The organism is Streptomyces sp. S.PNR 29, from assembly GCF_030386795.1.
Taxonomy (GTDB): Bacteria; Actinomycetota; Actinomycetes; order Streptomycetales; family Streptomycetaceae; genus Streptomyces.
On the sequence record NZ_JANUQM010000009.1, the window covers coordinates 185,694 to 243,364 of the forward strand.

44 protein-coding genes and 5 pseudogenes (1 of these 49 only partly in view) are annotated in these 57,671 nt (G+C 68.4%); 28 read left to right on the forward strand and 21 right to left on the reverse strand.

Going from position 1 to position 57,671, the window contains the following annotated elements; translation table 11 throughout:
- Nucleotides 1-45: 45 nt before the first annotated feature.
- From NW895_RS24325 to NW895_RS24335, 3 genes are read left to right on the forward strand one after another with little or no spacing between them, the layout of a single operon-like run.
- A complete protein-coding gene (locus tag NW895_RS24325; protein ID WP_289938021.1) occupies nt 46-1,287 on the forward strand; it encodes a hypothetical protein in 1,242 nt (413 codons plus the stop codon).
- Nucleotides 1,288-1,335: 48 nt separating this feature from the next.
- Nucleotides 1,336-1,986 (forward strand): MobC family plasmid mobilization relaxosome protein, encoded by a 651-nt coding sequence (locus NW895_RS24330; protein WP_289938022.1) that lies wholly within the window; start codon nt 1,336-1,338, stop codon nt 1,984-1,986.
- The gene (locus NW895_RS24335; protein WP_289938023.1) at nt 1,983-3,704 is read left to right on the forward strand and encodes a relaxase/mobilization nuclease domain-containing protein; all 1,722 of its coding nucleotides are present in this window, start codon (nt 1,983-1,985) and stop codon (nt 3,702-3,704) included. Before NW895_RS24330 ends, NW895_RS24335 begins: the two co-directional genes overlap by 4 nt.
- Before the next feature lie 12 nt (nt 3,705-3,716).
- Here NW895_RS24335 and NW895_RS24340 read toward each other — a convergent pair whose 3' ends face one another.
- Nucleotides 3,717-4,007 (reverse strand): hypothetical protein, encoded by a 291-nt coding sequence (locus tag NW895_RS24340; protein WP_289938024.1) that lies wholly within the window; start codon nt 4,005-4,007, stop codon nt 3,717-3,719.
- A gap of 419 nt (nt 4,008-4,426) precedes the next feature.
- Between NW895_RS24340 and NW895_RS24345 the strand changes: the two genes are divergently transcribed.
- The 5 genes and pseudogenes from NW895_RS24345 to NW895_RS24360 all read left to right on the forward strand — a co-directional run bounded on the left by NW895_RS24345 (nt 4,427) and on the right by NW895_RS24360 (nt 6,440).
- Entirely contained in the window at nt 4,427-4,990 is a 564-nt protein-coding gene (locus NW895_RS24345; protein WP_289938026.1) for a DUF3223 domain-containing protein, read from the forward strand.
- A 131-nt stretch (nt 4,991-5,121) separates the two neighbouring features.
- A complete protein-coding gene (locus NW895_RS24350; RefSeq protein WP_289938027.1) occupies nt 5,122-5,709 on the forward strand; it encodes a recombinase family protein in 588 nt (195 codons plus the stop codon).
- Entirely contained in the window at nt 5,667-5,837 is a 171-nt protein-coding gene (locus NW895_RS41245; RefSeq protein WP_354670104.1) for a hypothetical protein, read from the forward strand. Before NW895_RS24350 ends, NW895_RS41245 begins: the two co-directional genes overlap by 43 nt.
- Nucleotides 5,767-5,928, forward strand: a pseudogene (locus NW895_RS24355) (helix-turn-helix domain-containing protein); the annotation flags it as partial. The gene NW895_RS41245 and the pseudogene NW895_RS24355, both read left to right, overlap by 71 nt.
- Before the next feature lie 122 nt (nt 5,929-6,050).
- On the forward strand, nt 6,051-6,440 hold the full coding sequence (locus NW895_RS24360; RefSeq protein WP_159327204.1) for a hypothetical protein: 390 nt from the start codon (nt 6,051-6,053) through the stop codon (nt 6,438-6,440).
- 130 nt (nt 6,441-6,570) lie between these two features.
- Here NW895_RS24360 and NW895_RS24365 read toward each other — a convergent pair whose 3' ends face one another.
- Both NW895_RS24365 and NW895_RS24370 read right to left on the reverse strand, forming a co-directional pair.
- Nucleotides 6,571-6,963 (reverse strand): hypothetical protein, encoded by a 393-nt coding sequence (locus NW895_RS24365; protein ID WP_289938031.1) that lies wholly within the window; start codon nt 6,961-6,963, stop codon nt 6,571-6,573.
- Between the two features lie 187 nt (nt 6,964-7,150).
- Nucleotides 7,151-7,837 (reverse strand): DUF317 domain-containing protein, encoded by a 687-nt coding sequence (locus NW895_RS24370; RefSeq protein ID WP_289938318.1) that lies wholly within the window; start codon nt 7,835-7,837, stop codon nt 7,151-7,153.
- Between the two features lie 599 nt (nt 7,838-8,436).
- Between NW895_RS24370 and haaT the strand changes: the two genes are divergently transcribed.
- The 4 genes from haaT to haaN all read left to right on the forward strand — a co-directional run bounded on the left by haaT (nt 8,437) and on the right by haaN (nt 13,278).
- Nucleotides 8,437-11,190: a cyclophane-containing RiPP biosynthesis TPR protein HaaT gene (haaT, locus tag NW895_RS24375; RefSeq protein ID WP_289938033.1), complete on the forward strand. Its 2,754-nt coding sequence runs from the start codon at nt 8,437-8,439 to the stop codon at nt 11,188-11,190.
- A 139-nt stretch (nt 11,191-11,329) separates the two neighbouring features.
- Nucleotides 11,330-11,533, forward strand: a complete 204-nt coding sequence (haaA, locus tag NW895_RS24380) for a HaaA family cyclophane-containing RiPP peptide (RefSeq protein ID WP_123760355.1) — start codon at nt 11,330-11,332, stop codon at nt 11,531-11,533.
- 13 nt (nt 11,534-11,546) lie between these two features.
- A complete protein-coding gene (locus NW895_RS24385) occupies nt 11,547-12,707 on the forward strand; it encodes an FxsB family cyclophane-forming radical SAM/SPASM peptide maturase (RefSeq protein WP_289938037.1) in 1,161 nt (386 codons plus the stop codon).
- A gap of 91 nt (nt 12,708-12,798) precedes the next feature.
- Nucleotides 12,799-13,278, forward strand: coding sequence for a cyclophane-containing RiPP N-acetyltransferase HaaN (haaN, locus tag NW895_RS24390; RefSeq protein WP_289938039.1), 480 nt, complete (start codon nt 12,799-12,801; stop codon nt 13,276-13,278).
- A gap of 131 nt (nt 13,279-13,409) precedes the next feature.
- On the opposite strand, the gene NW895_RS24395 is transcribed toward haaN, so the two are convergent.
- The 6 genes and pseudogenes from NW895_RS24395 to fxlA all read right to left on the reverse strand — a co-directional run bounded on the left by NW895_RS24395 (nt 13,410) and on the right by fxlA (nt 20,766).
- Complete coding sequence (locus NW895_RS24395; protein ID WP_289938041.1) at nt 13,410-14,330, reverse strand: DUF4238 domain-containing protein; 921 nt, start codon at nt 14,328-14,330, stop codon at nt 13,410-13,412.
- Between the two features lie 77 nt (nt 14,331-14,407).
- Nucleotides 14,408-14,612, reverse strand: a pseudogene (locus NW895_RS24400) (transposase family protein); the annotation flags it as partial.
- Between the two features lie 328 nt (nt 14,613-14,940).
- Complete coding sequence (gene fxlM, locus NW895_RS24405) at nt 14,941-16,164, reverse strand: methyltransferase, FxLD system (protein WP_289938043.1); 1,224 nt, start codon at nt 16,162-16,164, stop codon at nt 14,941-14,943.
- An 87-nt stretch (nt 16,165-16,251) separates the two neighbouring features.
- Complete coding sequence (locus tag NW895_RS24410) at nt 16,252-17,427, reverse strand: lanthionine synthetase C family protein (protein WP_289938045.1); 1,176 nt, start codon at nt 17,425-17,427, stop codon at nt 16,252-16,254.
- The gene (locus NW895_RS24415; protein ID WP_289938047.1) at nt 17,427-20,483 is read right to left on the reverse strand and encodes a lantibiotic dehydratase; all 3,057 of its coding nucleotides are present in this window, start codon (nt 20,481-20,483) and stop codon (nt 17,427-17,429) included. Before NW895_RS24415 ends, NW895_RS24410 begins: the two co-directional genes overlap by 1 nt.
- 79 nt (nt 20,484-20,562) lie before the next feature.
- Nucleotides 20,563-20,766, reverse strand: coding sequence for an FxLD family lanthipeptide (gene fxlA, locus NW895_RS24420; protein ID WP_193500765.1), 204 nt, complete (start codon nt 20,764-20,766; stop codon nt 20,563-20,565).
- 292 nt (nt 20,767-21,058) lie between these two features.
- Between fxlA and NW895_RS41250 the strand changes: the two genes are divergently transcribed.
- The gene (locus NW895_RS41250) at nt 21,059-21,604 is read left to right on the forward strand and encodes an ATP-binding protein (RefSeq protein ID WP_354670105.1); all 546 of its coding nucleotides are present in this window, start codon (nt 21,059-21,061) and stop codon (nt 21,602-21,604) included.
- Here the strand turns inward: NW895_RS41250 and NW895_RS24425 are convergent.
- Nucleotides 21,500-22,204: a 2'-5' RNA ligase family protein gene (locus tag NW895_RS24425; protein ID WP_289938053.1), complete on the reverse strand. Its 705-nt coding sequence runs from the start codon at nt 22,202-22,204 to the stop codon at nt 21,500-21,502. The two genes, NW895_RS41250 and NW895_RS24425, sit on opposite strands and share 105 nt — an antisense overlap.
- A gap of 55 nt (nt 22,205-22,259) precedes the next feature.
- Nucleotides 22,260-23,600, reverse strand: a complete 1,341-nt coding sequence (locus NW895_RS24430) for a hypothetical protein (protein ID WP_289938055.1) — start codon at nt 23,598-23,600, stop codon at nt 22,260-22,262.
- 221 nt (nt 23,601-23,821) lie between these two features.
- Between NW895_RS24430 and NW895_RS24435 the strand changes: the two genes are divergently transcribed.
- The 9 genes from NW895_RS24435 to NW895_RS24475 all read left to right on the forward strand — a co-directional run bounded on the left by NW895_RS24435 (nt 23,822) and on the right by NW895_RS24475 (nt 44,990).
- On the forward strand, nt 23,822-24,703 hold the full coding sequence (locus NW895_RS24435) for a helix-turn-helix transcriptional regulator (RefSeq protein ID WP_289938058.1): 882 nt from the start codon (nt 23,822-23,824) through the stop codon (nt 24,701-24,703).
- Nucleotides 24,700-24,957, forward strand: coding sequence for a DUF397 domain-containing protein (locus NW895_RS24440; protein ID WP_338677609.1), 258 nt, complete (start codon nt 24,700-24,702; stop codon nt 24,955-24,957). The genes NW895_RS24435 and NW895_RS24440 overlap by 4 nt, the downstream gene beginning before the upstream one ends.
- 663 nt (nt 24,958-25,620) lie before the next feature.
- Nucleotides 25,621-30,897 (forward strand): DEAD/DEAH box helicase, encoded by a 5,277-nt coding sequence (locus NW895_RS24445; protein WP_289938320.1) that lies wholly within the window; start codon nt 25,621-25,623, stop codon nt 30,895-30,897.
- A complete protein-coding gene (locus NW895_RS24450) occupies nt 30,894-33,917 on the forward strand; it encodes a helicase-related protein (RefSeq protein WP_289938059.1) in 3,024 nt (1,007 codons plus the stop codon). The genes NW895_RS24445 and NW895_RS24450 overlap by 4 nt, the downstream gene beginning before the upstream one ends.
- The gene (locus tag NW895_RS24455) at nt 33,914-37,978 is read left to right on the forward strand and encodes a DNA methyltransferase (RefSeq protein WP_289938061.1); all 4,065 of its coding nucleotides are present in this window, start codon (nt 33,914-33,916) and stop codon (nt 37,976-37,978) included. The genes NW895_RS24450 and NW895_RS24455 overlap by 4 nt, the downstream gene beginning before the upstream one ends.
- A 93-nt stretch (nt 37,979-38,071) precedes the next feature.
- Nucleotides 38,072-39,916, forward strand: coding sequence for an AIPR family protein (locus NW895_RS24460; RefSeq protein ID WP_289938062.1), 1,845 nt, complete (start codon nt 38,072-38,074; stop codon nt 39,914-39,916).
- 65 nt (nt 39,917-39,981) lie between these two features.
- Nucleotides 39,982-41,802 (forward strand): AAA family ATPase, encoded by a 1,821-nt coding sequence (locus NW895_RS24465; RefSeq protein WP_289938063.1) that lies wholly within the window; start codon nt 39,982-39,984, stop codon nt 41,800-41,802.
- Nucleotides 41,799-42,983: a restriction endonuclease gene (locus NW895_RS24470; RefSeq protein ID WP_289938064.1), complete on the forward strand. Its 1,185-nt coding sequence runs from the start codon at nt 41,799-41,801 to the stop codon at nt 42,981-42,983. Before NW895_RS24465 ends, NW895_RS24470 begins: the two co-directional genes overlap by 4 nt.
- 156 nt (nt 42,984-43,139) lie before the next feature.
- Nucleotides 43,140-44,990 carry a DUF262 domain-containing HNH endonuclease family protein gene (locus tag NW895_RS24475; RefSeq protein WP_289938065.1) on the forward strand — a complete coding sequence of 617 codons (1,851 nt, stop codon included), beginning with the start codon at nt 43,140-43,142 and terminating at the stop codon, nt 44,988-44,990.
- Nucleotides 44,991-45,455: 465 nt separating this feature from the next.
- Here the strand turns inward: NW895_RS24475 and NW895_RS24480 are convergent, their stop codons facing one another.
- Both NW895_RS24480 and NW895_RS24485 read right to left on the reverse strand, forming a co-directional pair.
- A complete protein-coding gene (locus tag NW895_RS24480) occupies nt 45,456-45,893 on the reverse strand; it encodes a MarR family transcriptional regulator (RefSeq protein WP_289938066.1) in 438 nt (145 codons plus the stop codon).
- A 55-nt stretch (nt 45,894-45,948) separates the two neighbouring features.
- Nucleotides 45,949-46,845: a radical SAM protein gene (locus tag NW895_RS24485; RefSeq protein WP_289938067.1), complete on the reverse strand. Its 897-nt coding sequence runs from the start codon at nt 46,843-46,845 to the stop codon at nt 45,949-45,951.
- A gap of 186 nt (nt 46,846-47,031) precedes the next feature.
- Between NW895_RS24485 and NW895_RS24490 the strand changes: the two genes are divergently transcribed.
- The 3 genes from NW895_RS24490 to NW895_RS24500 all read left to right on the forward strand — a co-directional run bounded on the left by NW895_RS24490 (nt 47,032) and on the right by NW895_RS24500 (nt 48,866).
- Complete coding sequence (locus tag NW895_RS24490) at nt 47,032-47,412, forward strand: VOC family protein (RefSeq protein WP_289938068.1); 381 nt, start codon at nt 47,032-47,034, stop codon at nt 47,410-47,412.
- Nucleotides 47,413-47,550: 138 nt separating this feature from the next.
- On the forward strand, nt 47,551-48,327 hold the full coding sequence (locus tag NW895_RS24495) for an MBL fold metallo-hydrolase (protein ID WP_289938069.1): 777 nt from the start codon (nt 47,551-47,553) through the stop codon (nt 48,325-48,327).
- A gap of 113 nt (nt 48,328-48,440) precedes the next feature.
- Nucleotides 48,441-48,866: a PPOX class F420-dependent oxidoreductase gene (locus tag NW895_RS24500; RefSeq protein ID WP_289938071.1), complete on the forward strand. Its 426-nt coding sequence runs from the start codon at nt 48,441-48,443 to the stop codon at nt 48,864-48,866.
- Nucleotides 48,867-48,896: 30 nt separating this feature from the next.
- On the opposite strand, the gene NW895_RS24505 is transcribed toward NW895_RS24500, so the two are convergent.
- The 4 genes and pseudogenes from NW895_RS24505 to NW895_RS24520 form a co-directional block, all read right to left on the reverse strand.
- A complete protein-coding gene (locus NW895_RS24505; RefSeq protein ID WP_289938073.1) occupies nt 48,897-50,939 on the reverse strand; it encodes a hypothetical protein in 2,043 nt (680 codons plus the stop codon).
- On the reverse strand, nt 50,939-51,397 hold the full coding sequence (locus NW895_RS24510; RefSeq protein WP_289938075.1) for a MarR family transcriptional regulator: 459 nt from the start codon (nt 51,395-51,397) through the stop codon (nt 50,939-50,941). Before NW895_RS24510 ends, NW895_RS24505 begins: the two co-directional genes overlap by 1 nt.
- A gap of 85 nt (nt 51,398-51,482) precedes the next feature.
- Nucleotides 51,483-52,129, reverse strand: a pseudogene (locus tag NW895_RS24515) (ABC transporter substrate-binding protein); the annotation flags it as partial.
- Nucleotides 52,129-52,245, reverse strand: a pseudogene (locus NW895_RS24520) (ABC transporter ATP-binding protein); the annotation flags it as partial. The pseudogenes NW895_RS24515 and NW895_RS24520, both read right to left, overlap by 1 nt.
- Nucleotides 52,246-52,695: 450 nt before the next feature.
- Here NW895_RS24520 and NW895_RS24525 point away from each other — a divergent pair.
- Nucleotides 52,696-53,064, forward strand: a complete 369-nt coding sequence (locus NW895_RS24525) for a helix-turn-helix domain-containing protein (protein WP_289938077.1) — start codon at nt 52,696-52,698, stop codon at nt 53,062-53,064.
- 49 nt (nt 53,065-53,113) lie between these two features.
- Here the strand turns inward: NW895_RS24525 and NW895_RS24530 are convergent, their stop codons facing one another.
- Nucleotides 53,114-53,692, reverse strand: coding sequence for a polysaccharide deacetylase family protein (locus tag NW895_RS24530; RefSeq protein WP_354670106.1), 579 nt, complete (start codon nt 53,690-53,692; stop codon nt 53,114-53,116).
- 84 nt (nt 53,693-53,776) lie between these two features.
- Here NW895_RS24530 and NW895_RS24535 point away from each other — a divergent pair.
- A pseudogene (locus NW895_RS24535) lies at nt 53,777-53,962 on the forward strand (cytochrome P450); the annotation flags it as partial.
- An 86-nt stretch (nt 53,963-54,048) separates the two neighbouring features.
- Here the strand turns inward: NW895_RS24535 and NW895_RS24540 are convergent.
- The 3 genes from NW895_RS24540 to NW895_RS24550 form a co-directional block, all read right to left on the reverse strand.
- Nucleotides 54,049-54,444, reverse strand: a complete 396-nt coding sequence (locus tag NW895_RS24540; protein WP_289938080.1) for a nuclear transport factor 2 family protein — start codon at nt 54,442-54,444, stop codon at nt 54,049-54,051.
- 132 nt (nt 54,445-54,576) lie between these two features.
- Nucleotides 54,577-55,029 carry a nuclear transport factor 2 family protein gene (locus NW895_RS41255; RefSeq protein WP_354670108.1) on the reverse strand — a complete coding sequence of 151 codons (453 nt, stop codon included), beginning with the start codon at nt 55,027-55,029 and terminating at the stop codon, nt 54,577-54,579.
- Between the two features lie 44 nt (nt 55,030-55,073).
- Entirely contained in the window at nt 55,074-56,084 is a 1,011-nt protein-coding gene (locus NW895_RS24550) for a LacI family DNA-binding transcriptional regulator (RefSeq protein ID WP_289938082.1), read from the reverse strand.
- 267 nt (nt 56,085-56,351) lie between these two features.
- On the opposite strand from NW895_RS24550, the gene NW895_RS24555 reads away from it, so the two are divergent.
- Nucleotides 56,352-57,671: the 5' portion of an alpha-L-arabinofuranosidase C-terminal domain-containing protein gene (locus NW895_RS24555; RefSeq protein WP_289938083.1), read on the forward strand. The gene runs 246 nt beyond the window's last position; only the first 1,320 of its 1,566 coding nucleotides appear in the window; its start codon is at nt 56,352-56,354; its stop codon lies off the right edge, out of view.

Sequence of the window (57,671 nt, forward strand, 5' to 3'; positions counted from 1 at the left end):
ACAAAACTAGGGCCAAGGGCTACCTGGCCCCCCCCCCCCCCCGCGATGACCGTGGCGCTCCTCCTCCTACTCGTGTTGTCCGCCCTGTTCGCCGGATGGACGATCCGCCAGCAGCACCGCCGGCCGTCCGCCACCAACCGCCGACGCGGGACCATCGCCGTGCCCGTCGCGGCCATGGCCGCGATCGGCTGCACCGCCTACAGCGCGGACACCAGCTGGCGGTTCGCCGCCGACTACCTCGACATGGGCGGCACCACCGAGCGTGTCGCGATGTTCGCCGCCGCCGAGCTCGCCCTGTTCGCCACCGCGCTGATGGCACGCCAGAACCTCAACGGCCCGAAGCAGGCACCCGGTACGCCCGGAACCCTCACCTGGGTCATCAGCGCCGTCCAGATCCTGCCCGCCTACGCCGAGTCCGGGCTGCTCGGCGGCACAGTACGAGCCTTTGTCGGCCCCGTCCTAGCCGCGATTCTCTGGCACCTGGCCATGGGCATCGAACTGCGCCACCACACCCCCGACGCCACCTCACGCAGCCTGGCCGCCATCCTCATCCGCCAGGCACGCGAACGCCTGCTCGCCCGACTCGGCATCGCCGACCAGGACGCCGATGCCGCCCGACTCATCCGCGAGCGCGCGCTGACCGAAGCCGTCGCCCTGATCCTGCGCGCCGAGTCGATGACCGACAAGAAGCGCGGCAAACGGCAGCAACGACGCCTGACACAGCGCCTGCACCAGGCTCTCGAGCGGGCCGACGTCGACGGCGATCCGCTCCAGGACGAGCTGCTGCTGCGCAAACTCGCCACCCGCAGGCAGGCCCTCGGCCTCGCCTCCCTCACACTGCCGCCACGCTGGCAGGCCCCGGCCTCGTACACCGCCCGCGAATCCGGGCACAGCCGCCCGGGCTCCGCCCGCCCGGAGTCAGCGCCGCGGGCAGAGCAGGACGCTGCCCGCCCGCGGCCTGCCCGTTCGGCGCCAGGGCTGCCCGCCCGGGCAGACACCGAAGACAGCCCGCCGCTCACGGGCAACACCTCGGGCAGCGCTCCGGGGAGGCGCGAGCGGAAACCGGCTGCCCGGAAGAAGCGCAACAACGGCAAACCCCGCGCCTCCGACGAGGTCATCCTCAAGTACACCCGCCGCATGTACGAGGAGACCGGCAGCGTCGGACGCGACCGGGTGGAGGACGCCCTGCGCGCCGCCAGCTACACCGTCTCCAGTGACGACGTCGGAAGAGTCGTCCGTGGATTCAAGGCACAGGTCAAGGCCGATGCCGACGCTCCACCCCGGTGATCCCCGCAGCACCAACGCTCCCCACCACTCCCCGACACGGAAGGCCCCATGTACTCTCCGCACGACCCAGGCCCCACCACCCACGAGGACTACCTGCCGATCACCCCTGCCCCCGGCGGAGCAAGCAATGGCGATGGACCGTCCATGGGCCGGTCCATCGCGAACACCTCCGCCCCGGGGGTGGCGGAGGAGCAGCTCCGGCACGAGGGCGTGCCGGAGCAGGAGCGGGTGAGCGCCGGCGAACAGCCGACCGGTCTCGTCACGGGGGCCAAGCAGCGTACGCCGCACCGCCGTGCGAACCTCGATGCGCAGCGTTCCGAGCACGTCACCGCCCGCTTTGCGCCGCATGAGAAGCGCGACATCCAGTCGGCGGCGAAAGCCGAGCACGTGACCATGGCGCGATACATCGCCGACGCCACCATGGCCCGCGTCCGCGGTGAGATCACCGTCGCCGCCCCTCGCACTGTCTACGACGATGCGGTCGACGAGCTCGCCACCCAGCGGGCGCAGATCGCCCGGATCGGCAACAACGTCAACCAGATCGCCCGCCGCCTCAACTCGGGCGGCGATCCACACCCTGTGGACGCCGCGATCCTTCAGCGGGCTGAGCGCCTGCTCGCCACTGCCCATGACACGGTCCGGGCGATCGACGAGGCGGCTTTCCGGGCAGCCGGGCAGAAGGCGGGTGGCCTGAGGTGATCGCGAACATCGTCAAGCCGGGCAACAACACCTACGGCGTCCTGGCGTACCTCTTCGACAAGGGCCGCGCCAACGAACACACCGACCAGCACATCGTCGCTTCCTGGGATGACTTCGTTCCTGACCCCGGCCCGTATGACAGCCCCGGGCACAAGCAGCGGCTCGGCCAGCTCACCAAGGCCCTGGATCTGCGGGTCGAGCAGGCCGGCGACAAGGCACCCGAGGGGCACGTGTGGCACTGCTCGGTGCGCGCCGCGCCCGAGGACCGCATCCTGACCGATGACGAGTGGGCGACGATCGCCAAGCGCATGGTCCATGCGACCGGCATCGCGCCGGAGGACGATCCGGACGGCTGCCGGTGGGTGGCCGTGCGCCACGCGGACGACCACATCCACATCGTCGCCACCAAAGTCCGCGGCGATCTGCGCCCGCCGCGAAACTGGAACGACTACCACCGCGCCATGGCCGAACTCGCCGAGATCGAGAAGGACTTCGGCCTCACCCAGGTTCCGCGCGGCTCCGAAGCCACCACCGGCACTCCGGCGGCGAAGCGCCCCACCCGCGCCGAGCAGGAGAAGGCCAAACGGCTGGGCCACCACAAGACGGCTCGCGAGCAGCTGCGGCACACCGTACGCACCGCGCTCTCCCACGCGAAGGACCTGGACGAGTTCTTCAACCTGCTCGCCGACGCCAGCCTTCAGGTCGAAACGCGCACTCTGCCCTCCGGCGACCTCGGCGGCTACAAGGTCGCCCTGCCTGACGACGGCACACCCATCTGGTACTCCGGCTCCAGCCTCGCCACCGACCTGTCACTCCCGAAGATCCAGCAGCGTCTGGCCGCCACCGAAGCGCACACCGCCACGGCAACCTCACCAGCCGGCCACTACCGCCGCAGCCCTTGGCACCAGGCCACCGCTGCCGCAGAACGCATCCCCCACCACCTCGATCACGCCGACGACAGCGCTGCACAAGCCCACCTGACCATCCTCAGCGAAGTCCTCTACGCCTTGCCCGCCCACGCCCCCATCCACCTCAAGGCCGAACTACACCGCGCCGCCGTCGCCTTCGAGCACGCCGCCCACACCCGTGCCCACGCCGACCACCAGCACGCCCGCGCCCTGCGCGGCGCTCTGAAAGCCATGCGCTACCAGCCCGCGGACCACACCGGCCTGGCCATGCTCCTGGACGCCGCCATCCTCGTCGTCCTCGCAGCCCAGCGCCGCAGCGCGCTGCACCACCACGACCGGCAGGTGGCCGCCGCCCGGCAAACGCTCATCCATCTCCAGGCCGCCTACGAACAGATCGCCCCCACCGGCCTCGCCGTACTCGCCAGGCGCTGCCCTTCCGACAGCACTGTCCACCGGTACGCCGGAATCCTGCACGAGGTCCTGCCCTCCCACTCCGGACAGATCCTCACCGAGGCTGCCTGGCCCGCACTCACAGCCGCCCTCGCCGCCACCGAAGCCGCAGGCCACAACCCCGCAGCCGTCCTCCGACAGGCAGCCCAGCAACGCTCCTTGAGCGACGCTAAATCGGCATCCGAAGTTCTCGTCTGGCGCATTCAACGACTCGGCGACCGGCACGCCCCCGGCCCAGGTGCACGAGCCGCACAAGCCCGTAGCCCTCACATCCCCGACGTCCTGTCCACAGCGCGAGCCACCGCCGCGACACCCCCCACATCCACGCCACCGACACCGGGCACTCACCGGCCGCGGTGAGCACCAGCCCGCTTACACGGCGGCCCCGCACGCCTCGCACCCGCTACCGAGAACCACCGGCGGCGAGCAGGGCGCCGCTTGAGGACGTCGTTCTTCGGGACCGTGCCGTACTTGCGGCGACGGGGTCCTTGGCTGCCGCGCGGGCCTGGCGGCCGACGGGGACAACCACCGCCACACCGTCCGCTCGCTCGCCCCGGCGCTGCAGGCGACGGTCCGTACGTGCGCGGCCGTCAGCACGCCGTCGGCGCGCAGCTCCTCAAGCCGCCGCACCGCCGCCTTCACCTCCACCGCGATCTCGGCCACGGACCGAAGTGTCAGTGGGATGCCGCCGCTCCGGGGAGCCCCGCGGCACTACCTCCGCCCGAGCAGGTGAACCCCGGCCGAACCGGTTGCGCCGGTGCCCGGATCGCCGCTAGTCCGGGGCGAGTGGAACGCCGTTCCGGAAACCACCGATTCCGGGACGGCCGCCCGAACGACCGGGCCACCGACGGGGGCCGCCCCGAAAGGCGTCCCGAAACCGAAGGTTGCCCGGAGGAAGCGGGACGCGTATTCGGGGCGCGATCGTCGTAGCGTCGATGCAGTCGCACGGGAGGACGCCGGGCGGGTGCGGGACAGTCGAACGGAAGGATCAGGTTGTGGCTGAGTTCTGGATTGGGCATCGCAGGTACCGGACGAAGGGGGAAGCGCGGGAGGCGGTCCGCGAGGTGCTGTACCGGTACACGGTGGGCAGCACCGTAGACGAGGAGGAGGATCACCTGCTTCTGCTGGACCTCCTCGACATGCACCACGAAGCGGACGACAAGATCGGTCCGGGAGTCGAAGCCTTCGCGATCGCGCCGCCGCAGCGCGGCCCGTACCCCGGCTTCGAGGTGATCCGTACGGACGGGAGCCGCATCGACTTCTCGTACCAAACGTGCCTGAAGCCTCCGACCTATCGCCAGCAAGTCCTGAACGTCATGCGGGACGAGGTCAAGTCGGCCACCAACGCCTACTTCGAATCCCGGAAGGCCGCGGGCTCCCTCGTCTCGGACCAGTCCGGTACGCCGCTGGAGAGCACGAACACCGCCGTGAGCTACTTCCGCGGGCCCTCATTCGTGGACATCGCCGAGGAGTTCGCCGAGACCGTGGGCGGGTGGGAGTCGATCGAGATGACTCCATCGACCGAGCCCGGACTCGGACGGTTCAAGGACCGCGACTTGGCCGATCGGTGGTTCAGTCACCACCAGGAGCGCGCCGTGCTCGGGCTCCTTTCCACGCAGGAGAACCAGCGCCGTCCGCGCAGGTGAGACTCCCTTTTCGTGACTCCGGCCCACCCCCAGTGGCATGGCGGACCGGAGCACGGCCCATCGAAAGGTATGGAACACATGGACGGCGACCTGGACGAGATCGCCCGCGCCGAGCTCGTCGAGCGCGAGCCATGCCCGCGCCGCGGGGCGCCGCCCGGGGCGGTGTGCCGGACGAACGCGTCGTCGCCGTCGACTACCACACCGGCCGCTACGCGAAGATTCCCGCGTTCAAGTCCGGGCCCGCGATCCGCACCCCGGCTGCCCGCGGGCCCGGCTGCATCTGGGAGCCCAGCCCCGAACCCGACCTCGCCGTCGGCTCCGCGCTCGCGCGGGCCGGCGACCGCATCGGCTATGCCCGGGTCTCCAGCAAGGGCCAGGACCTCGCCGGGCAGGTCCGCCTTCTCAGGGAAGCCGGCTGCGTCTGGATCCACGTCGAGAAGATCGGCACCCGCGAGAAGATCCGCCCCGAGTACAACGCGGCGCTCGCCGACCTACGCCCGGCCGACACCCTCACCGTCACCACGCTCGACCGCCTCGGCCGCAACGTGATCGAGCTCATCACCTCCGCGCAGGACCTCGCCGAACGCGACCGCCGCCTGAAATCCTTGGCGGTCCCCTGTCCGGCATCTACGACCCGCAGGGCGCGGGCAAGGTCCTCTGCGTGGTGTTCGCCGCGATGGCGGAGGTCGAGCGGGAGTTCATCCGCGAGCGGACCCTGATCGGCCTGGACACCGCCGCGGCCAACGGCAACCAGGACGGCGGCCCGCCCCCCGGCCGTCGACGCCGACATGCTCGCCGTCGCCCTGCGCCGCCGCGACGCCAAGGAGTCCGTCACCGCCATCGCTGAGCACCTTGGAGTCGGCCACTCCACCCTTTACCGGACCCTGACCACGTACGACGAAGCGATCGCCACCAGCCGCGAGCCCGACAGCCCGTGAACGGCTCTTGCTTGGGGCGATGGGAGTGTGCTGAGGCGTAGGGTGTGCAGGGCAGATTGCGTCTGCCCACTCCGAGCCATGATGGCCCACACCATCGTGCCGGCGAAGACAAGGTTCCCCGAATGACCTACCGACAGATCACTCCGCCGACCTTGGCCGAGGTGATGCAGCAGCATCCGCAGCTCGGCTCCTTCGGCATCGGGGTCTTCGACTCCTCGCGAAAGACGGCCAAGCAGCGCCAAGCCGAGCTTGCCGCCGACCGCGAAGAGTTGGCCGGTCGCGAGGCCATCGTGATGGAGACGGCCGCATGGCTGTGGGAGAACATCACGGCGATCGAAGCACCTACCGTCAGCAGCTACACCGTGCTCCACGCGATGCAACGGGCAACCAGCAGGTACGTCAAAAATGGCGAGCTCATCGCCGCCGCTCTCATCGCTGGCTACAGCTTCGAGTACGACCAGCCCAACGTGCTATTCGGCATGAGCGACCGGGATCTGAAGGAGATGAATTGAGCGCCTCAGCAAGGATCCTTCCGGCCGTCTGAACAGGCGCAAAGGGACTTTGTGAGGGAGTCTTTCGTCGTAGCCGCCATGGTTGGTGGCCATGCCCGCCATACTCCCGACACTGACAGAAGCCGTGTCGTCAGGCACTGACAATCCGATGTCGCCCAACACCCTCTTCGAGAGTGGGGTGGAACCGGTCGACGGTACCGGAGTGGCGGTTGAACCAGGCCGCATCCAGGCCGGGCGCCTTCGTCTCCTGGCCCGCCCGACAACGCAGCCACACCGAGTCGTCGCGCATGCAGAAGACGATCCAGTCCCGGTACGCACCGCATCCCGGGCATGTACGGACCTCGCCGTCGACGACGAGCGGCTGCGGCCAGCGCATCATCACCCCGGCCACCTCATGGCGCGACGGCACCCGCAACTCCGGCGGCAGGAAACGAGGCACTACCGTTTCCTCCTCGGCAGGGGCCTGTGTGATCAGCTCGGGGCAGTCGGGCCACGGCCGTGCGGACTGCAGCCGCAGGAGCAACTCGTGGCCCGCTCACTGGGCTTCACGGAACGCGCGGTCCTCGCGAGTGCGTCGAAAGAACAAGACTCTCTACTTTCTCAGTCATAGGGCAGGCGCGGGGGGACGCTCCTCATACGTCTGGCCGGCTGCAACTCGGGGAGATTCGGTGACGGGCCACACAACAACGGCTCCTCTGCGGCAGGTGTTGTCAGCTGCGGCGGACGATAGTGAGACGCCCCTCCGCGATCTCGGGCACAGTGTGGCGAGGCACCGGCACCGGGGAGGCGAGCGAGGAGGCGAACACGGCGACCAGGTCATGGGGGACGCTGGCGCTGAAGCTGGCGCACCACAGATACGGCGCACCGGGCACGGGCTCCGCCCACGCCTGCCAACCCACCAAATCCGGCCGCGGGTCGGCGTCCTCGATGAACGGCGGCAGCATCTCCAGAGAGACGCAGGAGGAGAACCCTGGGTCCGTGGCAGTGGCGTGAGGACGGTCCACGTCGCGGATCCAGCCCCGGACACTGAGCGCGCCGAGGACCGTCTCGGGCTCCTTGAAGGCGACGTCGGGCGCCTCACGGGCGTCGAGTGCCATGAGGAGATCGGCGAGCGCCTCGTAGGAGACGCCGGTGGTGAAGTACGCGTTCCACTCCGGCATCGCGGAGGCGGCATGCGCGCGGGCGCTCAGCTGCCAGGCGACGGGCAGGCCGCCCAGCTCGAACGGGTAGGCCGCGAGGATCCACTCGGCGCCACGCAGCCCGTCCGGGCTTACGTACAGAAGGGTGTGACGGGAGGTGGGCCATATGCGCCAGCCGAGGTCGGACAGGATGTCGCCGATCCGTTCGGCGAGCACACCGTCGTCGCCGGCCAAATGACGCGGGGTGACCCAATACACCGGGTCCGGCAAGTCCGGTCGGGAGCGGTGACTGGGGTGGTGCGGGAGCAGGGGCGCCTCCAAGAGCTCGTGGGGGTAGAACACTGGCCGTCCAGGATCATCGGCATCACTTCGCTGACCAGGTCTTCCGACAAGGTGTTGGAGGGTGACATGGCTGTGCGGCTGTTCGCCAGTCGTTTCGGGGTCTTTCCTGTCTGCCTGCGGCGAACTACTGGAAAGATAGACAGGATTACCCAAAGAGGCGGGCCGCGCCCAACGCAGCTCCGGCGTGTGATCGCCAGCGGCATACGCCGCGGTGGCCCAGGACGGGCGGCCGCCGATGGCACGCAGCGCGGTCCACATCCCGCACTTGATCGACTAGCCTGGGAAGTCCTGGCCCTGCCGTTGTCGTAGCCGACAGCGCGCCTTGCGGAAGCGGGTGCACCCCATGGCTCAGACGCGCCCTTGACCAAGGTCTACGAGGACTGTTCCGTTAGGGAAGTTGGTGCGTTCTACTCGGGGGTTGCCTTCGTGACCAGGTCGGTTGGCAGTGCGTGGTGTCTCGTCAGCGGCACCAGGGGGGAATCGGCCGCTCCCCCAGCTGCTGCTGGGGCCTCCGTATGAGACTCCGGCGCGGGATCGCGATCGCCGTCGTCGCCGGAGGCGGCGCTGTGACCACCATGCTGGTAGGGCTCGTCACGAACGCCGTGTCCGATGAGTCGCGGTGGCCGGGCTGGCTGGGGTGGTTACAGGAGCACGCCTGGTTCTCGTTCGTCGTGTTGGGCGTGGCGATGGCGGGGCTGACGGCCCTGCTCGCCGGGCTCTCCGAGACGCGGCCTCCCACCCCTCCGGGCCGACCGGAGGATGGAGCAGGGCCAGGGGCCGCCCAGGTGCTGCGTTCGTTGCCGCGCGACACCGCCGCGTTCACCGACCGTGCCGCGGAGCTGGAGCGGCTGGTGGGCTCGGTGCGGGCCTCACAGGAGCGTGGCGAGGGGCTGCCCGTTCACGTGATCGACGGCATGCCCGGCGTCGGGAAGACCACCTTCGCCGTGCACGCCGGCCACCTGCTCTCGGAGCGGTTCCCCGACGGGCAGCTCTTCGTGAATCTCAACGGGCACACGCCGGGGCGTACTCCGGTACAGGCCGGCGAGGCGCTCGCCTCGCTTCTCGCGGCCGCCGGCGTGCCGACGCAGCAGATTCCCGTCGGTGATGACGTCGGAGCGATCACGGAGGCTCGGGCCGCCATGTGGCGGAGCAGGCTCGCGGACAAGAAGGCGCTGCTGATTCTCGACAACGCGGCCAGCTACCGACAGTTGGAGCCACTGCTCCCCGGCGGGAGCGGGTGTCTGGTGTTGGTGACCAGTCGCAAGCGGCTGGTGGCGAACGAGGAGGTGGTCATGTCGGTGGACGCACTGCCGCCGGATCACGCGGTCGAACTCTTCGTACGGCTCAGTGGGCGGCCGGCCGACGCTCTCGGCCGGGATGTGGTGGACGAGTTGGTGCGGCTGTGCGGGTGTCTGCCGCTGGGAGTGTCGCTTCTCGCGGCACGGCTGCGGCACCATCCGTCCTGGACCGCCGAGGACCTGCGCGGTCGACTGGTGGCGGCGCGGGATCGCCTGGGGGAGCTGCGCGCCGGGGAACGCGCCGTCACCGCGACCTTCGATCTGTCCTATCGGGATCTCCCGCCGGAGCGGCAGCGCTTCTTCCGACAGCTCGGCTTCTTTCCGGGCACCGATCTCGACCCGCACGTCGGTGCGGCTCTTGCTGAGGTCTCCGTCGTGGTGGCCCGTCGGCACCTTGAGGCGCTCTACGACGACCACCTGATCGACGAACACCCGGGAAGTCGCTACCGGCTGCACGATCTCTTGCGCGACTACGCTCGCGGTCTCGCCGCCGAGGGAGACAGCATGGACCATGTACAGGCCGTCCAGCGCGTGTGCACCTACTACCTGGCCGCTCTCGCCGTCGCGAACGGGCACACCGTGCGCAGCGGAGCCGCGGTGCCACCGGCGCCGGACGACACCTCGCGGGTGGAGACCCCGGTCCTGGAGTCGCGGGCGGATGCCCTGAGCTGGCTGGAGACCGAGCGGGCCAACATCCTGGCCTGCGTCCGGCGGGCGAACGGTCTCGCCCTGTACGACCTCGTGGTCCGGCTCGCTGCGGCCATGGCGCCCTTCCTGCGCCAGGCCGGCCCCTGGGACCAGGCCGTCGCGCTCCATCGGACCGCCGCCGAGGCCGCCCGCCATACCGGTGACCAGCGGGCGCGGGGTGATGCCCTCGCCGAGCTTGGTGTCGTACGCCGTTTCATGGCCGCCTACCCACAGGCGATCGAGGCCCTCAACGACGCGGTGACGGCGTATGAAGCGGTCGACGACCGGCGCGGCAAGGCCGAGGCACTGAACCAGCTCGGCATCGTCTGGTACCTGACCGCGGACAACGAGGACGCGGCCCGCGCCCAGACCGAGGCTCTCGCCCTCTATCGAGAGCTGGGGTACCGGCTCGGGCAGGCGAACGCGCTCGCGGATCTCGGCATGACACACCGGCAGATGAGCCGGTTCGACGCTGCGGTGGAGGCGCAGAGCGAGGCCCTGGCGATCTACCGAGAACTCGGTGACCGGTACGGAGAGGCGAACTCCCTGCGGGACCTGGGCGTCGTGCACTGCCTCATGGGCGCGTACGACCTGGCCGCGCGGCATCACCAGGAAGCGTTCGACATCTACCTGGAGCTGGACGACCGTGTGCATCAGGCTTACGCGCTGAACGAGTTGGGCGTCGTCCGACGGCTGACCGGTGACATCGAGGGAGCGCGGACGGCACACAGCCAGGCCCTGACGCACTTCACTGAGCTCGGTGAACGGTTCGGCCGCGCGAACAGCGTCCGTCACCTTGGCGTCGCGGAGCGTGTGACCGGGGATGCGGCAGAGGCGATCCGGCTTCTGGAGGAGGCCCTGGACGCCTACCGCGAGCTCGGCAGCCGCGGGGGTGAGGCCGCCTCGCTGAGCGAGCTGGGCGTGGCGCGCGGCATCGTCGGTGAGCGCGACGGGGCGATCGAGGCGTTCCAGCGCGGTTTGGGGATCCTGAGGGGCCTGGGTGACAGGTGCGGCGAGGCGGAGGTGCTGAACCACTGGGGGATGCTGCTGCTCACCTCCGATGAACCGACAGCCGCCCGTCGGCACTTTGGGCAGGCGCTCACGCTCGCGCGGGACATCCGCTGCCCGCTGGAGGAGGCGCGGGCGCTGGAGGGCATCGGCCGCTGCGACTGGACGGTTGACGGGCCTGGTCACGGCGTGGACTCGCTGCGAGCTGCCGTGACCGTGTACCGGCGGTTGGGAGTGAGCGCGTCCGTGGACGACATCGAACGGTTGCTGGTGTAGCGGTCCGGCTGACGCCGACCACGTGGCCGAATATCCCGTGTCAGATGGGTGGTTGAGGATGCTACGTTTCCGGCTGATCTGTCGCTTCAACCCCGTCGCACCGTGCCACCTCCGGCACGTACCTCACGAGGAGCGTTGAATGCCGTCACCCACGTCCGTCACCGAGCCACGCACCATCACGCCCGCCGGCCCGGCGTCCACGGAGCCGACGGCAGCCGGCACCGCCGTCCTGGACCGCGTGGCCGCCCGCGTCCGGCAACGGCTGGAGGCCGAGGAGGGCGCGACGGCCCGGGTCGGCGACGGTGCCCACGCGGCCTCGCTCATCTGGCCCTGGCCGCTGTAAGCACATCCGCTCGATGACAGAACCCGAAGGCCCCGTTCCTTTCCGGACGTTCATCCTCAAGGTCGCCAACCGCTGCAACATCGACTGCGACTACTGCTTCGTCTTCAACTCTAAGGACCAGGCGGCGCGGCGCCTGCCCGCCCGAATGGACCTCGCTGTGGCCCGGGCTGCCGCCCGGCGGATCGGTGAACACGCCTCCGCACACCGCCTTCGGACCATCCACGTCGTCCTGCACGGTGGAGAGCCGCTTCTCGTCGGCATCGGGCACATGGCCGGTCTGCTGGAGGCCGTCCGGGACAGCGTGCCGGCCGGGACCCGGGTCCTCTTCGAGCTCCAGACCAACGGGACCCTTCTGTCCGATGCCTGGCTGGACCTCTTCGAGCGGTACGAGGTCGCGGTCGGCGTCAGCCTCGACGGGCCGCCACCCGCGAATGACCGGCACCGGCTGACGCACGCCGGGCGGTCGAGCGCCGCCTCCGCCGTGCGCGGCATCGAACTCCTGCGGTCGCGGCCACACCTGTTCGCGGGGCTGCTCGCCGTCGTGGACCTGGCCAACGACCCCGTGGAGGTCCACGACTACCTGGCGGCGTTCGAACCGCCGGTGATCGACTTCGGCCTGCCGCACGCGACCCACGACGACCCGCCGCACCGCTCCGATCCGAGCGTGCCCGAGTACGGGCTGTGGATGAGCAAGGTGTACGACGCCTGGCTCGACCGGCCCGAGTACCGGCACAGCGTCCGGATGCTGGAGGACATCGTGGCCCTCAGCTCTGGCGTGCGCGGCTCGGTGGAGACGCTCGGCCTGGCCCCGCCGACGAGCGTCGTGATCGAGTCCGACGGCTCCATCGAGGCCGTGGACACCCTGCGGTCGGTCGAGGAGGGTGCTACCTGGCTCGGGCTCGACGTCCTCCGCCACTCCTTCGACGAAGCACTGTCGCATCCGAAGCTGCTGCACCGGCAGCACGGCAAGGACGCGCTCGCCGAGCACTGCCGCGCCTGCCCACTTGTGGACGTGTGCGGCGGTGGCTACCTCCCACACCGCTTCAGCGAAGCCCAGGGCTACCGGAACCCGTCTGTCTACTGCGCAGACCTGGAGTACCTCATCCGACACGTCCAGGGCTCGCTGCGGCAGCACGGCTGGGACCCCTACGCGCAGGCTGCCTCATCGCCGTAGACGCGTGTGCCGTACCACCATCGGGGATCACGCGTTGGAACGAACGAGTGCAGCAGCGACCAAAGCTACCGAGGAACGACAGGAGGCGCCGATGAACGTGACGATTCGCCCTGCGGAGAAGCGGGACGTCCCGGCCGTGGCCGAGCTGATCGAGGAGATCGAGCGGTTCTACGGCGCGACCGACACCAGTATCCAGCCGCTGGAGGAACGCCAGACCCAGGTCGAAGAGGCGCTGTTCGGCTCGCCGCCGCTAGCCTCCGCTCTGCTCGTCGAGGATGAGACCGGGGACATCATCGGACTCGCCGCCTACTCGTTCCTCTGGCCGGCCGCCGGCTCCTCGCACTCCCTGTTCCTCAAGGAGCTGTACGTCCGTGGCACGCTCCGACGGCAGGGCATCGGTGCCCGCCTCATGGACGAACTCCGTGCCATCGCCGCGGCGCGCCCCGGGTGCAGCCGCGTGGAATGGATGACCGACAGCGACAACCCGGGGGCACGGGCCTTCTACAAGTCACTCGGGTTCGCCGAGTTCGACGGGAAGATCGTCTACCGGGTCGACTCCGGCACCGCGTAAAGGTGATGCGAGACAGTGAGTGTTTTCAACGTGGCCACTGATCGGGTGACGGGCCAGCGTTCCGCAACGCACAAAACTCGGTGCCGTTGAGGGAGGCTGTCGCGCGCAAGGGTGGGGCTGGCTGGCCTGGCCTACGCGGTGGATCCGGGCTTGTAGCCCTGGAGGAATGCTGGCGCGACCAGTTGTTGCCGCTCCAGCAGGTCCGGCAGCTCCCGTGCGAGCTTGGGGTGGGTCTGCCTCCACTGAGGGGAGTGCGCCACGAACTCCCGGCTGTTGAACACGGTGAACCGGTTAATGGCGGCCACATCCAGGCGGGATACCTCGTCCGGGTCACGGGAAATGATGAGGGCGAGCCTGCTGCCGAGCGGCACTGTGATCCGCCGGAAGTTGGTGAAGCCAATGCCAACGCCGTGATCGAAGAAGCCGGTAGGTATGCCTGGCGGCGGGGTGCCCACGATCCCTGACATGCACAGAGGATTGTCGCTGACGATCAGGCCGCCGCCGCGTGGCCGGTAGCACGCCCAGTACATGCCGCTGGATAGCAGGACCGACACCAGGTGGTTCCACTGGTCCTTGTAGTGGGCGTCCTCGTCGTTGCGTGCCTGCCATGGCCAGATGACCGACCGGGCGATCAGGCCCATCATGCTGGACTGGACTTCTTCCTCGCTCAGGTCGTAGTCGTCGACACCCACGGATTGGTTGACCACGTGCCGTAGGAAGCGGCTGCGCTGCCATTGCAGGGCCAGCAGCCAAGCCAGAGCCTCCCGGGCATGCTCGGACACGGCACGTTCACGGCGTTGCACGAGCTCCTTGACGACAGTGGCGGCCTGCCCCTCGATGTCGCCCATGGCGGCTTCCATAGACGAGTGGTCGGGATCTTGCCCAGGCCGGTAGATCGAATGCCCGTACTTGCGCTGACCTGTTTCTTTCACATTCCTTTGGAAGGCACGTCCGCTGGCCCATTGGTGCACGTACAGCTGTCCGCCTTGTCCGGCGAAGTACTTGAGCAGGAACTGGGGGACGAAGTGGTGTCTCACAGGGTGCGGCGGCATACGGGGGACTGTAGCGATGCTCCTGGCGCTCCTGGCCACCCGGAGCCCGTTCGCCAGTTGTCGGCACAGTGAGCTTTTCAGCGTCGCCTCTCCAGGGTGAGGACGGCTTTGGCGATGACGGTCATGCAGTTGGGGCTGAGGCGGGTTGCGGAAGATCTGCCAGGACTTCAGCCGTGCCATGTCGCGCTCGACAGGAGCTCGGGCCTGGGCGAGGGCGCGGTTGCCGCTCCGCTGGGTGAGAGTGAGTTCCCCGCCGGGCGGACGTCGCAGGCCGGTGGTCACGTGAGGGCCGGCGCTGTACTCACCCGGAGGCGCGATCCTGGTCTCTCCGACACGCACAGGCCCGGCTGGTGCGACCACATGACCGAGGCCAACGTACGACCCCCGCGGTGGTGGATCCCGAATCCTCAACCTGGGCTCTGGGAGCGGTTGAGCGACGCTTCTCCGGCGACCGCCACCGCGGGCAATCCGAGGCGACGGGCCGTGCGGCGGTGCACCGACTGTGAGGCGAACCTCGCGCAGGGCTGACCCCCGTGCTCCAACGCCGCCCTGTTCTCGCTTCGGCGGGCACGGCCGCACCTGCCAACGGCCACGCCCACCGGCGTCAGGATCAGTAGGCGATGACGAGCCGCACGGAGGGCCGGTCGATCACGGCTCCGTCGGCGAGGTCGCTGTCCGGTGTGTCCGCGGGGTAGGCCGTGACGACGGGTTCAGCGGTCCGGGCCGGGCTCCAGGCGCGGATCTGCGCGCAGATCCGCTCGGCGAGATCGGCGCCGGCCGGGCCATAGCCGACGGCTCCCAGCCGGAACCGGGGTTCTGTCTCGGGGTCTTCGGCGGTCCGCTCCAGAGTGAGGTATGCGATGGAGTCCCCCTCAACGAGGGCGGGGCTCAGGGCGGGTGAGGCGGGGCGGTGGAGGCCGGCCTCCACCACTGCAGGCTTCGCAGTGATGCGGCAGGTCGCTCGCTCGGTGGCGCTCAGCTGCAGCCAGACGCCGTCGAACGACTCGACGGGCCCGACCGTCACACCGGTCCAGACGACCGACTTCGGTCGGGTGAGGGCGTCGCGCAGAAGTTCCGGGGCGATGGACTGGTCCTCGTCCCAGTAGAGCCTGACGAGCCGGTCGTCGTCGATGTAATCGTTCCGCTCCCCGTCCTGGCCGATCACCGGGAGGAAGCCGCACATCCTGACGGAGTCGGACCGCATCCGCCCCTCCTCGCGTTGGAAGGCCACGGCCCTGGAGAGCCCGCGCCATCGCAGTGGGACCACGAGGCGTCCGCCGACGGCGAGCTGGTCCCACCAGGCGCCGGGGAGGTCCCACATGCCAACCGTTGCGATCATTCGGTCGTACGGGCTGAACTCCGGGGCGCCGAGGGCACCGTCCCTCGTGACCACGCGAACGTCTTCGTATCCGTTCGCGTCCAGCGTCCGGCGGGCGTAGGCGGTCACGTCGGCGTCGATGTCGCATGTGGTGACCTGGCCGGACTTCCCGGTGAGGTGCTTGAGCAGGGCGGCGTTGTAGCCGGTGCCGGCCCCGATCTCGAAGACGTTGTCGCCTTCGCGGACGGCGAGCTGGACCAGCATGAAGTGCACGACGTCGGGCTGGGAGGCGCAGCTCAGCGGGAGTGCGTCCTCGTCGGGGTTCTCCTTGATCGTCACGCTCTTGTTGGCGTACGCCTCCTCAATGGGCGCGTCTGGGAGGAAGGCGTCGCGGGGTACGGTCCGCATGGCGGTCTCGACGCGTGCGTCGCGGAGGCCGGAAAGGTCCTCTTTCAGGATGGCGTCGACCAGGCGGTTGCGCAGGTCCTCGGGCGAGGCGCCAGTGGTGGTGTTCATCGCGTCCTTTCGGAAGGTGCCCGGCTGTGTGTACGGCAGCGGTAGATCGTTCTCATTTGTTCTGATGTGCGGATGCGGTTCGCGGCGTCACCCTGTCAGGAGCAGGCAGCGGTCCCAGGGGGCGGTGATCGCCGTGTTGACGGGGTCGGTGAGACGGACCAGGTGGATACCTGCCGTGCCGCCCATCAGGCCGGCGCCGTCCGGCAGTCCGTGGTGGTCCAGGTGCTTGTTGAGCCGGACGTTCAGGCCGCGTAGATGCGACGCGAGTTCGTCGTTGAGGGCGTCGGCGGCGGCACGGGAGACGGTCTGTATGAGCCCCGCCCAACCGTGGCAGAGGGAGGCATCGGTGAGCTGGGCGAGCTGCTGGTCGTCGGCCAGACATCCGGCCAGGGCCTGCTCGGCTTGCCGTTGCCGGTCACTGTCGCCGAGGGCGAGGCCGGCGAGTTGCTGAGCGCGGGCGATGCCGGGGGTGCCGTAGCACCAGGACGGGCGTCTCGGTCCTGGGCGCTGGAGTTCGCCGCGTCGGTGTTCGGCTCGGGTGATCAGGTCCGGCCACCAGGCGCGCGAGTCGGTGCCGTTGCGCCACCGGTCGAGCCAGTCGCAGATTCGGGTGATGGCTTGCGTCTGTCCGGGCACCGTGTGGCCGTGTCGCAGGGCCGTGGCCAGCAGCGCCAGCGGTCCGGTGATGCCGTGGGCGAGGCCGAAGTTGCCGTGTCCGCCGGGCCATCGCGGCGTCGGTCGCAGATCGGGGCTGTCTCCCGTCCACCAGCCGGGCAGACGTTGCGCTTCGATGGTGATCGGTTCCGTCAACCGCGCCAAGTAGACGAGGACGTCCCGAAGTTCCGTCTTGTGGCCGCGGTGCAGATGGTACACGCCCAGCCCAGTCAGTCCACTGATGAGATCGTACTCGCCCAGGGTGGGCAACGCGCCGTGATCGATGCGGGCGTGTGCCCGCTGGAGTCGTTGGCGTGTGACGTCGGCGAGGTGTGTGTCCAGGGTCGCCAGGGCGCGAGTGGAGGTGTTCGTGTGCGTGAAGCTGAGGACGTACGCGACGGCCGGGGCGCCCTCGTACAGACCGCATGCTTCGGCGGCGGCCTGGATCGGGCCCTTGAGCATGGCGGCGGCCCATGGCCGGAGCGCGTCCTTCTCGTCTTCGCCGGTGTGGGCCCTGACGGCGTGCAGCAGGGCGACTCCCGCCGCGCCGGAGTACAGCGACTGGCCCCAGCCGGGCCCGGTGGGTGTGGGCGGCGCGTCGTAGTTCATCAGCGGCTCTCCCCCGGCCAGGCGGCCCATGCGACGGCGGACTGACGGGCAAGGCGGCGGCAGATCCTCTCGTCCTCCCGGTCCAGGCCACGCAGGCGGTTGTGGTGCATGTGCAGCAAGGATTCCAGGACGGAGTCGAGGTCCATGCTCTCGGCGAGGCCCTCGCGATACAGCGCCAGGGCCACGGCGCGACGGTGCCACGCTTGGGCGAGCTCTTCGCCCCAGCCCCGGGCATGAGGCGTAGTGCGGCGAACGAGTTCGATGGCCTGGTCGCTGACGCCTCGCTCGACGCGAGCCGGAGGCGCGGGCCGGTTCGCCAGCCACCGCATGCCCTCGTCGGGGCCGAGCAAGCCGCAGGCGATGTCCACCATGCCGACTGTGGCCAGCGCGCGTCCGTCGACGCCGTCGACTCCGGGGCCCTGCAAGGCGACGAGGGCGTAGGCCGAGTCGGCCGTGAACACCGCCTCGGCAGAGCGCAGGGCGGCGCCTGGGCCGTAACGGCCGATCTCGGGGGTGTACGTGTCGAACACGAGCTTGCTGCTGAGCCCCTCGCGGCGCAGCCCGGTGGCCCATCCGGCGACGAGCTCAGTGCAGGCGGCGTACTGTCCGGGGCTGCGGGTGCGGATGCGCAAGCGGAGGTGGTCGAGGTCGTGCGGGGTGCGGTAGCGGACGAACCACCACTCGGGCGTACCTGGGAGTTGGGTCACGAGCCTCGCGAGGTGGGTGCCGATCAGCTCATCGAGCTGTTCGGGGTGGCTGTAGATCTTGGCGTTCAGCCAGGGTGCCTGTACCGCCCCCGGTACGGGCCCGAGGGTGCTGTTGGTGAGCACGGGGAGGAAGCCGGAGAGCGGGCTGGGTATCGGCCGGCGGGTGCTGGTCACCGGCAGGGCGATCTCGTGGACGTGGCCGCCGATCCAGCCGTAGGTCTCCTCGGCCGGCGCCTCCGTCAGCACGGCATGGCCTTCCCGGTCCAGGTGGGTGCGTAGGACGGTGGCGTGGGCGGGCACGTCGAGTTGGAGCCGACGTGTCCGGTCGTCCTCCCGCAGCTCGACGGCACCGTGGCAGTGCCACCGCTTCTGCCACCGGCCGAGGGCATCGGTCCACTCCCGCATGTCCGCGCCGCGGCTTGGAAGGTCGTCGGCGGTCAGGTTCCAGCGACTGGGAGAGAGGATCACGCGCCCGTAGCGGACGCGCGGCAGGAACGGCAGCCGTGCGCCGTGCGGCCCCCAGTCGAAGCTGGTCCAGGCAGGGCCGAAGGAGCGGGTCAGGTGCGCCAGGAACCTGGCCAGGGGCGGGGGTTGCTTGTCCAGGGCCATGGCGTGGAAGACCTGCGGGTCCACCAGGCGACGGCGGGAGATGCTGACCAGGTACAGGCGGGTGTGCGTGGCCGTGACCGCGAGGTCGTCGACGTCGATGACCGTCGGCGCGGTGTTGTCGTCGGGGCCGCGGTGCTCGCCCAACGGGATCACGTGTGGAAGATAAGCGGGGATGCGGGCGACGTTCTCTGTCTGCGAGTAAAGGGGCGGGAAGGAGAGCTGCGCGGTCAACGCGTTCTCGACGCCCGTGGGAACTTGGCGGTAGACCTCGTCGAGTCCCGTGCCGGTGGCGACCGGAGTGAACCGGGAGGTGAGCGTCCCCGCGGCGCGGGCCGGTGTCACCGTGAGCGTGAAGTCCCCGTGCTCCAGGGCGGACAGGCTGTCGGCGTGCAAGCGCGCACACATTTCCACATGGGGCGGTGCCTCCTGCCCGGTCAGCGCCTCGCCGGTCAGGCGGTCGACCAGGTCGTCGGTGAGGACGATCTCTCTGCTGCCGTCGGCCAGTGCCTGCCAGGCCAGGGCCAGCAGCCGCTCGTCACGCTCGGAGACTGTCGGGGGCGGTGCGGTCATACGGCTGCCGGGGTACTCGGCTGGGTAGCCGAGCCCGGACGCCGGGTCGACGAGCTCCTTGACCGGCACGAGCGTGCCGGTGCCGTACCGTTCCCAGAACGCGACCTGGTACTCCTTCCACACGCCCTGGCCCGCCGGTCGGCGCGTGAGCCGCAGTAGGGCGTCGGCAGCCCTCTCCATCTCCTGCGCGACGCTCTCGGGGATCCGTACCTCGGCATCCAGCCGCAGGTCGACGGCCAAGGGGCTTCGGCCCGCGCCTGAGAGCCCACGCAGTCGACCCGTGAGTTCCTCCCGAGCCGGCCCTTGCGCGCTCGCCGGGCGCCGGTTGTGCTCGTGTACGGAGCGTTGCACCGCTTCCAGCTCGTGCAGAACCTGTGCGACCTGCGGCACCGTGCCCGCGTCCGCGCCGTGCAGCCGGTCAATCAGGTGGGACAGCGGATCGGTGTTGGTCATCGGCGCGCGCAAACTGGTGATCAGGAATTTCTCGCGCACCAGCGCGCCGAGCAGTGTGCGGATGTTCTGCGGCTCGGTTCGGGGGAAGGAGGCGGCCAACTGCTCGGCGAGGGCGGTGAAGCGGACCGGCCGACGTGCCAGGTCCTCGATCACGCGGACCGCGCTGGTGCGCCGGATGGTGGCGCCCATCGGTCCGCCATGCGGGACGTGCAGGCGTCCGCCGCGGCGCGCCGCCAGGTTGTTCAGGACGACATCCAGGCGCTCCAGCAGGGCCGGGCACGCCTCCAAGCGGACGATGACGTCGTCCAGCCACTCAGTGTCCACCCGCGCCACGGCCTGGTGTGCGTCTCCCCACCTCACGTGTGGCGTCGAACCCACGCTGGCCGCGGTGACTCCCGCGAAGAGGCCGAACGGGGTCGGTCGCCCGGTGGCGCGCAACAAGTAGCGGACGGTGGCCATGGCGGCGCGCCGGACTTGCTTGGGACGTGCCGGCTGCCCGGCGCAGATCGCGTCGACCCGCGTGGCGAGATCGCCGCTCGCCTGCCGTACGGCGTCGACGAACCGCGCACCGGCCCACACCTGCTTCAGCCACCTGCCGCATGCGTCCGTGTCGGAGGGATCGGGCCACCACCCCGGCAGACTCGTCAGTGGCATCGCGGCGGCTCGGAGCAGCGCCGCGCCCGTGTGCTGGTAGAGCTTTCCATCGTCGCTTCCCATGCCAATGCCTCCGCCATCAGTGCTGTGAACGGGCGGGGTCGGGAGCGGCTGCGCCCCCGACCCCGTGCACAAGCCGCCGTCAGACGGCGCTCGCGCAGGACGAGGCGCAGGAGGCCGCGCACCCGTCACCGGTGCCGCACGCCTTGGGAAGCAGGTCGGCGCCGATCTCCGTGACGATGGTCAGGTCGACGTCGAACGGGTCGGCGGGCGCCCCGGGGGCGGCCGTCGCAACGGACGCCCCGGTGGTGGCCGTCGTGATCGGGCTGAGCATGGTTGCGGTCATCGCACTTCCTCTTCTGTCGGAAGGTTCCGAACGGTTTCGTCGTGCTGCCAGGCCGACGTGTGTCCTCGCACTGCCGCTCATTCCGCGTTACCTCCGGCCAGGTCAGCCGAGACGCCAAGGACCGGTGCCTCGACGAAGAGCCTCGCCGGGGGCAGTCGGCGGCGGTACGCCGTCAGCACGCCGTTCGTCCGCCGTCCGGCGGCGCGCGAAGAGGCGGAGCCGCGGCGTACCGCCGCGGCTCAGGCGTAGCGAGGCTGATCGGTCCAGTGCCAAGCGGAAACGAGAAGCGGCGATGGACGCGGTGGACGAAGAGCGCCTCTGCAGGCGGACGCCAGTACGGCGTCATTGGGTGAAGCTGGCCGATTGCACCGAGCCTTCGGGCCTCGCGCGCAGACATGTACGAGAGTTCCTCGACGGACGTGCCGCGCCGGAGCGGGTCGACGACGCCGTTCTGATCGCCTCGGAGCTCGTGGGCAACGCGCTCAGGCACACAGCCGGCGGACCGGACTGCATGTGCGTGGAGGTCTACCGGAACGTGGCGGTACTGCGGGTCCATGACGCGGGACGGGATGTCTCCAGGGTCCGGGCACGCTCTGCGCAGGAGTCGGTGGATGAGTTGACGGGCAGTGGTCTCGGACTGCTGCTCGTCGGGGAGTTGGCCTCCGCGTGGTCCGTCCGGCCGACCGCGATCGGCAAGGAAGTGGTCGTGGTTCTCGCTTTGGACGCCAGCTGGCTACCCGAGCGCGACGTTCCTCCGCACATCCCAGCGGTACGTCCGCCCCTCACGGCGGAGTTCCACCAACTGGACGGCGGACACGGAGAGTTCGACAGCCGGTAGAGCGCGAAGCCCTGAGACCGTCTCCACAACGGGCGCGGCGGGGCGCCGACGGTTGTTGTACGCGAGGCTCAGGTGCGGCCGGAAAGCGGACGTCGGCTTCTTCGGGGCCAGACCGACGCTGCTCCCTGCCTTGGCCAGCGCGTGGTGCAGCCGGAGCAGGGGTTCCCAGGGTCCGAGGGACAGCCGGACGGCGCCGCGGGAGCCGGCCAGCGGCATGGCGCGTACGGAGAACGCGGAGGGCAGCAGCGCCTCAGCGTCCCGCGCCAGGCTGTCCAGCTGGCCTGAGGTGACGACGCCCGGCGTTCCGACTCGGGCGAGGGTGATGTGCAAGCCGTCCGTCGGCACCGGGTCGAGGCCGAGGGGCGTCAGCTCCTCCTGGCAGTGCTCGGCGAGAGCAGCGAGCCGCTGATCATCCGGGAAGGTCAGCATCCAGTAGTACGCCCGGCTGCCGTCCGACCAGCCGGGGCGTGCCCAGTGGTCGGTCATCTCGTCGAGTGCGCTGAACGCCGCCCAGTCGTGGGCCGCGGTGACCGCCGGGTCGTGCGTGTCGGCGGGGGGCTCGGCGGGGAACGCGGCGGGATCGGCGCTGAGCAGGGGCACCCGACGTACTCCTTCGGCTTCACACTGCCCCGGAGCGCGACGACACCGACGGCGCCTACGACGCGGATGACGCCATGGCCAGGGCCGCTGGCTGCGAGCTCCAGGTCCGGAACTCGTCGCCATAATCGCGTACCGCCGGGTGATCACGCCACGGCCCGGCCTGCTCATGCAGGTCACGGGAGCGTTGGTGGACGGAGCTGATCGGTGTCTCTTCGCACAACCGCAGGGCCTCACGGCCCAGCGCCATCGCGTGGTCGATGTGGGGCGTGCGCTGCTGCAGCAGCGCGGTGGCGACGTCGAGGCGTACGAGCGAACGGCTCCAGGAGGAGGTCGAGTGCTCCACCAGATCGTCGATGTGCTCGGCGTCGCGCAGGACCTGGGCCGTGTTGCGCAGCGACACGTGTGACGTGACGGCGTTGGCCAGCGTCCTGGCCCGTCCGTACGGCTCGAAGGAGATGCAGGAGGTCAGCCCGACGGGCACCTCGTGGAGGTCGGAGAGGCGGAGTGCCTGTCCGATGGCCTGCTCGACGGCACGCCGGTCGCCGGTCTTGCCGAGGGCCCGGGCCCGGCCGTTGGCGAGCAGGCGGATGGACTGGGCGTGGCGCGGGGCTCGCTCGACGGCCGCGGCGGCGCATGCGTCCGCCTCGTCGTACCGGCCGGCGTAGTAGAGGCTGAAGGAGAGGGTGCCGCACGCCCAGAGGTCGGTGTCCAGGTCGCCGATCTCACGGCTGAGATCCCGGGCTTCGGTGCAGTACGCCTCTGAGAGCGTGAAGTCGCCCGTGTTGACCGCCATGTAGCCGAGCAGGCCGGAGGCGCGGGCGGCGAGGCGGAAGAGCTCCCGGCGCGTGCGTGGGGGCTGGCGGCCGTCGAGGAGGGTGTGGGCGAACTGCCGCACCTGGCGGGCCTGGGGGCGGAGGACGTACGGCCCGTCCTGTTCGTACCGGCTGGCGATGCCCTCCAGGGAGGAGTCGAGGAACGCGAGCGTCGCGTCGTCGGCGTTGCTAGCCGTGAGCTGCCGGGTGCGGGTGACGATGTCCAGTGGGTTCTCGTCGCCCTCGCGTGGCGGAGGCGCACTCGTCGCCTGCCGGCCCGTGCTCGACTCCTCGTCGCGGTCGTGCGCGGAGTCGCCGTCGTACGCCGTGGAGAACAGCTCGGACACGGGTCTGCCCAGCATGTGCTCCAGAACCCGGCAGGCGTCAGGACGGGGCAGAGTCAGCAACTCCCCGCCGTACCAGCGGTCGAACTGACGTGGAGAGACCTGGATGGACGCCAGGCGGGGGTCTCGGTCGAGCTCTGCCAGCCGGGCGGCGGCCCGCTCGTACTGGGCGGCGAAAGCCTCGTGCGTCGTCAGGTGCCGTTGCTGGAGCAGCTGCCGGAGCAGCGTTGTCCGTGGCATGGCCCACCCTCCTGGTACGGCGTGCAGGACCGACGCGAAGGCGCGTGCCGGTAGCGAGGTCGTGGCCTGCTCGCCAGTCGGTCGGCTGCGACGCACGCCCGTACCAACGCGCGCCGCGACTCCTGACAGCATGCCGACGCAACCACCAACTAGGCAATATGTCTGGTGAAGTTGACCCGTATGGGTTGTAGAGGTGTCGCCGGTACGGAGAGACTTCCGGCATGGCCTTGAAGAGAAGCCTGGTCCCGCAGTCGGTGTACCGGCGACAGCTCGCGGCACGGCTGAAGGAACTGCGTGACGCGACCGGGCTCACCCTCACCGAGGTCGCCGACCAACTGGAGGTCAACCAGGGGTCGCTGAGCCGGATCGAGAACGGCGAACGCGGCACAACGCCGGTCCTCGTCCGGGCACTGCTGGACCTGTACGGCGTCAAAGACGAGGACCGGCGCGCCGACGTGCTCGACCTCGTGCGAGCGGACAAGGAGCAGCAGAAGCCCTGGTGGCGGAAGTACTCGACAGTGCTCACTCCGACCCGCTACGACGGGTACCTCGCGCTGGAGGCCGGCGCGACGCACCTCGCCAGCTACCAGCCGATGCTCGTGCCGGGGCTGCTCCAGACCGAGGACTACGCGCGTGCCGTGATCTCCCAGATGAGGAAGGACCTGTCCCCGCCGCAGGTCGAGTCCCTGGTCAGGGTCCGCATGGAGCGGCAGAACAGCCGCTTGGGTGGTGAGGCCCCCGCCAGACTCTGGGCGATCCTCGACGAAGCCGTGCTGCGCAGGACGGTCGGCTCCGCCGAAGTGATGCGCGACCAGATGCGAAAGCTGGTGGAGGCGAGCGAGCGGTCGAACGTCACCGTGCAGCTCCTGCCGTTCTCACTCGGCGCGCATCCCGGGCTGTACGGCCCGTTCGTCATTCTGACCTTCCCGCCCCCCACGCCGGACCTGGTGTGGCTGGAGAATCCCAAGAACTCCGTGTACCTCGAGTCCCCAGAGGATGTGGAGAACTACACGGACATCTTTGACCAGTTGAGGAGCACCGCCCTCGACCCGGCGGAGACCCGCGCCCGCATCGCACGCATCAGCAAGGAGCTCGAAGAGTGAGCACGCCCCGCATGGCTGCCCCGCACGATGTCACGACAACTCCGTACGACGTCGATCTCGCGCACGCGCGGTGGCGGAAGAGCTCGTACAGCGGGGGTGCGAACGACTGCGTGGAAGTTGCTGCACTGGTCGACCGCGCCGCAGTCCGCGATTCCAAGGACATCAGCCGTGGGCCGTTGTTCTTCTCGAAGGCGGCGATGCGCGCGCTGGTCAGTGGGATCGCCCGCGGGTCAGTCAGTGAGCGTTGGAGCTGAAAAGAGGGCTGAGGCGCGAGGACATCCCAGGCAGAGCTGGCTCCACACGGCCTTCGCCCGGCGGGCGCTGTCGGCCTGACGCAGCTGCGGAGCCAAAGCAGCCCGCGTTCGCTTCGAGCCCTCACAATTCGCCGCGGTGCCCTATGGGCAGTCAGGCTGCCGGCGACCGCACCCTCGAGCGCGGCCCGCAGCGAAGGCCGCGCCCGGTACCGGCTCGCCGCAGTGGCGGTGAGCACGGTGGGCGAAGCGGATACGACCATGGCGGGGCCGGCCATAGTGGGGCCGCCTACGTCCGCGAGAAGCAGGTCGGCGGTGTCGATCAGCTGGCGGATCGTCGGGTCATGGTGTGACCTCCTCCGGCTTACGCACCGTCTGCGCTACGGCCTCAATGTCGTTCACGAACCGGTGGGGTCCGGCACCGACGTGCCCGACGGATGGACGCCCTCCTGACACCGGCGGATGAGGTCCACCGCCCCAGGGCCGCAGCGCCTGCGGATCTCGCGGTAGACGTCACCTATCCCTCCGCTCGTAGCGTGGAGTCCGTGATCGCAGGGGAAACTCCAGATCACATCAATTGCGATAATTGGGCAGACTCCGACACCGCATGTCAGTGGCGTGCGCGATGATGTAGGCCGACCAGGGGATGAGAGAGGTTTGGCCGCTGTGGATGTCTTTGAACTGCACCGGAAGCTTGTCGCTGACTACCGGCAGTTCACTGAGTCATTCGTGGGCATCCGGGACCCCAGAATTCGTGAGGCCGTCGAGCGTGACCTCGCAGAAGGCGGCCAATGGCCGGACGCATGGCTGTCGATCAACCCTCTCTTCGAACCGGGGGGCACGGTTGACGAGCTCGTCAAGGACCAGCTGCTGCACCCCGAGTGCTCCAAGATCTTCCGCACCGGCAAAGACGCCGGAGGGGCTCCCGGCGTTCCCATCTCTTTCCACCGGCACCAGCGAGAAGCGATCGAGGTAGCCACCACCGGCAGGAGCTTCGTGCTCACCACCGGCACCGGTTCGGGCAAGAGCCTCGGCTACATCGTGCCAATCGTGGACCACGTCCTGCGTGCACGCACCGCGGGCGATACGGAACGCCGTACGCGCGCGGTGATCGTGTACCCGATGAACGCTCTGGCGAACAGCCAGCGCAAAGAGCTCGAGAAGTTCCTTCAGGCAGGGTACGGGCCAGAGGCGTCGCCGGTGACCTTTGCGCGCTACACCGGCCAGGAGTCCGAGGAGGAGCGCCACCGGATCCTGCGCGATCGCCCCGACATCATCCTCACGAACTACGTGATGCTCGACCTCCTGCTCACCCGCGACAAGGAGCGCGGAAACTTTCTGCATGCCACACGCGATCTGCGTTTCCTCGTCCTGGACGAGCTCCACACCTACCGCGGCCGGCAGGGAGCGGATGTCGCTCTGCTGGTGCGGCGTGTGCGGGACGCCTGCGAGGCGCGGAGCCTTCAGTGCATCGGCACCTCAGCGACCATGTCGAACGAAGGAGATCATCTGGAGCGCCGTAAAGACGTGGCGCGCGTGGCCAGCCGGATCTTCGGAGGGCCGGAAGACGTCGCACCGGAACATGTCATCGGCGAGACACTCCGCCGCGCCACCCGAGGGCCGGATCCGTCACCGGCGCAGTTGACCGAAGCCGTACTCAGGGCACCGGATCGGCTCACCCGCGGCTACAACGACCTTGCTGAGGATCCGCTCGCGGTCTGGATCGAGAACACGTTCGGTCTGCGAGACCAGGCTGGGCATCTCGAGCGGCAGCGTCCGATCACGCTGGCCGATGCTGCGGTCGGCCTGGCCGCCTTGGTGAATCTGGACGAGGACACGTGCAGGGCTGCCATCGAGGACATGCTGCGCGCCGGAGCGAAGGCCAAGGACCCTGACACGCATCGCCCCTTGTTCGCCTTCCGCCTGCACCAGTTCGTCTCGAAGGGGGACACCGTCTATGTAAGCCTTGAGCCCGAGGCGACGCGCTACGCCACCAGGCGATACCAGCGTGTGGTCCAGGGCGACCGGGGCAAGCTCCTGCTGCCCTTGTCCTTCTGCCGCGAGTGCGGCCAGGAGTACCTCGCTGTGTCCCGGACGATGAGAGCCGGCCAGGTGGCTTACGAGCCGAGACACGATCACGAGTCGGACGACGATCAGACCGCGGACGGCTATCTGTATGTGAGCACCACCGCACCGTGGCCAGCGGATCCTGTCGCGGACGGGCGGCTGCCGGACTCATGGCTCGTGCGCGACGAATCCGGTATCCATGTGACCGACAATCGTCGGCGCTATCTTCCGGTGCCTGTGACCGTCACTCTCGACGGTACAGAAACGGGGTACGGCGGCGCAGAGAGCGAGTCCTCAGCCGCAGGCGACCACGGCACTGACCCTGCCGACGGTGCCGAGGGTCTTAGGGCTGCATTCGTCCCCGCCCCGTTCCTGTTCTGCCTGAACCCCGAGTGCAAGGTCTCGTACGAGCAGGTCCGTGGCCGGGACTTCGCCAAGCTCGCCAGCCTCGACTCGGAGGGGCGCAGCTCCGCGATGACGGTGATCAGTGCGAGCATCGTCCGGAGTCTGCGCAGCCAGCCACCCGGCGATGAGATGCCGAGAGAGGCTCAGAAGCTGCTCACCTTCGTGGACAACCGTCAGGACGCCAGTCTGCAGGCTGGGCATTTCAACGACTTCATCCAGGTGACGCATCTGCGGGGCGCCCTGGTCAAGGCGTTGAGTGACGCCGGTCCAGCCGGGTTGCGTTACGACACTCTGGCGCAGCGTGTCACCGATGCCCTGGCCCTGCCGGTGGAGTCCTACGCGGGCAGGGCGGAGGTTCGCTTCAGCCATCAGCGGGAGAATGTCACCTCTGCTCTGCGCGCGGTGGTGGAACTCCTCCTGTACCAGGATCTGCAGGGGTCCTGGCGTGTGACGATGCCGGGCCTGGAGCAAACCGGGCTGCTGGTTTTCGACTATCCGGCTCTCGGTGAGATCGCCGCTGCCGAGGACCTTTGGGAGAGCGGGCACGCGGCTCTCGCCGACGCCGCCCCGGAGCAGCGCGAGCAGCTGCTGCGGCTGGTGCTCGATGAGATGCGCCGCAATCTCGCCGTCGACGTCGAGGTTCTGTCCCGCACCGGTTTCGAGCGGGTGCGTTCGCGCTCCGACCAGTGGCTGACTGGCCCTTGGGCGCTCTCGGAGAGTCATCCGGAGCCCCGCCCTGCGGCTGTGTTCCCAACGCCGGCGCGGCCTGGCGGGTACCGCAGTGACGTCCACTTCACCGGCCGGTCCATGCTCGGCCGCTATCTGCGCGCGCCGAGCTGTTTCCCGCACCTGTCGGACCGCCTGACCGTCGACGACGCCCAGCTCGTGATCCGCAGGCTGCTCGAAGTGCTCTGCGAAGCAGACCTGATCACGGAGTCCGTGCCACGGTCGGAGACGGGTACCCCCGGTTACCGAGTGAAGGCGTCCTCGCTGCTGTGGCTGCCTTCAGACGGTTCCGAAGGCATGCGCGATCTGCTGCGTCGCCGACACGGTGCCACCGCACCGCGCGTTAATGCCTTCTTCCGTGGTCTCTACGCGGATCTCGCGCACAGCCTCGCTGGGCTGCAGGCCGCGGAGCACACCGCTCAGGTCCCCACGCCCGTACGGGAGGAACGGGAGGCTCGGTTCAGTTCTGGCAGGCTGCCGTTGCTGTACTGCTCCCCGACGATGGAGCTCGGCGTCGACATCAAGAGCCTCAACACCGTTGCGATGCGTAACGTGCCGCCTACCCCGGCGAATTACGCGCAGCGTTCCGGGCGCGCGGGACGTTCCGGTGAGCCCGCCCTGGTCACCACGTACTGCGCCACCGGGAACGCACACGATCAGTACTACTTCCGTCGGTCGCACCTCATGGTGCAGGGGCGGGTGGCACCGCCGCGCCTCGATCTCGCGAACGAGGATCTGGTCCGCAGCCACGTCCAGGCGATCTGGCTCGCCGAGACCGGAGCCGACCTGCACTCGAGCCTGCCCGAGGTACTGGATCTCGCTGATTCGATGCGCGGTTATCCAGTGCGCGAGGAGATCTGGGCGCAGATGCTCGATCCGGCACCGGCCCGCCGCGCGGAGGAGCGTGCTCGGAACGTGCTCGCGTCCGTGCCGGATCTCGACAGCTCAAGCTGGTGGAGCCCGCGCTGGCTGGAGGATGTCGTCCGCAACGCCGCCCGAGGCTTCGACCGAGCCTGCGACCGCTGGCGCAACCTCTACCGGGGCGCTCTCGCGGAGCAGGAGGAACAGAACCGCCGCGTCCTCGACCAGTCGCTGAGCCCCCAGTCCCGTGAGCAGGCGGCCCGGCGCAGGCGCGAGGCCGAGAACCAGCTCAAGCTGCTGCGAAACGAGGACAGCCAGCGCCTCGGCCACAACTTCAGCGACTTCTACACGTACCGCTATTTCGCGTCTGAGGGGTTCCTGCCCGGATACTCCTTCCCGCGGCTCCCGCTGGCCGCGTACATCCCGGGCTCCCGCAAAGCTCGGGGTGCGGGTGCTGAGGGCGACTACCTGCAACGCCCCCGCTTCCTGGCTATCAACGAGTTCGGCCCCGGTGCCCTCATCTACCACGAAGGAGCCCGATACGAGGTCAAGCGGGTGCAGTTGCCCATCGCCGAGCCGGGCGAGATCGACACCGAAGCAGCTCGGCTCTGCCGCCACTGCGGCTACTTCCACGAGCAGCAGGCCGGTACGGATCTCTGCGACAACTGCGGTGAAGCGCTCACCGGGCTCATCCCCAACCTGATGCGGCTAACCACGGTCGTCACCGAGCGTCGCGAACGCATCTCCTCCGACGAGGAAGAACGACGCCGGGCAGGCTTCGAGCTGGAAACCGCTTACCGGTTCAACGCGCACGGCGACCGGCCAGCCAGGCTGGACGCGCAGATTCTCCGCGATGGCCAGAAGCTTGCCGACCTGGCCTACGGAGACACCGCCAGCCTGCGCATCATCAACAAGGGACGACGACGGCGCAAGGACAAGGCACGGGTCGGTTACCGCATCGACACCGCGACCGGCCGATGGCTGCCCGACAAGCAGGCTGAAGCCCTCGAATCGGACGAAGGGGAGTCGTTTGCGGATGCCGACATCTCCCGCCCCGTGGTCCCTTTCGTGGAGGACCGACGGAACATCCTCCTCCTGCGTCTCGCCAAGCCGGTTGACGAGGTCACCGCCACAACGTTGCGTTTCGCCCTTGAGCGCGGTGTCGAGGCGGCCTTCCAGTTGGAGGACTCCGAGCTGACCTCCATCGCCCTGCCGGACCCGGATAACCGGGCCCGGATGCTGTTCACGGAGAGCGCCGAGGGCGGCGCCGGGGTGCTTCGCCGCCTGCAGTCCGAACCAGACGCACTGGCGACCGCGGCCGCCGAAGCCCTGCGCATCGTGCACACCGACCCGGACACCGGTGAGGACGTGCCGGCGTCGGCAGGTCTGCCCGAGCCCTGCGAACTCGGTTGCTACGACTGCCTCCTGTCGTACGGAAACCAGAGCGAGCACCGGCTGATCGACCGCACAAAGGCGATCGGGCTGTTGAGGGGTATCGCACGGGCAACGGTGCGGGGAACGGGCGGGGCAGCCAGTCCTGCTGACCGGCTCATCATGCTCAAGGAGGACAGCGAGAGCGAACTGGAGCGCGCCTTCCTCGATTTCCTCGCCGACCGGGAGCTGCGCGTGCCGGACGAGGCGCAGGTTCCGCTGATACAGCTCGCGGCCCGCCCGGACTTCGTCTACCGCCTCGCCGGTGCCGACGTCGCCGTCTTCGTCGATGGTCCACACCACGACCGGCCCACCCAGCAGCAACGCGACGAGGAGGCCGAGGACCGGCTGATGGACGCAGGCTGGCTGGTTGTCCGCTTCGGGCACACTGACAACTGGCAGAAGATCGTCGACCGTTACCCGAACGTGTTCGGATCCGGAGGAGCCCGGTGACCAAGTACGAGACCGGCAACCTGGTGGCCGCCCGCGGGCGTGACTGGGTCGTGGAGAAGGTCACCGAGGATTTTCTGGTAGCACGCCCACTGGGCGGTGACCCGGCATTCACCACTGGGCTCTTCGTCGACGAAGTAACGGATTCGTCCTTTCCCAGGCCGAGCACCGACCCCGACGAGGTGGGTGACTTCAGCAGCGCGGGGCTTCTTCGAACGGCGCTGCAGATCGGGTTCCGGGACAGCGCGGGCCCCTTCCGATCCCTCGCCCAGTTGAACTTCGAGCCTCGGCGCTACCAGCTAGTACCGCTGATGATGTCGATGAGTATGGATGTGACGCGTTTGCTCATCGCCGACGATGTCGGCATCGGCAAGACTGTGGAATCGGGGCTCATCGCAAAGGAGCTGGTGGCTCAGGGGCAGGTTGACCGGTTCAGTGTGCTGTGCCCCCCAGCGCTGGCCCGGCAGTGGCAGGACGAGCTGCGGGACAAGTTCGGCATCGAAGCCGCGCTGGTCCTGCCCAGCACCGTCAAGAAGCTGGAGCGCGACCTCATGGGCGCCGAAAGCCTCTTCTCCCGGCACCGATTCACCATCGTGTCGACGGACTTCATCAAGCGGGAGGACCGCCGCAGCCAGTTCCTGCGCAGCGCACCGGAACTCGTCATCGTCGACGAAGCCCACACCTGCGTACCGGACGCCGCCGACCGGGCGGGCAAACACCGCCAGCTGCGCTACGAGCTCCTCACCGAGCTTTCCACGTCACCACAGCGCCACGTCATTCTGGTCACCGCCACTCCTCACAGTGGTAAGGAGGAGACCTTCCGCTGTCTTATCGGGTTGCTCGACCCTCAGTTCGCCCCGGATACTGGCTCGTTCGACCCGTCCCAGTCCGAAGACAGGATGCGCCTGGCCAAGTTCTTCGTGCAGCGACGCCGACGCGACATCAAGCACTACCTGCAGGAGGAGACCCACTTTCCGGACACGCGGTTCCTGCGGGATGTGCCCTTCCGGATGCACGACGAGTACGCCGATCTCCTTGAGGATGTACTGGCGTACGCGCGGGAGACCGTGCGTACGAGCAGCGGTGCGACCCGCGACCGCATCCGCTGGTGGTCCGCCCTCGCCCTGCTGCGCTCGCTCGCTTCCTCGCCGCTGGCCGCCGCCGCCACATTGGAGACCAGGGCCGCCGTCGAGGGTCTGACCGACGTGGAAGCAGAACGGCTCGGCCGGGCCTCCGTCCTCGACGGTGCCGAGGACGACACCGACGAAGGCACCGACGCCGCACCCGCTGGTGATGCCACTGAGGCACTGATCCCTCTCAAGGCGGTGGAAGGAGCCGAAGGGAGCGAACTGAGCGAGCGGGACAAGGCCCGGATCCTGGAGGAGCGGAAAAGGCTCCGGCGATTCGCCGAACGCGCCCGGCAGCTGGCCGGCCCCGAGCATGACCGGAAGCTCCTCCAAGTGGGCAAGGAAGTCAAGTCGCTGATCACGGCCGGCTACAACCCCATCGTCTTCTGCCGGTACATCCCCACCGCCCAGTACGTTGCGGATTATCTGAAGTCCATCCTCGGCAAGATCACCGTCGAGCACGTGACCGGACTGTTGCCCCCGAAGGAGCGCGAGGACCGTATCGCGACGCTCACTCAGGACCCTGCCGCTCGCAGGGTCCTGGTCGCCACCGACTGCCTGTCGGAGGGCGTCAACCTGCAGCACGGCTTCCAGGCTATCGTCCACTACGACCTTCCGTGGAACCCGACGCGTCTTGAGCAGCGCGAAGGACGTGTCGACCGTTTCGGCCAGCGTTCGACGTACGTGCGGGCCGTGACCCTGTACGGCGAGGACAACGGCATCGACGGTGTGGTCCTCGAAGTCCTGCTACGCAAACACCGCGCCATCCAGAAGGCGACCGGCGTCGCAGTGCCGGTCCCCGAGGCAGCCGACAGCCTGGTACAGGCACTCGTACAGGGCGTGCTGCTGCGCGGCCGCGAAGAGCGGCAGCTGACCCTCGACGTGGAGGCCGAAGAGGCGGCCGAGGCACTTGAACGACAGTGGCGCGACGCGGCCGAACGGGAATCCAAGGCACAGACCCGCTACGCGCAACGCACCATCCACCCAGAAGAGATGCAGCAGGAGATCGACGCCCTCCGGCAAGCCATCGGTAGCCGGGACGATGTCATCCGGTTCGTCCGCACTAGCCTCACCAAGCTAGGCGCCACCCTGCGTCCCGCTCCCTCCCGCGAAGAGGTCTCGGTCTCCGCCCGCCGGAAGCCCGCCGGTTCCGCCGCGACCGCCCAGCCGGTACTCACGGAACCGAAAGAAGAAGCAACGGACTTCACCGCTGACCTCACCGGGCTGCCCCCCGGACTGCTGCGTGACCTACAGCTGGACGGCGCAGCCCGGACCTTGGAGCTCACTTTCCGCGCAGAAGGTGCTGAACGGCTCGGCGAAGTTTCCCTCACCAGGTCGGATCCCCGTGTCGTCGCCCTGGCCCAGTGGGTGCTCGACACCTCCCTCGACGGATCGATCGCCATCGGGCGGCGCCTGGCCCGGCGCTGCGGCGTCATCAGGACGACGGCAGTGGACTCCCGCACCACGCTTCTGCTGGTCCGCCTCCGCCATCACCTGACCCTGCCGGGGCGCGGCACCACACCCACAGTGGCCGAGGAGGCCCGCGTCCTCGCCTACCAGGGCAGTGCGAGCGCACCCGAGTGGCTCACCCCGCAGGAAGTGACCCAGCTCCTGGACGCCGAACCCACGGCCAACGCCCTGGAAGAACACGTGCGCCAGTACGCGGACCGGGCCGTACGTGATCTTGACCGAATCCAGCCGGAGTTGGACCGCCACGGAGAGGCAGCAGCATCCGAGCTCCTCGCAGCGCACCGCCGCGTCCGCCGCTCGGCCTCCGCCGCCCGGCGCGGACTGCAGGTGACGTTCCAGCCCTCGGCCGATGTCCTCGGCGTGTACGTGTACGTTCCTGACACAGCATCAACCAACCGGACCACCACAGCCGGAGGCACCGCGTGAGCCCGACTGCCGTCCCTCTCGCGAGCGACGGATTCACCGCTGTCCGTATCGAAGGCAGCGTGCTCTCCCCCGAGATCCTGGCGCGTATCTCCGCAGGAGACCGCGCCCTGCCCGGGATGACACCGGGCGAGTACAGCCTGCCAGTCGGGCGGCTAGGCGACGCCGTGAGCCGGTCGTGGGCGTATCTGCAAGGCGTGTACCAGTCCTACCGTGACCAACTGCAGCAGCTGCCAGCGGCCGACCTCGGCACCACCCTGACCCGGCGGAAGTGGCTGCTCCCCCTCTTCGCCGAACTCGGCTACGGCCAACTGCCCACGACACGGCGGGGAGTCACAGCTGGCGGACGGTCCTTCCCCGTCAGTCATCTCCACCGTGAGCACTTCCCCGTCCACTTTCTGTCCTGGCACGCCGAACTGGATCGCCGCCCCGCGAAGGGAGGACGCGTCCCCCAAGCCATGCTGCAGGACTGCCTCAACACCGGCGGCTCGCTGTTGTGGGGGGTGCTCTCCAACGGCCGCCTGCTGCGACTGGTGCGGGACTCCACCTCCCTCGTCGGCTCCGCGTACATCGAGTTCGACCTCGAATCGATCTTCGACGGGGACCTGTACGCGGACTTCTACCTGCTGTATGCCCTACTGCACGCCTCCCGCATCGACCTGCTGCCCCGCGAGGACGACGCACCCGGCGAGCCAACCGCTGCCGACTGCTGGCTCGAACGCTGGCGGGAGGAAGCCCTGGAGAGCGGCTCGCGCTTCCTGCAGGGCCTGAGCACCGGGCTCCAGCTCGCGCTGGAGGAGCTGGGTTCCGGCTTCCTCACCCACCCCGCCAACGAACAGATAAGCAAGGGGCTCAGGAGCGGCGACATCCCCAAGGATCGCCTCAACGCCGCCCTGCTACGCCTCGTCTACCGACTAATCTTCCTGTTCGTCGCCGAGGACCGGCAGGCGCTGTTCGGCAAGGACTGCGATCCGCAGGCCCGGGACCGCTACGAGGCGTACTTCTCCAGCAGCCGGCTGCGCCGCCTCGCGCTGACGATGAAGGGCGACCGCCGGGACGATCTGTGGCAGGCCCTGATCATGGTGCTGAACGCCCTCGGTAAAGAGGGCGGGGACCCTCGGCTCGCCCTGCCGGGACTCGGCGGCGTCTACGATCCCAGTCCCCAGGACCACCTCTTCGACGACGTCACCCTGGCCTCTTTCCGGCTGCCCAACGACCGTCTCCTCGCCGCGGTGCGTCACCTCTCCCGGGTCCGTAGCGACGACGGCAGCCGCTGGCTGCCCGTCGACTACCGCCACCTCGGCGCGGAGGAGCTGGGTGGGGTGTACGAGGGCCTGCTCGAACTGGTCCCAGATCCCGATCCGGACCGCAAGACCTACCGCCTGCGCAACTCTGCCGGGCATTCCCGCAAGGCTTCGGGCTCGTACTACACACCTACGGCACTTGTGGACACCCTGCTCGAATCCGCCCTGGATCCCGTCCTGGAGGAAGCGGCGAAGTCATCCAACCCCGTGGACGCCCTGCTGCGGGTGACCGTGTGCGACCCGGCGTGCGGATCAGGACACTTCCTGGTCGCCGCCGCCCGCCGCATCGCCAAACGCATCGCCGTCGTACACACCCAGGAAACCGAACCACCCGTCGATGCCGTACAACGCTGGCTGCCCGACGTCGTGGCCCGCTGCATCCACGGCGTGGACCTCGACCGCATGGCCGTCGACCTCGCCAAGTTCGCACTGTGGATGCAGGCCCTCGAACCGGGCAAGCCCCGCCCGATGTCCTTCCTCGACGCCCACATCCGCCAGGGCAACGCCCTGCTCGGCGCCACACCGCGCCTGTTGGAGCAGGGCATCCCCGATGTGGCGTACCAGGCCCTCGAAGGCGACGACGCCAAGCAGGTCGCCCGGCTCCGCAAGCGCAACCGGGAGGAGCGCGACGCAGGTCAGGACGCGCTGTTCTCCACCGGCGGCGTCACCGTGGCCACGGGCAACGCCCACCACGCCCACGTCATCGCGGACATCCACAGCAAGTCCGGCCGCGAGCTCGCCGACATCCACCGGCAGATCGACAAGTACCGCTCATGGCAGTCGTCCCCGGAGAAAGTCAGGGACCGCCGTATCGCGGACGCCTGGTGCGCCGCTTTCGTGTGGCCCACCTATGTCGGCGGACCGGAGGGAATCGCCGCGGACTCCTGGCGCCGCATGATCGAGAACGGCAGCGCGGGTGCGGTGACCGACCAGACGGTGGACCAACTCGCCCATGAATACGGGTTCTTCCACTGGCATCTGGAGTTCCCGCACATCTTCAACAGCTCGGACGACGAGGCACCCGGCTACGACCCGGACCTGGGATGGAGCGGTGGCTTCTCGTGCGTCCTGGGTAACCCTCCCTGGGACCGGGTGAAACTCCAGGACAAGGAGTTCTTCGCCACACGCGTTCCGGAGATCGCGGACGCCTCCAACAAGGCTGCCCGCGACCACGCGATCGCCGAGCTCGCCGCCTCGCCGGAGCAGCGCTTCCACTACGACGCCTACCTCGCCGCACGCCGGCGCTCCGAGGGCACTCTCCACTTCCTGCGTGACTCGGGACGCTTCCCGTTCACAGGACAGGGCGACGTCAACACGTACTCTGTGTTCGCCGAAACGGCCCGGCAGTTCATCGCGGGGCGCGGTCGTATGGGCATCATCGTGCCGACCGGCATCGCCGTGGACTCCACCACGGCGCCCTTCTTCCGGGACATCCTCCAACAGCGGCGCCTCGACTCCCTGCTGGACTTCGTCACCAATCCGCGGATCTGGACGGATGTGGGAAACCGCCGCTACCGGTTCTCGCTCCTAACGGTCACGGGCCGGGACACCGAAATCACGCAGGCCGAATCCTGGACCCTGGGGAAACACCCGGACGAACTACCACCGCGCGGTGAGCGCATTCAGGTCAATCCAGCGGACCTGCTGCTGGTGAACCCGAATACCGGCACCATGCCGATGTTCCGCACGCAGCGTGACGCTGACATCACGCTTGGGATCTACCGGCGTGTACCAGTGCTGTGGGACGAGAACGACGACGCCCCTGAGGCCAACCCCTGGGGCATTTCCTTCATGCGAATGTTCGACATGGCCAACGACTCCGACCTGTTCTGGGAACAGCCCGAGTTGGAGGCCGGGGGACTACACCTGGAGGGCAATGTCTTCACTGACGGCACACACCGGCTGCTGCCGCTGTACGAGGCGAAGTTCGTCCACCACTACGACCACCGGCTGTCGTGCTACAGCAAGCGGCCCGAGGGCAGCCAGGACACGGAGCTGCCGCGGCTGACGCTGGAGGAAAAGAACGACCCGGGGCGGGGTCCGATTCCCCGGTACTGGATGTCTGAGTGTGATGTGGACTATCGCTTGAATGGGCGGTGGGACAAGGGGTGGCTGCTGGGATGGCGGGATGTGACTCGATCCACGGACGAGCGAACGATGATCACGTCTGTCATCCCCAGAACGGCCATCGCCCACACGACACCGCTGCTACTCCCTGGCGTCGAGCAACCTGCTCAGCTCATCGCCAATCTGAACAGCTTCGCCTTTGACTACGGCGTGAGGCAGAAGGTTGCTGGGATCCATCTGACCTACTCGTACCTGCGGCAAGTCCCTGTGCTCGCTCCTGAGCGCTACAAGCTAGCCGCAGCATGGGACGCGAAGGTCAGCCTCGCTGATTGGATCACCCCGCGAGTCCTGGAACTCACCTACACAGCCCACGACCTCACGCCCTTCGCCCGCGACCTCGGCGACGAAGGCCCCCCCTTCCGCTGGGACGAAGCCCGCCGAGCCCAGATCCGCGCCGAACTCGACGCCGCCATGTTCCACCTCTACGACCTGACCGAGGCCCAGGTCGATCATGTGATGGAGACGTTCCCCATCGTGCGGGGAAAGGACATGGCGGCCCACGGCAAGTACCGCACGAAGCTACTGATCCTCGAGGCTTACGCGGCCATGACCAAGGCCGCCCAAGCGGGCGACGCCTACGTCTCACCGCTCAGCCCACCCCCGGGACAAGGGCCAAGGCATGTGCAGGAGTGACCAATTCTCCGTGCGACGAGGGCGCGGCAAGCTCGACACTTTAGGATCTGAAACGGCGTGACTACGCATCAGCGAGGGGACAAGGTGAGCGGCGTGGGTGACGGGGTAACGGCGCAGCAAGCGGCGGCCGTACTCAAGAAGGTGCTCGACGACCGCACCGACCTCGACCGTGATGAATACGGGGACAACAAGCGCCTGCTCTTCGCCCTCCAGCTGCACCAGGGAATCGACGACATCCATGCAGTGGCCGTCGATTCCCTGACCGACGGGGGCCAGGACCACGGCTGCGACCTGGTTTACATCGACCCCGACTCCGAGAAGCTCATCATCGCCCAGGGGTTCGAGTCTCCCAAGTCATCTCTGGCAGAGCCCAAAGTATGGAAAGCCACCGCCCTCAACGAGAGCGTCGCTTGGCTGCTGAGCGGGAAACCGGAGGACCTGCCCGCACGGCTGAAGCCCGCCGGCGAGGCCGTACGCCAGGCCCTCCAGGACGGACGCATCAAGGAGGCGCAGTTCTGGTTCGTCCACAATCAACTCGAGACCGCCAACGCACGGGCCGAGCTCGACGCGACCGTTCGCATGGCGACGCGGGTGCTTCAACAAGCGTATCCGGACTCCGCTCCGGAGCGCGTCATCGGTCTCGAGGTAGGTGTGCCCACCCTGTACCGCTGGTACAAGGGGTCGCGGAGTCCCATTCTGGTCACCGACGAGATCACTCTCACCGTGGATGACTGCTTCGAACTGTCAAGCGGTAAGTGGAGCGCCGTGTGCACCGCCGTGGACACCGCCTGGCTCCAGAACCTGTACTGGGAACACAACGGCACCGAGGAGAACCGTCTGTTCTCCGCCAACGTCCGTGGCTTCGTCGGAGTCAAGGGCAAGAAGGGCGCTATCAACAGCGCGATCCGCAAAACCGTGCAGGATCGGCCGGAAGATCTCTTCGTCTTGAACAACGGCGTTACGGCCCTCACCCACGGAGTCGAGGTCGGTGAGCCCGGCCCCGACGGTCGGCGTATCATCACGTTGCAGGGCCTGTCGATCGTCAATGGTGCCCAGACGACCGGGGCCGTGAGCGACGAAACCCTCCGTAGACAGACCGAGGCCGGCCAGTTGCTGATCCGGTTCGTGGTGTGCGACGATCCTTCGCTCGTCAGCGAGGTGATCCGCACCACGAACCGTCAGCTCGCCACCCTGCCAGCGGACTTCCGGAGCAACGACCGTACTCAGCTGCGCCTCATCAAGGAGTTCCAGCAGCTCGGCGACATTGCCTACGACGGCGGTCGCCGTACCGACCCCAGCGACATCGCGGTGGCGCCACCCGCGAACCGCGTCGTGGCGACAACGGCAGCCAAGGCTCTCGCGGCCTTCCACGGTAAGCCCTACATCGCTTACAACGAGCCGGGCAAGATCTGGTCGGACGACGCGCTCTACGCCAGCCTCTTCGGCGACCACACCACGGCGCGGCATGTGCTGTTCTGCTACGGGTTGCAGCGCGCGGTGGAGCAGACGAAGACCGAGTACGCGGCAAGATGCAGGAACGATCCGGACCTCAAAGGGATCCCGCGCAAGGTGCATGACTTCCTCCAGCGCCGCGGCGCTGTCCCCGTGGTCATCGATGCCGTCGCCGCTTGCATGGACACCCTGCTCGGCCGCGGCACGCGCGACCCGTTCACGCTCGGGTTCTCCCGGCAGCCCACGCTCCCCAAAGTGATCAAGCACTGGCATCAAGTAATCAAACCCATAGTTCCGTTCCTCCCACACCTCGCACCCGCTCTCCAGCGTGGGGGCTCGAAAGGTGCCGGCGAGCACGACCGGGCGAAGGCGGTTGAGGACGCCCGCACGAACTTCGCCGGGATGGTCGAATCCCTGAGCGATCAGGACCACACGAAGACGGTATTTGACGTCTTCCGGCAGAACCTTGGCGAAAGGGCTGACTAGCCGCCGCCACCGCCTCGTCCCCCTAACCAAGGCTCCGCCACTTTAGAGGATCCAGAGACCTTCGCGTGCTCTCCCCCGACAACGCCATGTTCGGCACCCACGAACTCATCACCCGGGTCACAGAAGACACAGGTGACGCCGGTAACTTGGGCGTCGTACTCGCGCTGCTCACCTCTGGGACCTGGGCCACCCGAGACGACGTCGCCGACGTACTGCGAGTCGATCCCGCCACCGTCATGCGCTATGCACGGCAGATCCAGTCCAGCGCCTCCGATCGCATCGTCAGCAACGCGGCTCAGCCCGATTCGCAGGCCCAGGCGCACGCCATGCGCAGGGAAGGCACGCTCCTGCCACAGTCCGGGAGACCGGATCCGGCCCGGAGAGTTACCGTCGAAGCTATGCGCGAAGCTCTGGGCACCGCTGCACCATCCCAACCGCGCCGCGCCTGGCTGGTCCGGGCCTCCGACACGGGCCCCTCTGACCTGCTACAGGACTGGCTGAACGAGGGGTACTGCGGCGTCGAGGCGTCACGCTTGCGGGTGTTGGAGCCGGGCAGTGGCGAGGATGCCGTACGTCTCGCCGTGGAAGCCGATTACGCCCATCTCGCCCAAGTCGCCCTGAGAGACAAAAGCGCGGAGATCCACCTCTTCCTGAACCGGATGCGTGAGGGTGACCTCGTGCTGACCCCGGCCAGGGAGGGTGACCAGTTGTATCTGGGGGAGGTCACGTCGGGCCCTCACTTCACCTCGGACCGCACGGTGGCCCTGACCCGCAGTGTGCGCTGGCTCAACACCGCGGCTCCTATCGATCCCTTCGAGGACGACATACCGGACGGCCTCAACGGCAAGCTCGGCGTCCAACTCAGCGTCGTCGACCTCACAGACCTCGCCGACGACCTCGCCGCCATGCTGCCGACCGAGGCCGGTGCTACCCCACCTCCGCCCCGTCGCAGTCTGCACCTCCCCGGGCCGGACGCCCGGTTGGCCGAAGATCTGCATATCCGTCCGCAGGATCTCGACGACTGGATCGAACTCCTCAAGGAACGGCCTCAGCTCGTCTTCTACGGCCCGCCGGGCACTGGCAAGACGTATCTCGCACGCAAGCTCGCTCTGCACCTCACAGCAGGACGACGTGAACGCGTCACCCTCGTACAGTTTCATCCCTCGTACGCCTACGAGGACTTCTTCGAAGGGTTCCGCCCACGCCAGGGCAAGGACGGGCAGCCCGGATTCGAACTCGTGCCCGGCCCATTCCGGCGCACCGTCGAGAACGCCCGCAAGGACCCATCCAGCCCTCATGTCCTGATCATCGACGAAATCAACCGGGCCAATCTGGCTCGGGTCTTCGGAGAGCTGTACTTCCTGCTGGAGTACCGCGACGACATAGTGCATCTCCAGTACGGAACCGACGACGGCAACGGCTTCACGCTCCCGCGGAATGTCGTCATCATCGGGACGATGAACACGGTCGACCGGTCGGTGGCACGCGTCGACGCGGCCATGCGGCGACGCTTCTCCTTCGTTGAGCTGCATCCCACCGCCGAACCCACCTCGTCCATGCTGCGCAGCTGGCTCCGCAGCGAGGGACTTCCGGACACCGCAGCCCTACTCATGGAAGAGCTCAACAGCCGCATCGCCGAGCGGGACTTCCAACTCGGGCCGTCATACTTCATGCGTCGTTCGCTGTATGAGGAGCCGGGCGCGCTCGCCCGCGCCTGGCGGACCTCGATTCTGCCGCTGCTCGCCGACCAGGAACCCGGCGACACCATCGATCGGTTCTCGCTAGACGAGATCCTCGACGAGCTCGGCATCGAGGAGGCAACACTGCTGCGTCAGGCCCCCTCAGCTGACGAAGCTCCTGGCGAGGATGTCAGCGGTCCGGCATGACGCGCCTCGACCTGTCCGAGAGCGGCAAAGCCATTCAAGCGGAACTCAGCCCGCGACAAGCAGCTGCCCTAACCTCGTCTCGCATCGTGCGAGTGGAGCCAGGCCGCCGCCCGGGTCTGTGGCGAATCAGCGGCAACCGGCTCGTCGGCGCCGCGCGAATCGGGGGCATCGACGTCCGCATCGCACCTAAGACACCGGTCGCACGCCTGCTGTTCCTCCTGGCGTACACCGCGGCTCCGGACCGCTGGTACTCCGAGCCCATCGAAGCATCGGAGCGTGACGGACTGCTCCCGGCGGTGGCGTACGCTTTCGTCAGAGCCGCTGAGCGCGGCCTCCGCCACGGCGCCCTACAGGGGTACGTCAGTGTCGACGCGACGCTCCCCGTCGTGCGCGGCCGTATCCGCCATGCCGACCAGCTGCGCCGGCACTTCGGCAGATCCTTCCCCGTGGAAGCCAGCTACGAGGAATTCACCGAGGACATCCCAGAAAATCGCATCCTACGCTCGGCGGCCCGGCGTCTCTTGGCTCTCCCGGGAGTACCGGCAACGTGCCGTCCCGAGCTCAGGCGGGTGATCGCCGCACTCCCCGATGTGGGAGACGTGCCATCGACGCGGGCCTTGCCCGACTGGACTGCCGGCCCCGACAACGCGCGCCTGCGTACTGGAATCCGTCTCGGCGAGCTCGTCCTGCGAGGAGCTTCGTACGAACTCAACGACGGCGGAACCGTCCCCGTGGATGGCCTGCTGATCAATATGGAAAAGGTTTTCGAGGACTTTGTTGCTGCATCGCTCCGGGAAGCACTCCGTCCGTACTCCGGATATGTGATCACCAATGGCGGCCGCCACTTCCTCGACGAGGCGCACCGGATCCGCCTGCTCCCCGATGTCATTTGGTGTCGCGGCGACGGCACAGCTGCCGGGGTGGCCGACGCCAAGTACAAGGCAGACTCTGTGCGTGGCTTCCCGAACGCCGATCTCTACCAGATGGCCTCGTACTGCCTCGGTCTGGGACTCGACCGCGGCCACCTCATCTACGCTGCGGGCGAGAGACCAGCCCTGCGTCACACCGTTCGGCACTCGGGCATTGAGCTCATCCAGCACACCGTGCCGCTGGCTGCTGAGCCACCCGCAGTACTCACCGCCATGTCACGAATCGCCGCCGCACTCACTAACAAATCATGATGGTCTGACCAGAACGCCTCAAGAAGGCTCAGCAGCATCCCACCACCCGACAGTATTCCCCGCCCTCTTCCTCCCTAAGTTCACGGATCAGGCCGATCAGCTATAGCGAAGATCGCTACGGTAAGAGCCTGGACGCGAGGGAGGGGACCCCAAACCATGAGAGCGGACACGGTCGACCTGCGGCGGATCTTCGGCAGGGACGTGCGCTACACGGTGCCGCTGTTCCAGAGGCCGTACGTGTGGAACCGGGACGACAACTGGTCGGCCCTGTGGGAGGACATCCGCCGCACCGTCGAGCGGGCCGAACAAGCGGCATCGACCGGGGAGACGGTGGCACCGCACTTTCTCGGAGCGGTTGTTTTCGACGAGACCCCGTACCTTTCATCAAGTCTGGAGACGCGGCAGGTCATCGACGGCCAACAGCGTCTGACAACACTACAGTTGTTCCTGTTCGCGGCTCGCCTGTCGGCGGCGGCTCTCAACCACGAGCGCTCCGTACGCCTGCTGAGTAAGTTCCTGGAGAACGACGAAGATCTGTTCGACCGCGCCCAGCATCCCGACCATCTCTACAAGGTCTGGCCGACCAATGCGGACCGTGACGAGTTCCGCGCCGTCATGCTCGGCCAGGGAGGGGGAGGACGGCTCGCCGAAGCCGTCGCCTACTTTCAGCGGGAGATTAACACATGGCTGGCGGAAGCAGCTGAGTCGCAGGAGCGGCTGGCGATGCTGGTGCATGCGCTGCGGGAACAGCTGCGTTTAGTCATCATCGACTTGGAAGAGCACGACGACGCGCAGGTCGTCTTCGAGACGCTGAACAGCCGCGGTACACCGCTGGAGCACGCGGATCTGATCAAGAACCTGCTGTTCCGCGACGCCGAACGTGCCGGTGCGGACGTCGACCGGCTCTACAAAACGTACTGGGCGCCCTTCGACCAGGACGAATGGCGCGTGGAACAGACGACTGGCCGCATTACGCGAAGCCGCCTCGACGTGTTCCTGACGTACTGGCTCACGATGCGTACGCAGCGCGAGTTCACTGCCTCCGCCTTGTTCAAGGAGTTCGAGCGCTGGCTGCTCTCGTCTGCCGTCCCTACGGAAGACGTCTTTGCCGAGCTGACGCGATACGCCGAGATCTATGACCTCATCGACGACCATCCGCTGCACGGCGTCGAGGGACGGTTCCTGTATCGGATGAAGGTCCTTCAGACCTCCACTCCGATGCCCCTGCTCCTCTTCCTCTACGGCCTGGACGAGTCCGTGCTGCCACTGCAGCGCCGACGGCGGGCGATCCGGGCCATCGACAGCTACCTCGTACGCAGGGCGGTGCTCAATCTCAGTACTCGCGACTACAACAACGTCTTCCGTGACCTGGTCGCGGCCGTAGCCCGACAACCCGACCGCGCGGACGAAGCCGTCATCAAGGCCCTCTCGGCAATGCAGGGCCACCACCGTCATTGGCCAAGCGACTCCGAGTTCCGTGCCTCGTTGGAACAGGACCCCATCTATTCCCGCTTGGTCCGGCGCAGCGTACGCATCCTCCTGGAAGCACTGGAGGACGAGTTGCGCACCGACCACACCGAACAGCTCACCGTCCCCGTCGGCGAACAGGCCGGCGCAAAGTTGACCATCGAGCACGTCATGCCGCAGAGCTGGCGCGACAACTGGCCGCCCCTTGAGAACGATCCGTCTGAAGGAGCCGACCGCGACGAACTGGTCCACACACTCGGCAACCTGACACTGGTCACCGCCCGCCTGAACCCCACTCTGGGCAACATGGCCTGGGAGGACAAGCGGCAGTGGCTCGGCAAGCACAGCCTGCTACGCCTCACCCACGGCACGTTGCTCAGTGCTCCATCGAACACTGACATCAGCGACTGGGCGACCACCTGGGACGAGCATCGAATCCGCACGCGGGGCATGTACCTGGCCTCGCTGTCCTTGGATATCTGGCCGCATGCCGACGATCTACGCACCGACCCGTTGTCTTCCGAACACCACAACACGTGACGGCACAATCAGCACCTTCATGCGAATTTGCTGCTGCAATACAAGTGCGGGTAGAGCCACCGCGCTGGCAGTCCGCCACCTGGGAGAAATCTGGGAGAAGATCTTCTCCCAGAGCCCTCGCGACACCTCCCGAGACCGACCACCACCAACTCCCTGACCTGTGCCTATACCATCGATAGCAGACGGGCAACGTGATCGAACCTCGTTCGGGACGAAGAGGTCGTGGGTTCAAATCCCGCCACCCCGACAGAGAAACACCAGATCAGGGGCCTGATCCGCTTAGCGGGTCGGGCCCCTGAGTGGTTCGGGGGGCCATTCTGGGAGCCATTTGGGAGCCGACTCCGGAATCCGGCTCCCGGCCACCTCCCCGAGCTCCTGGCGGAGGGAGCTGCCCGTCACCCCGCTTGCACCCCTGAGGCTGCTGATCCAGCCCCCACACGATCAAGCATCCATCTCGGTGGACGCCTACCGCATGTTCGGGGAAAGGGCGGCCCTCAGCGTGCTCAGTGTCGCGGCGAACTGCGCCAGGGACGGTTCGGTGGTCGCCGAGCCGATCCGTCTCCGCAGCTCCGTTTCGAAGACCTCGGCCGACCCGCTCATCAAGTCCTGCCCGTCGAGGGTCAGTTCGACGATCGCCGAGCGCCGGTCGTGAGGGTGGGGGCAACGCCGGCAGTACCCGGCCGCCTCGATGCGGTCGACAACCTTGCTGGCGCCGCCTGCTGTGATCGCGAATTCCCGCGCGATGTCCTGGATCCGGCGTCCGGGGTGGTGGGTGAGGAACCGCATGACCAGGAACCAGGTGAGAGGCAGGCCGTACTCCGCGCGAAGCCGGGTATCGAGGGCGTTCCACAGCTCGGTCTCCAGCCACACCAGGTCCTGGTGCAGCCGCTCGAGGTCAACCAACGGGCACCTTCCGCGGGAGGGGTCGAGCGCACTCATTGGTGCGGCACGTCTGCGCCTATGCCATGGGCCTGGCCGGCGGCCCGTAGATGTCCGGCCGGTCGTCCTTGAAGTCGTCGTGGTAGACGACCTCGTCGAAGCGCAGGCGCAGTCCGTGCTTGTCGAGCAGCGGGGTCACGATCGCGTCCAGTCGCTCGCGGTGGTCCTTGGTCCGGGCCTGGACGTATGCCTCCCGTACCTCTTCCGGCTCGCCGGCCAGGACGTCGTCCATGCGCTCGCGGATGTAGCGCTTGAGGTTGATGTGCTCCATGTAGACCTCGCGTACACCCGCCTCGACAAGCTGTCCGAACAGGTGGTCCAGCAGTTCGGGCCGGGTGGCGAAGTGGGGCAGGAGCGGGCCGACGAAGGCGAAGACGGGTACTCCAGCCTCGCGGAGTTCGGCGAGGGTCCGCAGGCGACGGGAGGCGAGCGGGGCGCGGACCTCCAGCCAGCGGCTGACCTTGTCGTCGGTGGTGGTGACCGTCATGCCGACCTCGGCCCTCGGCAGGCTGGTGAGCAGGTCGATGTCGCGGGTGACGACGGGTGACTTGGTCAGGATCCGGACCGTGCCCGGGTAGTCGACGGCGTCCAGCTCGCGCAGGATGCCGCGGGTGAGCCGGTACTGCGTCTCGTGGCCCTGGTAGGGGTCGGTGACCGAGCTGAGCACGATGGTGCCCCGGCGCTTGTGCTCGGGCATCTTCGCCAGCTCCTTGCGGGCGAGTTCGACCGCGTTCTTCTTGACGTACAGGTAGTTGCCCCACTCCTTGACCGGCTGCCCGAACTGCCGTCCGGCGAAGCTGGCGTAGCAGTAGGCGCAGCCGAGCACGCAGCCGGTGTAGGGGTTGATGACGTAGTCGATCGACGGGATCTTCGACCGCTGGATCAGCGTCTTCGCTTCGATTTCGACCGGCTCCATGAGCTGGCTCTCCTCTCCCCGGCGGCCAACAGCGGCTCGACGCGGAACATTCATCCATGGAAGTTGCTTCCATGGAATGTATATGCCTAGTCTGGGCGCGGCAACTCCGGATGACGCCCGCCGACCCCGGTTGCGGCGCACGAAAGCTGCCGATATGCCCTGCCGTCAGAGGTAAAGGAGAGTTCTGTGCCCGGTCCTGCCTTCAACTCCGTGGCCTGGTTCGAGATCGGCACCGGCCAGCCGGAAGAGGTCAAGCAGTTCTACGGCCAGCTGTTCGACTGGGACTTCCAGCTCAACACCAACACGCCCGGCGTGAACTACCACGCCGTCGTCGCGCCGGGTGCCCAGCAGCCCAGCGGTGGCGTGTGGGAGTCGGAGGGCAAGTTCCCCGACTACGCGATCTTCTACGTCTTCGTCCAGGACGTCGCCGCGACCGTCCAGCGCGCCGAGGAACTGGGCGGCAAGGTGCTCATGGCGCCGATCACCGACGCCGCGGGCCTCACTTTCGCCCGCCTGCAGGACAGCGCGGGCCACCACTTCGGCGTGTTCTCCGCACCCGCCCCGTGACACCTCGCCCGCGCGGCCTACGCACGGATCCACCGTGCGCCGCCCCCGGCGGACCGGCCCTGTGACGGATCCCGGCCGGTCCGCCGCCCACCCCGGCACCGCCAAGAACCCACGCGTCAGCAGCCGGAAGGTTCCCGAATGTCCAGCGCCATCAGCGAGAAGATCCCGGTCCGTGTCTACGGCGGCCCCACCACCCTCATCGAGTACGGCGGGCTCAGGTTCGTCACCGACCCGACCTTCGACCCGCCGGGCGAGTACCCCATGCCCCTCCCCGGCGACCACAAGCTCGTCAAGACCGAGCCCGCGCCCGTCACCGCCGCCGACCTCGGCCCCGTCGACGCCATCCTGCTCTCCCACGACGAGCACGACGACAACCTCGACGACGCCGGCCGGGCGTTCCTGGCCGAGGTGCCGGTCGTCTTCACCACGGTCAGCGGCGCCGGACGCCTGGGCGGCAACGCCCGCGGCCTCGCCTTCTGGCAGACCGCCGAACTCAAGCGGCCCGACGGCGGCACCGTGACCGTCACCGGCCTGCCCGCCCGGCACGGCCCCGAGGGCTGCGAGCCGATCACCGGCGACGTCGTCGGCTTCATGCTCACCTCCGACGACCTGCCCTCGGTCTACCTCAGCGGCGACAACGCCAACCTGGAGCACGTCAAGGAGATCGCCGAGAAGTTCGCCCCGGTGGACACCGCGGTCCTCTTCCTCGGCGGCGCCCGCATGGACTTCGCCTTCGACAACGCCCTGCTCACCCTCGACAGCGCCCTGGGCGCCGAGGCCGCCAAGCTCCTCGGCGCACGCAGGGTCGTCCCCGCTCACTACGACAGCTGGGCCCACTTCAAGGAAGGCCGCAAGGAAATCGAGGCCGCCTTCACCGAGGCCGGCCTCGCCGACCGCCTCGACTTCGCCCGATAAGCCACCACGCAACCGGCCGCAGAGCGTCGGCAGTGGACCGCGCTCTCCCTCCATGGGGAAGCAGAACGTCCGGCTTTCCCACGGCCCGGCGCCCGACCAGGAAAGGCAGACTCATGCACAGGATGACCGACGAGCAGTGGCGGGCCTTCGTCTCGCAGGGCACCCGCACCGGCAAGCTGTCGACCGTCCGGGCCGACGGCAGCCCGCACGTCACACCGGTCTGGTTCCTGCTCGACGGAGACGACGTGGTGTTCAACACCGAGAAGGACGGGGTCAAGGGCCGCAACCTGGTCCGGGACGGCCGGTTCGCGCTCTGCGTGGACGAGGACCGACCTCCGTACGCCTTCGTCCTGCTCCAGGGCAGCGCCGAGATCTCCGAGGACCCCGACGAGACGCTGCGGTGGGCCGGGCGGCTCGGCGCCCGTTACATGGGCGAGGACCGCGCCGAGGGGTACGCCGCCCGCAACGGCGGCCCCGGCAACCTCCTCGTCCGGGCACGCATCGAGAAGGTCGTTGCGTTCGCCGGCATCGCCGACTGATCCCACGGCCGACGGCGCCGAGCACCGAGCTCACCTCGCCGCCGGAGGCCACTCGGCCTGTTCCTGTGCCCGCAGCCACAGCACCAGGTGCCAGTCCTGGTCGTTGGCGAGCGGGTCGGCCGTGTGCGCGGGGCGGCCGTCGACGGTCGAGGGCAGGACGAAGGCGCAGGTGGCGGAGCCGTCCTCGCGGTAGTTGGCCATGTTGGCACGCAGGATCGCCTCGGCGAGCCGGTCGGTGCCTTCCGTGCGCAGCGTGGCCGGGAGGCGCAGGAGGGTGGTGGCGGTCAGGGTGCTCCAGTAGTGGGGGAAGACGTCTCCCCACAGGCGGTGAGCGCCGAACCAGTAGCCGTCCCAGTGGCGGATCGCTATGCCGTGCAGGCGGACGTGGGGTTGCGGGCCGCCGAAGGCCAGCAGCCACGGCAGCCGTTCGGCCACCGCGTCGTGGAAGGCGGGGTCCCCGGTCAGGGTGTGGGCGTCGACGAGGAGATCCAGCAGGGGAGCCACGATGGACTGCTCGTAGGCCACCTCGTGGGCGGGCAGTCGCCTGCCCATGCGGGCGAACTGCCGCGCACTGTCGACCAGTTGGTCTCGTAGTCTCTTGGTGCGGTCTTCCTGCCCGGTGGTGTCCAGGCTGTCGCAGACGGCCAGCGTCGTCGGGGACAGGCAGATGGACAGGTGCGTGGCACCGCCGAGTTCGAAGCCGCGCTCGATGATGCGGGCGGCGAGGTCGAGGTCCTCCGGCCGGCCGTGGGCGCGGTGCCGGTCGTGGAAGAAGTGGGCCAGCCAAGGGGTGTCGTACAGCCGGGGCCCCGTGTGCCAGTTCTGGGAGCCGCGGCGTGGGGCGGCGGTCTCGTCCAGCAGATGGCTGCGGGCGAAGCGGGCCCAGCCGTCCAGCAGGGGTTCGGTCTCCTCCGGGTCGGCCAGGCCACGGGCGGCGGCGGCCTGGAGCAGCAGCGGCATGGCGATCCGCTCGGAGCCGTCCGTCCAGTCCGACCAGCCGTTGGTCGACTGGGTGAGACCGGTCCGGGTGTCCACCGGCACGAAGGCGTGGGCGAGCAGGCCGGGCCGTTCGCGGGCCCGCTGATGGCGGGTTATGTAGGCCGCCCGGCGTCGTACGACCTCCTCCAGCGGCAGGTGGAACAGGACCTCGGTACGGGCCCCGTCACCGAGGTCGAGCGTGTACGTGCCGTGCCGGGAAGCTGTGACCTGGTGGCGGCCGTCCGTATCGCGCTCCACCGTCACCCCGGGATCCGGGCTGCTCACCGAGGACGCGTCGACGGTGATCGGCTGCCCGGTCTCGGCGGCGTAGGCCGAGAAGACGGCCGGCGGCCTGGTCGCGGCGGTGAAGTCCGCGACCGCCCCGTACCAGCCCAGCTCCCATGCCACGGTCGCCGACTCCTCCGGCGCCAGACGCAGCACCGGCTGACCGCCGAACGCCTCCGGATTGCGGGCCTGGTCGGTGACCAGCAGCACCAGGTGACCGCGTGCGTCGGACAGCGAGTTCTGGTTGCGCGACTCGACCGCGTACGCCCGTAGCGCCCCCTCCCGCATGATCAGCCCCAGGCACCGCCCCTCCCCCGACATCGGCTGCGCCAGCACCCACGCCCAGGTCCCGCCGGTGAACACGTGCGCATGCACCGCCCGGTCGAGGGAGCGCTCCGCGCCGTCGTACAGGTCGGCGAACGGCGTCTGGATGCCCAGACCGGTGATCGTGAGCGCCTCCTGGCCGGTGTTGACGACCGAGTACCGCTCGTGCAGCAGGCCGCCGTGTACGGAGCGCCGTACCTTCACGCGGACCCCGGGCAGAGGCGTGTGCACGGCCTCGATCGCCCCGTCCGCCATCCGCAGTTCGGCGGGTGTGTGCCAGCGGGCGCCGCCCCGGTCCGTGACCAGGTGTCCCGAACCCCACTGGTGCTCGACCGAGTGCCACGCGGTGGCGCCGGGATCCAGCAGGAACCGGCGGTCCCGGTTCTGCTCGTCGACGAATTGCAGGGGGGCGCCGGTGACAGCATCGAGGACGACGTGACCCGAACCGAAGGCGAGGACCTCCGGAACGGCAACACCCCGTACCACTACGCCGACTCCTGACGTGCACTCACCGCACGCCCGGCCGCCCGTAGCGCGCTCAGCGTGGCGGCGAACGTCTCCAAATCCTGCTCAGGGAGCACGGAACCGATCCGTGTGACGAGCTCGGCCTCGAAGACCTCCATGGCTCTGTCCACCAGGCGACGTCCCTCGGGCGTGAGCTCGATGAGCGACGAGCGCCGGTCGTTCGGATTGGCGCGCCGCCGGCAGTAACCGGCGGCCTCGATACGGTCGACCACCTTGCTGGTGCCGCCGACCGTGATCCCGAACTCCTCCGCCACGTCCTGGATCCGGCACGCCGAGCGCCGCGCCAGCAGTTGCATCACCTCGAACCACGTGAGCTGGAGGTCGCATTCGGCACGCAGCCGCGCGTCGACGGCGTTCCACAGCTCGATCTCCAACTGCACCAGGTCGTGGAACACCAGCTTCAGATCCACCACAGTCATCTTCCACAGAACATTCTTCCAACGAATTGGTTAATGATATCCATGGACCGATCGTGTCTGTGGGATGACTGCCGGTTCAGGGCCTTCAAGCCAGCCCGTGCTGCTTCGCGTACGCGTTCGCCACGTCCTGCGGGTCCTTCTTGTCCTTGTCCACCTGTCGGTTCAGCTCGGTCAGCTGGGCGGTGGTCAGGGCGTTGCCGAGGCGGGCGAGGGCCTTGCGGACCGTGGAGTCGGCCTTGCGGTCGGCGATGAGGGGGACGACGTGCTGGCCGGGGATGAGGTTCTTGGGGTCGGTCAGGACCACCCAGTGGTTGGCCTGGATGTCGGTGTCCGTGGTGAACAGGTTGGCCACGTCGACATCGCCCTTCTTCAGGGCACCCTTGACCAGCGGTCCGGAGGAGTCGAGGGACTTGAACTCCTTGAACTCCACGCCGTAGACCGCCTTGAGGCCCACGACGCCGACCTCCCGCTTCTTCACCTCGGGTGCGGCGCCGAGGACGAGCTTGCCGTTCTGCTTCTTCAGATCGGCCAGTGAGGTCAGGCCGTACTTCTCGGCCGTCTCCCGGTGACGACGAAGGCGTCCGAGTCCTCGGCCATGCCGTACGGCAGTACCTGGAGGCCGTTGGGCAGCGCGATGGTGAGGGCGTTCTTCACGCCGGCCGCGTCCAGCACGGCGGCGTAGAGGTAACCGAGCACCTGGTTCTCAGTGAAGTTGGCGGTGCCGATGGTGATTCGGTGGGTGAGGCGCACTGGACGAGGTGGCCGCCGGTACGGAAGATCGCGATCTGGTCGCCCAGCCGTACGGCCTCGTCGATGTCGTGGGTGACGAAGACGATGGTCTTGCTCAGGGGTCCTCGGCCGAACTCACCGGCGGGCAGGCGGAGAAGCTGGCTGCTGTGCCCGGTGTGGTGTCGCTGAGCCGAAGTATGGTCCACCGGGCCGCCGACGCCCGGGGCGGCGCCGTACCGCCCGATGCCCGGCAGACTGCTTCGGCGCGGCCGGCCGGGGCTGCCGCCCCGGCCACGAGCACCGCGAAAGGCCGCTCCGGCACGCGCGGCGCATCCCCGACCGCCCCCGCTGCCCGACGTCCCCGGTCTCCTCGGCCTAATTGGCACCGTCGCCCCGCCGCGGTGGCTGCCGGAGAAGCGGTGGGCGACGGCAAGCGTGGTGGTGGGCTCCGTGATCGATTCTCATCGACCGAGTCCGGAGTTCCGGGTCCAGTCGAGAACCGCCTGTTGGAGTCCTATACTCACAATGGGTAACTAGTCGCCTGAACGTAACCAATGAGGATGCGACGCATGCCACAGCACCCGGCCTTCGATGTCATGACGGCCACCTGCCCGTCCCGCACCTCGCTCGCCCGCATAGCCAACAAATGGACGGCGATGGTGGTCATCGCCCTCAGCGCCGGCCGCCTGCGCTTCCGCGACCTGCGCACCACCGTCGACGGCATCAGCGCCAAGGTCCTCACCGAGACACTCCGGGACCTAGAACGCGACGGACTCGTCACCCGGCACGTGTACGCCGAGGTCCCACCCAGGGTGGAATACGAGCTGACCCCACTGGGGCGCACCCTGCACGCCCCGCTTCAGGCACTCGGCCTCTGGGCCGAGGAGCACATCACCGAAGTGCTCGCGGCGCGCGAGAGCTACGACGCCCACCAGTGATTCCTCCCCGGCGTGAACGCCGGGGCGTCCTCGCCGGAATCAGGTGAAGTCAGCACACGACGTCGTTGCGCTGCGTCCTGGAGATGACGGTCCGCGCGACCCTGGCGGGGTCGCGGTACTTCCAGTCCTCGGTGTCCATGTCCCACAGCACGGGCGAGAGGGTCGTCGCGCTCCGGACGACCCGGTTGATGGCGCCGTAGGGCGGTCGGAAGACGGTCGGGGCCTTGCCGGTGGCGGCCATGATGGCCGCGCTGGTGCGGTTGATCTGGGAGGCGATCTGCTGCGGGGTGAGCCGGGTGAGGTCGGGGTGGTTCCAGGAGTGGTTGCCGACCTCATGGCCTGCCTTCGCCGCGGCACGGACGATGTCGGGGTTGACCTTCTTGCAGTCGGTGTCGTCGTCGCCGGAGACGGTGTGGGTGGGGACGGGCGTGCTGGGGGTGTGGGTCGCGCCCAGGTCGAGCGGGCCGCTGGGGTTCATCGTCTGCCGTTGGGCGCGCTGTCCGAACGCGGACAGCCATGGAGTGATCGTCTCCTTGGAGAGCGCCACCCTGTAGGAACCGGAGGCGGGCACACCCACATCACCGCGGTCGAATTCCACCCTCAACCCGCCGTCGGCGGTGAAAGCCATGCCTTCCAGGACGGCGGTGCGCTGCTGCGGGTCGGAGAAGGTGCTGGCCAGGGTGGCGACATCCACCCCCTCCCGGCCCTCGGGCACGTCGCCCTCGGCTACGGCATCCACCAGTGCCTCGGCCAGAACCTCGGCCGGGGGGTGGAACTCCGGACCGCACTCCCCGCGCTGCTGCGCCGGCTGCCGGGGCTCCGCCTCGCGGTACCGGCGGAAGAGCTGAAGTTCCGCCCGGGCGGTATGGTCCCGCGGGAACTGCCGGTCACCTGGTAACACGCACGGCGCGCCGTCCGGCACAGCACTTCCGTGCCGGACGGCTTCCGCCTGCAAGACCGTAGACCGGTGGTCCGGTGGACTGCCTACTGTCCCCAGAAGGCGTCCTCGGCCACCTGGTCACCGGAGAACAGCCACACCTCGACGATCTTCCCGTCTCGCAGGCGCAGGACATCCACGCCCTCCATGCTCATGGACGCGTCCTCACGCCGGCCCGCGAAGTGGATCGAGGCGGCCACCGTGTCACCGTTGTCCATGAGGGCGTGGACCGAGTCGATGGCGAAGGAGCCCTGACTGGCCTCCATCATCCCGCCGAGCATCGCGAAGACGGCGTCGCGGCCCTTGTGCTCACCGGAGAACCGGTTGGCGCCCGGCTGGTGCCAGACGACCCCCTCGTCCAGCAGCTCCCCCACCTTGCCCAGGTCGCCCTGCTGCACGGCCTGGAAGTACTCCCGCACGATGTCGATGTTCTTGCTGGTCATGGCTACTTGCTCCTTTCGCCCCTGGCACAGGGGCAACACGAATTCGCTGTTACAGGTTTGGAGGGAGGCGCGAGGTACGCGCGCCGACTGGGCCGCACGGACGGCAGCCCATGCGTTTCGACCGACCCGGGCTCAGGCACTGCCCCAGAACTCGTCCTCACCCAGCTGGCCCGCCGAGAAGAGCCACACCTCGGCGATCCGCTCGCCCTCGATCCTCAGCAGGTCGACGCCGTGCATCCCCATCTCGACGCCCTCACGCCGGGCCGAGAAGCGGACGGGGACCGCGACCAGCGCGCCGTTCGCCATGGGCTCCGCGGTCGACTCCAGCTGGAACGTCCCCTCGGTGACCGTCATCATGCCGCCGAACATCTCGCCGATCGCGGCCGCACCACGGTGCGTTGTCGCCCGGCTGGTGCCACGCGATGCCCTCGGCGAACAAGCCGGTGACCGTGGCGAAGTCCTTGGCCGACACCGCGTCGGCGTACTGCCGGGCGATCCTGAGTGCAGTGGTGGACCCCATGGTCGGCCCCTCTCCTTCGGTGAATTCCCTCCTGCTGAGCCCCTATACTCACCATCGGTAACCAGTCACCTCAACGTAACCAATGAGGTGGAGTGACGCACGTCACATTTCAGTTTTGCGGTGTCGCCGGTAGGGCTGTGGAGTCGCGGTGAGCGATGCGGCCATGCAGAACGGTGCGGGAGGCGGCCGCAGAGGGGTTGTCGAGCAGGGCGTGCATGGCCTGGGCGGCGACTCTGCCGAGTTCGAACTTCGGCACGACGAACGTGGTGAGCGGCGGCGACAGCAGGGCGCTCTGCAGCACGTCGTCGGTGCCGACGACGGAGATGTCCTCGGGGATCTTCAGGCCGGCCTCGGCGATGGCCCGGTAGGCGCCCATGGCGCTCTTGTCGCTGACCGCGTACACGGCGGTGGGCGGCTCGGGCAGCTCCAGCAGCTGCTTCATCTGCTGGTAGCCCTTCACCTCGCTGCCCGGCTCCTGCGGAGGCATCAGTTCGGTGGAGGGGATGATCCCCGCCTCCAGCAGCGCGGCCTGGTAGCCGCGTCGCCGGTCGGTGAGGCTGACGTAGCGCGGGGAGCCGACGAGCATGCCGATCCGCCGGTGTCCCAGCTCCAGGAGGTGCTGGGTGCAGCGGTAGCCGGCGGTGAAGTTGTCCGCGACGACCGCATGGATGTCGGTGTCGAGATCGAGGTAGTTCTCCAGGAGCACGACGGGTACGCCGGTGGCGAGGATGCGTTCGATCGCGGCCTCGTCCACGTCACCACCGTTGGCGACGATAACGCCGTCGACATCCCGCCCCATCAGTGAGCGCAGGTCCGAGATCGGGTCGTCGTCGGGGCGGTACAGGTGCAGGAGCATCTGCATCCCCCGGCCACGCAGCCCGTCTTCGACCCCCGAGACGACCTCCGCCATGAACCCGTCCTGCGCGGCGGCCGGCGAGAGGGCCTCCATCACCAGGCCCACAACCCGGCCCGGCTCCTTGGCCGCCGGCTTGCGCGTGGGCACGTACTGCAGCGTTTCGACGGCTTCGAGAATCCTCTGCCTGCGGGCCTCGGACACGCCCGGCTTGCCGTTCAGCACGAGGGAGACCGAGGACAGCGGTACACCTGCCGCCTCTGCCACGTCTCGCAGGGTGACGGACTTCCCCGTCCGCGCAGTCCGGGCCTCAGTCATGCACCTATCCGCTCAGAGTGTCGGTGTCACGGTGCGCACAGGCTACCACCGTTGAAGCAAACCTGACACGAACAAGAGCCGGAACGTTCCGATCCTGTTCTCGAAAATAGACTGCACATGTCTTGCGAACGAGTGGCCAACGGTTCTAGCTTCTGCGCACCGGGCCGCTCTGAGCCCGCCGCCTCGACTCGGAAGTCCTCCGAGGAAGGAAGCACCATGCCGCAAGAGACCGCCGCGGTCGTCGACGTGTCCCTGACGCACCCGGGCATCGCCTACTCCCGGAACGTCTTCGGGCACTTCATCGAGCACTTCCACCGCCAGATCTACGGCGGCCTGTTCGCCCCCGGTTCGCCACTGAGCGACGAGCGCGGGTTCCGCGAGGACGTCATCGAGGCGATGCGCGAGCTCAGGCCGCCGGTGGTGCGCTGGCCGGGCGGCTGCTTCGTCTCCAGCTACCACTGGCTCGACGGAGTGGGCCCCACGCGCCGGCCGCACTACGACAAGGCGTGGCGGGTCACCGACCCCAACACCTTCGGCACGCATGAGTTCGTCGCCTGGTGCGAGGCGATCGGAGCCGCCCCCTACATCTGCACCAACGCGGGAACCGGCACCGCCGAGGAGATGAGCGACTGGGTCGAGTACTGCAACCTCCCCCAGGGCAACGGCCACTGGAGCGACCTGCGCGCGGCCAACGGCCACCCGGAGCCGCTTGCCGTGCCGTATTGGAGCATCGGCAACGAGAACTACGGCGACTGGGAGATGGGCGCCAAGACCTCCGAGGAATGGGCGATGCTCGTCCGCGAGTCGGCCAAGATGATGCTCCGCGTCGACGAGTCCGCCGTCCTGCTCACCGCGGCCCGCGCCGACCTCGACTGGACCCTGCCGTTGCTGCGGGAGGCCGGCCGGTACCTGGACATGGTGTCCATCCACGGCTACTGGGACAAGCTGCACGACGTCAACGAGCCCAGCCCCTACCTGACCGCCATCGGCCGCTCCCTCGATCCGCAGCGCGAGATCCAGCACACGATCGACATCATCGGCGCGGCCTCGCTGACCGGGAAGGTGAGCATCGCGTTCGACGAGTGGAACCTGCGCGGCTGGCACCACCCTCTGGGCACCAGCGAAGCCGCCATCAACGCCCGGGAGCTGAACGAGGACAACAGCACCTACACCATGGCCGACGCCCTGTTCTCGGCCGGCTTCTTCAACGCGTGCCTGCGCCGGGGCGACGTGGTCAAGATGGCCAACATCGCGCCCAGCATCAACACCCGCGGCCCACTCTTCGTCCACCCCGAAGGCATCGTCAAGCGCAGCACGTTCCACGTCATGGCGATGTACGCGGGCCTGCTCGGCGAACGCGTCCTCGACAGCCATGGCACATCGCCGGAGCTCGACGGCGCCGGTGTCCCGGTCGTCGACTCGCTGGCCACCCTGGACGCGTCGAAGTCGCGCATCACCCTGGCCCTGGTCAACCGGGATCCGGCCGCCTCGGTCGCCTGTGACGTGCGGGTCTCGGGGCATTCGGTCGACGGCAGT

Coding starts and splice junctions, on each gene's coding strand:
- NW895_RS24475 (WP_289938065.1), top strand. CDS start 43,140: ATGAGAGCGGACACGGTCGACCTGCGGCGGATCTTCGGCAGGGACGTG.
- NW895_RS41245 (WP_354670104.1), top strand. CDS start 5,667: ATGGCGGAGGTCGAGCGGGAGTTCATCCGCGAGCGGACCCTGATCGGC.
- NW895_RS24510 (WP_289938075.1), bottom strand. CDS start 51,397: ATGACTGTGGTGGATCTGAAGCTGGTGTTCCACGACCTGGTGCAGTTG.
- NW895_RS24530 (WP_354670106.1), bottom strand. CDS start 53,692: ATGGCTTTCACCGCCGACGGCGGGTTGAGGGTGGAATTCGACCGCGGT.
- NW895_RS24330 (WP_289938022.1), top strand. CDS start 1,336: ATGTACTCTCCGCACGACCCAGGCCCCACCACCCACGAGGACTACCTG.
- haaN (WP_289938039.1), top strand. CDS start 12,799: ATGAACGTGACGATTCGCCCTGCGGAGAAGCGGGACGTCCCGGCCGTG.
- NW895_RS24525 (WP_289938077.1), top strand. CDS start 52,696: ATGCCACAGCACCCGGCCTTCGATGTCATGACGGCCACCTGCCCGTCC.
- NW895_RS24350 (WP_289938027.1), top strand. CDS start 5,122: ATGCCCGCGCCGCGGGGCGCCGCCCGGGGCGGTGTGCCGGACGAACGC.
- NW895_RS24415 (WP_289938047.1), bottom strand. CDS start 20,483: ATGGGAAGCGACGATGGAAAGCTCTACCAGCACACGGGCGCGGCGCTG.
- NW895_RS24410 (WP_289938045.1), bottom strand. CDS start 17,427: ATGAACTACGACGCGCCGCCCACACCCACCGGGCCCGGCTGGGGCCAG.
- NW895_RS24385 (WP_289938037.1), top strand. CDS start 11,547: ATGACAGAACCCGAAGGCCCCGTTCCTTTCCGGACGTTCATCCTCAAG.
- NW895_RS24495 (WP_289938069.1), top strand. CDS start 47,551: ATGTCCAGCGCCATCAGCGAGAAGATCCCGGTCCGTGTCTACGGCGGC.
- NW895_RS24500 (WP_289938071.1), top strand. CDS start 48,441: ATGCACAGGATGACCGACGAGCAGTGGCGGGCCTTCGTCTCGCAGGGC.
- haaA (WP_123760355.1), top strand. CDS start 11,330: ATGCCGTCACCCACGTCCGTCACCGAGCCACGCACCATCACGCCCGCC.
- fxlM (WP_289938043.1), bottom strand. CDS start 16,164: ATGAACACCACCACTGGCGCCTCGCCCGAGGACCTGCGCAACCGCCTG.
- NW895_RS41250 (WP_354670105.1), top strand. CDS start 21,059: ATGGACGCGGTGGACGAAGAGCGCCTCTGCAGGCGGACGCCAGTACGG.
- fxlA (WP_193500765.1), bottom strand. CDS start 20,766: ATGACCGCAACCATGCTCAGCCCGATCACGACGGCCACCACCGGGGCG.
- NW895_RS24430 (WP_289938055.1), bottom strand. CDS start 23,600: ATGCCACGGACAACGCTGCTCCGGCAGCTGCTCCAGCAACGGCACCTG.
- NW895_RS24470 (WP_289938064.1), top strand. CDS start 41,799: ATGACGCGCCTCGACCTGTCCGAGAGCGGCAAAGCCATTCAAGCGGAA.
- NW895_RS24435 (WP_289938058.1), top strand. CDS start 23,822: ATGGCCTTGAAGAGAAGCCTGGTCCCGCAGTCGGTGTACCGGCGACAG.
- haaT (WP_289938033.1), top strand. CDS start 8,437: ATGAGACTCCGGCGCGGGATCGCGATCGCCGTCGTCGCCGGAGGCGGC.
- NW895_RS24360 (WP_159327204.1), top strand. CDS start 6,051: ATGACCTACCGACAGATCACTCCGCCGACCTTGGCCGAGGTGATGCAG.
- NW895_RS24540 (WP_289938080.1), bottom strand. CDS start 54,444: ATGACCAGCAAGAACATCGACATCGTGCGGGAGTACTTCCAGGCCGTG.
- NW895_RS24395 (WP_289938041.1), bottom strand. CDS start 14,330: ATGCCGCCGCACCCTGTGAGACACCACTTCGTCCCCCAGTTCCTGCTC.
- NW895_RS24485 (WP_289938067.1), bottom strand. CDS start 46,845: ATGGAGCCGGTCGAAATCGAAGCGAAGACGCTGATCCAGCGGTCGAAG.
- NW895_RS24325 (WP_289938021.1), top strand. CDS start 46: ATGACCGTGGCGCTCCTCCTCCTACTCGTGTTGTCCGCCCTGTTCGCC.